The organism is Pseudomonas sp. IT-P176, assembly GCF_949767245.1.
In the GTDB taxonomy this organism is placed as follows: domain Bacteria; phylum Pseudomonadota; class Gammaproteobacteria; order Pseudomonadales; family Pseudomonadaceae; genus Aquipseudomonas.
Genome location: NZ_CATKPN010000030.1, coordinates 57,062 through 113,835, shown reverse-complemented (window position 1 = coordinate 113,835; position 56,774 = coordinate 57,062). Strand labels below are relative to the sequence as shown.

Here is a 56,774-nt window from a genome sequence, read left to right as displayed (position 1 = left end):
CCCCAGACATCACCGACTATCGGCACCGCCTTGTGCCGCAGGGCTACGCGAAATGCCCCGCTGCGCAGTACGTAGTCCATGCGCCCGACATCGGCCAGGGTGAAATAGCGACCGTTGGTGACGTGGCGGTTGAGGTCCAGGTCCAGCGGCCAGACGCGCATGCGCACGACGGTGGTGGCCAGGCCGCCCACCGGTTGGCGCCACGGTCGGCGAAACAGCATGCACAGCAAGCGAAACCACAGATTCATACGGGGTACCTTTTATGGAGCTGGTTGGCCAGCGAAAGCGTATTCCCGGAACCCGGAGCCAGGAAAACAATCGCTGCACTGTAGAGCTGGCCGATCGGCTAAGCTAGGTGCACAAATGACTTAAACCATGCGAAAAGCGCAAACGAGTCCTTCATGCATATCACCCTGCTACTGGCCGAGCACTGTTCTGCCGCCGCCGCCACCATTGCCCTGGAAGTGCTGAATGCGGCCAACCTGTTCAGCGACAGTCCGCCATTTGAGGTGGTCAGCGCTTCGCTCGACGGCGCTCCTGTTGCCGCTGGGGGAGGGCAGATGTTGCGGGTCGATCATGGGCTGGCCGAGATCCACCGCACCGACCTGGTGCTGATTCCCGGGTTCCTCTTCACCCTCAAGGATGCCTTGCCGACCTTCGCCGTCTATGGGCCGTGGCTGCGGCAACAGCACCAGCAGGGCGCCGTGATGGCGTCGATTTGCACCGCGTCGTTCATGCTGGCCGAGAGCGGTTTGCTGGATGGTCGGCGCGCCACCACCCATTGGGCGTTTGCCGACTACATGCGCCGGCGTTACCGCGAAGTCGATCTCGACGAGGACCAGATGATCTGTGAAGACCAGCAGTTGATCACCAGCGGAGGGGCCAGTGCGGCGATTGACCTGCTGCTGCACCTGGTCCGCCGCTTTGCCTCACTGGAGCTGGCCCACACCTGTGGCAAGTACCTGCTGATCGACAACGTGCGCCGCGAGCAAACGGTGTACGCGCTGTGGTCCTTGCCCAAGAACCATGGCGATGGCGAGATCCTGCGGGTCCAGGAGTGGCTGGAGGAGCGTTTTGCCCAACCGTTGTTGATCGATGACATCGCCCGGCAATTCGGCTTCGGGGTGCGCAACTTCAAGCGGCGCTTCAAGGAAGCCACCGGCTCTACGCCCATTGCCTACCTGCAGACCCTGCGCCTGGAAAAGGCCAAGCAACTGCTGGAATCCACCCGCATGACCCTGGACAGCATCACCTACGCGGTGGGTTACGCCGATGGCAATTCTTTTCGCCGACTGTTCCAGCAACGGGTTGGCCTGTTGCCGGCGGCCTACCGCAAGAAATTTCAGCCGAGACTGGGCTGAGGCCGGGTCGCGTGCTCCAATAGCCGCCCACACTGCTGGTCAGCAATAACCGATGGGATCCACAGGATGAAGAACACCGTAGCACTGACGCTCGCCTGGCTGCTCAGCACCGGCGCCTGGGCCGCGGGCGATGTGCCGGCCGGCGAGAAGCTGTTCAACCGCACATGCGGCGGCTGCCATCAGGTCGGCGAATCGGCGCGCGCCTCGTTCGGCCCGCAGCTGAACTCGATTTTCGGCCGCCCCAGCGCGAGCACCACGGATTATCAGTACTCCGACGCCATGCGCGCGGCCAACCTCGTCTGGACCCGCGAAACCCTCACCGCCTATCTGGAGGCGCCGAAAAAAGTCGTGCCGGGCACCCGCATGATTTTCTGGGGCCTGAGCGATCCGCAGAAAATCGACAACCTGCTGGCCTACCTGCAGACCTTCCAGGCGCAGTGACCGCTCATCAGCGCCCCAGGACCAGGCGGTAATCGAGCTTGCGTGGGTCTGCGGCGGGTCGTGGTTCAAGGACAAATCCGCAGCGTTCAAGCACCTTGCTTGAGCCGACATTGCGCTTGTACACATCAGCCACCAGATGCTGCAGTTGCCAGCGCTCGCGTGCCTGGTGGATCAGTTGCCGCAGGGCCAGGGTGGCCAGGCCCTGGCCGCAGAAGCGGTGATCGATCCGATAACCGACCTCTGCACAGCCCAGGGTCGAGTCGATATCTTTCAGGTTGGCTCGCCCGACAATGCCCTGCGTGGCTTCTTCGAGCACCAGGGGCTGCCAGGTCCCTTCGGCAAACCCGCGCAGATAGTCCTCGACGTGCGCGGTAATCCCCGGCACTGAGTAGAAGTCAGCGGCGCGCGGATCGATTTGCGATTCGAACCAGTCGCGGTTGGCGATTTCAAATCTGAGCAAGGCTGGAATGTCAGTCTTGAGCAGTGGGCGAACGCGCACGGTTGGCATTGGCTTGTTTCTCCTTGCTTGAGCAGTCCTGCTGTTGAATGGTGAGTGACGAGTGGTGCTGTGCCGATCGAGCCGCAGTTTGCCACAGCCAGGGTTCATCCCTCTGCTGCCAGTCCTGCAGTCTCCACTGGCATCCGTGCGCGGCCGCTGAGCTTGAGCCACACACCAAATTCCTGCATCACCGCCACCACCGGGCGCAGGCGGTTGCCGTCTTCGGTCAGTTCATATTCGACTTTGACCGGGACGCTCGGGTACACCGTGCGTTTGACCAGGCCGACGTCTTCCAGGGCGCGCAGGTCCAGGGTCAGCATCCGCTGGGAGATCCCGGGGACGTCACGGCGCAGTTGATTGAAGCGCTTGGGGCCATCGAGCAGGTAGGACACCAGCAGCAAGCGCCAGCGGCCACCTAGCAGGCGCATGGCTTCTTCGACGGAGCAGCCGGTCACGTTGTGTTTCATCGAGCCTTCCTCAGGGTGTTGGCAGGTATATTTTATGTACCTAGATGATAAAAAAGTGCCTTCTTCCGTTTATATACCTGATCGCCAAGAATGTGGCTTCACCCTTTTTGGAAGTCGCCCATGAAGCTGTATTACATCCCCGGTAGTTGCTCGCTGTCGCCGCATATCGTGATTAATGAACTGGGGCTGGACGTCCAGTTGCTCAAGGTCGATCACCGCCAGCACACGGTGGTGGGCGAAGGTGATTATCTGCAGGTCAACCCGCTGGGCTATGTGCCGATCCTGGAGTTGGACGATGGCACGCGGTTGCGAGAGGGGCCGGTGATTGTGCAGTACCTGGCGGATCAGCGGCCCGAATCCGCGCTGGCACCCGCCAATGGCACGCTTGCGCGGTACCGGTTGCAGGAGTGGTTGAGTTTTCTCTCCTCGGAGATCCACAAAGGCTTCATCCCGTTGCTGTATGCCGGGTTGGCCGGCAAGTATGTGGACACCGCCAAGCCCAAGCTTGAACAGCGTTTTGCCTGGATCGACGAGCAACTGGCGGACCGTGAGTATTTGCTCGGCGAGCGGTTCACGGTCGCCGATGCCTACCTGTTTGCCCTCATCGGCTGGGGACAGGCGGGGTGGTTGCGCTCTTATTACAAGGCCGAAATTCACTTCGACGGATTGAGCCATCTCGAGGGGTGGTACGCCCGGGTCTATCAGCGGCCGGCGGTGAGAAAGGCGCTGTTGCAGGAGGGGTTGGAATGAGTGGTGGGAGCGCTCCGTTTGCCCGCGATGGTCGTCAACGATGACGCGTGCTTCCTGAGTAAATGCGGCGCTCTCAGGTTTTTCGCGAGCAGGCCGCAAGCGGGCACCCGCTCCTACAAGCAGGCAATCAACCGCCAGGCCGGTCGAGGCTCGCCAGGGTGTGATCGCGGCGCTCGGGGGATTCACCGCTGAGCTCCCACAACAGTGCGGTGATGGTTTGCCCGTCTAGCGTGCCCTGGGTTTGTAGTCGCTGCGCCAGCGTGCTGACAGCCGGCCAATAGCGCTGCAGCAGGCAGTGGGAGCGGGCGATAGCGCGGGAGTGGGCGTCGAGCAACTTTCGCGCAGGCAGCAGGCTGATCAACTCTTCGCCCCGCAGCCAGTCCCCTCGGCCTCCACTCTTGAAGCACTGCTCGGGCGGTGCTTGCTGGTAGATCGCTTCGGCGATCGGGCCGGCAAAACAGTTGAGCAGGTCACGCTCGATCCACTCCACCATCGACGGCAGGTATTCCGCCACCCCGGGGGCCTCGGCGGACGGACGCAGGACAAAATAGCTGGCTTCCACCAGACCCTCGACCTGCTGCAGATTGCCGTGCAGATCCAGCATCGGGCCGCTGGCGGCTTCGGCCGGGGTGCGAACGGTGACCCGTTCGATAGGCCGGCCATTCCACCAGAAAGCCAAGGCATGGCCCGCTTCGTGGAATGCCGTGGAGCATGCGCGCGTATTCATGGTCGGGACCTCGCCCGTACAGCAGAACGCTGACAGTCTTGATGCTTGCACGGCGTGATGGGCGCGGATAAAAGATTATCTCTATCGCCAAGCAATACTGGCGCTATTTGCCCTGTCCATGACTGGGGACTAGCCTTAATCCTGCGCTGGCGCGAGCCGGCCGGATTAGCGCTGACTAGGAGACAGGAAGACGTTGCACGTTTACCAGGCCTAACGTTGGTCACCGTTGCCGGCAAGCTGCTTGCCGCGCGCATGTTTTGCCGTGTGACCCTCCCGATCGGTTGATCGAGCTCTCGGCCCTGCAGCCTATGTCATTGATTTCGCTCGTCGCTATATCGCGCCCATCCCGGGCCGAATAGCTGGATGAATTCGACCAAAGGTAGCTCACACATGGCAACTGAATCGAAATGCCCGTTCAATCACGCCGCTGGCGGTGGCACGAAGAACCGCGACTGGTGGCCGAACCAACTGAACCTGAACATCCTGCACCAGCACTCTTCGCTGTCCGACCCGCTGGACCCGGGGTTCAACTACGCCCAGGCTTTCAAAAACCTCGACTTTGCGGCGCTCAAGCAAGACCTCAACGCACTGATGACCGACTCCCAGGACTGGTGGCCGGCGGACTTCGGCCACTACGGACCGCTGTTTGTCCGCATGGCCTGGCACGCCGCAGGCACCTACCGCACCGGTGACGGGCGGGGCGGGGCGGGTTCCGGGCAGCAGCGGTTTGCCCCGCTCAACAGTTGGCCGGACAACGTCAGCCTCGACAAGGCCCGCCGCCTGCTGTGGCCGATCAAGCAGAAGTACGGGCAAAACATCTCCTGGGCCGACCTGATCGTCCTCACCGGCAACGTCGCGCTGGAGTCCATGGGCTTCAAGACCTTCGGTTTTTCCGCCGGGCGAGCGGACGTCTGGGAACCCGATGAAGATGTCTACTGGGGCTCGGAAAACAAGTGGCTGGGCGGTGACACACGCTATGGCAAGGATCAGGAACCGATGCAGGAACCTGGCGACGGCACCCTGGTGGCCGAGCCTGAGCTGCATGGCGAGGAAGAGAGCCGCACCGACCAGGGGCGCAACCTGGAGAACCCGCTCGCCGCTGTGCAAATGGGCCTGATCTATGTCAATCCGGAAGGCCCCGAGGGCAATCCGGATCCATTGGCTTCGGCCAAGGACATCCGCGAAACCTTCGCGCGCATGGCCATGAACGATGAAGAAACGGTGGCCCTGATCGCCGGTGGCCACGCCTTCGGCAAGACCCACGGCGCAGGCCCAGCCGATCATGTTGGCGCCGAACCGGAAGCCGCCGGCCTTGAGTTGCAGGGCCTGGGCTGGAAAAGCACCTTCGGCACCGGCAAGGGCGGCGACACCATCACCAGCGGGCTGGAAGTGACCTGGACCACCACACCGACCCGCTGGAGCAATAACTACCTGGAAAACCTCTTTGGTTTCGACTGGGAGCCAAGCAAAAGCCCGGCGGGCGCCAACCAGTGGACGGCGAAAAACGGTGCCGGTGCCGGGACCATTCCCGATGCCCATGACCCCTCGAAACGGCGCAACCCGAGCATGCTCACTTCGGACCTGGCCCTGCGTTTCGACCCGATCTACGAAAAAATCTCGCGTCGGTTCCTCGACAATCCCGAGCAACTGGCCGACGCCTTCGCCCGCGCCTGGTTCAAGCTGATCCATCGCGACATGGGCCCGCTCTCGCGCTACCTCGGACCGGAACTGCCCAACGAAGAGCTGCTGTGGCAAGACCCGATTCCTGCGCTTGACCACGTCCTGGTCGACGACAGCGATGTCACCGCGCTCAAGGGTAAAATCCTGGCCTCGGGCCTGAGCGTGGCGCAACTGGTGTCCACCGCCTGGGCCGCGGCCTCGACCTTCCGTGGCTCGGACAAACGCGGCGGCGCCAATGGCGGACGCCTGCGCCTGGCGCCACAGGTGTTCTGGCAGGCCAATCAACCCGAGCAACTGTCCCAGGTGCTGGGCAAACTCGAAGCCGTGCAGCGCGAGTTCAACAACGCCCAGGCCGGCGGCAAGAAAATCTCCCTGGCGGACCTGATTGTCCTGGGCGGCAGCGCCGGGATCGAGCAGGCGGCAAAAAACGCCGGGCACAGCCTGACGGTGCCGTTCACTGCGGGGCGCATGGATGCCAGCCAGGAGCAGACCGATGTCGAGTCGTTCGGCTTCCTCGAACCGATCGCCGATGGCTTTCGCAACTACCTCAAGACCCGTTACCGGGTGTCGGCGGAGGCGTTGCTGATCGACAAGGCGCAGTTGCTGACCCTCACCGCACCGCAAATGACTGCCCTGGTGGGCGGCTTACGCGTGCTCGACACCAACGTCGGCCACACCGCCCACGGTGTCTTCACCCAACGGCCGCAAACCCTGAGCAACGACTTTTTTGTCAACCTGTTGGACATGGGCGTGGAGTGGAAACCCACCTCGGACAGCAACGAGACCTTCGAAGCCCGCGACCGTAATAGCGGGGCAGTGAAATGGACCGCCACCCGCGTCGACCTGGTCTTCGGCTCCAACGCGCAACTGCGTGCGCTGGCGGAGGTGTACGCCAGCAGCGACGGCCAACAGGCGTTCCTCAAGGACTTCGTGGCGGCCTGGACCAAGGTGATGAACCTGGATCGATTCGAGTTAGATCGCGGCGTCTAGAAGGGAGGTTGGCAGAACCCTGGTAATACCCGTTAGAAGTGCCTCGGCTGCCCTCCGGCTCCTACATCAGCGGAGGGCATCCAGCGACCATACACCTTGGCGATCATGGTCCAGTCTTGGTGGCCGAGCTGCTTGGCGACCCACATTGGATTCTCGCACCCTGCCGCCAGCGAGGAAGGTCAACTCCTTCTGCTTGAGCAACGCTTCTCGCGCCGGAGCCAGCAACTTCACTGTGCGCCTCCCAGCTAACGTCTTGGTCGACTCTGGCTCCTTTGCAGCCCGCGTCTTGGCCCTGACGATCCTTATCTCCCCCGCGATCCAATCGATATCCCCCCATTCCAGGGCGATCAGTTCGCTAGGTCGTAGACCTGTCCAGAAAGAGAACTGCAGTTGCGGCCACGTTTCGCCCCTGGCTGCTGCCAAACACCCCCATCCGCATACCGCTTGACCTTTCCCTAATGACAAGCCGGATAAAACCTCAAATCTAGGTTCGTCCTGAAAATCACAAGGAGGTACGCGATGTATGGCAAGCGATTAACCCTGGTCGCTGTGGCGGTAGCGGGCGTGTTCACGCTGGGTGGCTGCAAGGAGGGCGCGCCTGCGGCCGAGGCTGCCAGGCCGCCTGGCGTGCCGGTGGCCGAGGTGGTTGCGCAGGCGGTGACTCCGTTTGTCGAATACACCGGTTCGTTGACCGCGATTGATCAGGTTGAGCTGCGTCCTCGGGTCAGTGGTTACCTGCAAAGTGTCAGCGTGCCTGAGGGGCAATCGGTAGCCAGGGGCAGTCTTTTATTTGTGATTGACCCGCGGGAGTTTCAGGCGGCGCTGAACGCTGCCAAGGGGCGTTTGCGTGAGGCTGAGGCCAACGCGTTGCTGGCCCAGGCCGAGCATGGCCGGGCCGAGCAGCTGTTCGCCAAGAAAGTGGTGGCGCGGGATCGCCTCGACACCGCCATTGCCTCGCTGAATGCGGGCAGGGCTCAGGTCGACGCCGCCAAAGCTGCGCTGGACGCCGCGCAACTGGACTTGAGCTATACCCGCGTTACCGCGCCCATCAGCGGCCGCGTCGATCGTGCCCTTGTCACCGAGGGCAACTACGTCACCCGTGGGGTGACGCCGCTGACGACGATCGTCTCCATCGACCCCTTGCATGTGTATTTCGATGTCGACGAGCGCACCTACCTGCGCTCGCTTGCCGCGACTCGGGAGGTTGCCGCGTCGAAAGGGGAGAAGGCCGCCAAGGTCATGGTGGCGATGCTCGACGATGCAAGTTATGCACGGGCCGGGCGGGTCGACTTCCTGGCGAACGCGGCCGATCGCAAGACCGGCACCGTGCGCGCGCGTGCCGTGGTCGACAACCCGGATGGGCGCCTGACGCCGGGGCTGTTCGCCAAGGTCAAGCTGGACACTGGCGCGCCGCAACCCCGGGTGCTGGTGGCCGACCAATCCATTGGCACTGACCAGGGCCGCCGCTATGTGCTGGTGGTCGGCGCAGGTGACAAGACCGAGTACCGTCCCGTCGAGCTGGGGCTGATGGCCAACGGCCTGCGGGTGATTGAGCAGGGCCTGCAACCGGGGGACCGCATTGTCGTCAAGGGGCTGGTGCGCCCGGGCATGCAAGTGACTCCGCTGGCCGCCAACATTGAGGGGGCGCTGCTGGAGGCGCCGCTGGTCCTGGGGGGCGTGCAATGAACTTCCCACGCTTTTTCATTGACCGGCCGATCTTCGCCATCGTGCTGTCGGTGTTGATGATGATCGCTGGCATCGTGGCCTTCTTCCATTTGCCGCTCAGCGAATACCCGGCCGTGACGCCGCCCACCGTGCAAGTGACCGCTTCTTATCCGGGCGCCAACCCGCAGGTGATCGCCGAGACGGTGGCGGCGCCACTTGAGCAGGTGATCACCGGGGTCGAAGGGATGCTGTACATGACGTCGCAATCGGCGACCGATGGCCGCATGATCCTGACCGCGACATTTGCCCAGGGCACGAACGCGGACATGGCGCAGATCCAGGTGCAAAACCGCGTCTCGCGGGCCCTGCCGCGCTTGCCCGAAGAGGTACAGCGCCTGGGCGTGGTGACGCAGAAGACGTCCCCAGACATCCTGATGGTGGTCCATCTGCTGTCGCCCGATCAGCGATATGACCCGCTCTACATTTCCAACTATGCCTACCTCCAGGTGCGCGACGAGCTGTCGCGGATACCGGGAATCAACGACGTGCTGGTGTGGGGAGCGGGCGAGTACAGCATGCGTCTGTGGCTCGACCCGGACCTGATCGCCGCGCGTGGCCTGACCGCAGGCGATGTGATTACGGCGGTGCGTGAGCAGAACGTGCAAGTGGCGGCCGGCTCGGTCGGCCAGGCGCCTGATTCCAGCGCGGCATTCCAGGTTACGGTCAATACCCTCGGACGCCTGACGGACGAGGAACAATTCGGCGACATCATCATCCGTACTGGCGATAACGGCCAGGTGACGCGTCTGCGCGATGTGGCCCGTATCGAAATGGGCGCCGATGCCTACGCACTGCGCAGTCTTTTGGATGGCGAGCCGGCCGTTGCCTTGCAGATCATCCAGAGCCCGGGCGCCAACGCGCTCGATGTGGCGCAGGCGGTGCGCGATACCATGCAGCGCCTGGAGGCCAACTTCCCCGAGGGGCTGGTGTCGCGGATTGCCTACGACCCGACCGTGTTTGTGCGGGCATCGCTGGAGTCAGTGGCCATCACCCTGATGGAAGCGATCCTGCTGGTGGTGCTCGTAGTGGTGGTGTTCCTGCGTAACTGGCGCGCGTCGCTGATCCCGTTGATGGCCGTGCCGGTGTCGATCATCGGCACCTTCGCGGTCATGCACCTGATGGGTTTTTCCCTCAATACCCTGTCGTTGTTCGGCCTGGTGCTGTCGATCGGGATCGTGGTCGACGATGCAATCGTGGTGGTCGAGAACGTCGAGCGGCATATCGAGAACGGCGAGGAGCCTGCGCAGGCGGCGCGGCGAGCGATGGGCGAGGTGACCGGACCGATCATCGCTATCACTTCGGTACTCGCTGCCGTATTCATCCCCACGGCGTTCCTCAGTGGCCTGCAAGGCGAGTTCTACCGGCAGTTCGCGCTGACCATCGCGATTTCCACGATCCTGTCGGCGGTCAACTCCTTGACCCTCAGCCCGGCGCTGGCCGGACTGTTGTTGCGCCCGCGCGGCGCAGCGGTGGTGCATGACCCGCGCAGCCTGCGCGGTCGCGCCGCGCACCTGGTGCAGGTGCTGGGCCGGCCGTTTCACCGTGCGCCGCAGGCGTATGGCAACACGGTGCGCAAGGTGGCGGGCCGTCGCGGCGCGGCGTTGTTGGTCTATGCCGGGTTGCTGGCGCTGACCTGGTTTGGCTTCAGCGCTGTACCGGCCGGTTTCGTGCCGATGCAAGACAAGTACTACCTGGTCGGCATCGCCCAGTTGCCCAATTCGGCTTCGCTGGATCGTACCGATGCGGTGGTGCGGCAGATGTCGAAAATCGCCCTGGATGAACCGGGAGTCGAAAGCGTGGTGGCGTTCCCTGGGCTGTCGGTCAACGGCTTCGTCAATGTCCCGAATGCCGCGGTGATGTTCGTCATGCTCGATCCGTTCAAGGAGCGTACCTCTCCCGACATGACGGCGGTCGCCATCGCCGGGCGCCTGCAAGCCAAATTCGCAAGCATTCCCGACGGTTTCCTCGGCGTGTTCCCGCCGCCGCCAGTGCCCGGCCTTGGGGTCACCGGAGGCTTCAAGCTGCAGGTCGAGGACCGTGGCGGGGTCGGGCTCCAGGCGCTGGTGCAGCAGACCCAGATGCTGATGACGAAAGCCACCGAGTCGGGTCAGGTCGTCGGGTTGATGACCAGTCTGGACGTCAACGCGCCCCAGTTGAATGTTGATATCGACCGCACCCAGGTCAAGAGCCAGGGTGTGCGCCTGGCGGATGTGTTCGAGTCGTTGCAGGTCTACCTCGGTTCGCTGTACGTCAACGACTTCAACCGTTTCGGCCGCACCTACAAAGTGACCGCCCAGGCGGATGCGGACCACCGCATGCAAGCCGAAGCCATCGGCCGCCTGCAGGTGCGCAATGCGGACGGGGACATGCTGCCGTTGTCGGCGTTTGTCACCGTCACCTCGGGGTCCGGCCCCGATCGGGTGATTCACTACAACGGCTATCCCTCGGCCGACATCTCCGGCGGAGCGATGCCCGGTGTGAGCTCTGGGCAGGCCGTGGCACTCATGGAGCGTCTGGCGCAAGAGGTACTGCCCGAAGGCGTGACCTATGAATGGACGGACTTGACCTACCAGCAGAAGCTCGCGGGGTCATCGGCCCTGTTCATTTTTCCGTTGTGTGTGTTGCTGGCCTACCTGATCCTGGCCGCGCAATACAACAGCTGGCTGCTGCCCCTGGCGGTCTTGCTGATTGTGCCCATGTGCCTGCTCAGCGCGATCATCGGGGTCTGGCTGGTGGACGGCGACAACAATGTGTTCGTGCAGATCGGGCTGGTGGTGCTGGTCGGCCTGGCGGCGAAAAACGCCATATTGATTGTCGAGTTCGCGCGCAGCCTTGAAGCCGAAGGTGCCAGCCCGCTGGAAGCGGTTATCCATGCGTGCCAGTTGCGCCTGCGGCCGATCCTGATGACCTCGCTGGCGTTCATCGCTGGCGTGGTGCCCCTGGTATTCGCCAGCGGCGCCGGGGCCGAGATGCGCCATGCCATGGGAGTCGCAGTGTTCGCCGGCATGCTGGGGGTGACGCTGTTCGGCCTGTTCCTGACGCCGGTGTTCTACGTGGTGATGCGCAGCCTTGCGCTGCGCCTGGAGCGCAAGGGTTCGAGTCCGAAGGTGCAGTTGGAGGAGCGCGTGTCATGAAACTGGCCTATCAAGCGTTTCTGTTGTCGTCGCTCCTGGTGTCCGGCTGCGCTGCGGTGGGGCCTGATTATTCCGCGCCCGTGCTGCCCGCCGCGCAACGGCCGGCGAGTTTCGGTGCGCCCATCGCCGGCCTCGGTACGGGCGATGTCGAGGTGCAGTGGTGGCGTGTGTTTGATGAGCCCGCACTCAGCCAATTGATCCAGCAGGCGCTGGCGGCCAACCACGATATCGGCATCGCCGCCGCGCGGCTCGACGAAGCCAAGGCAATGCTGCGCGAGAGCCGCCAGGGATTCTTGCCCAGCGGCGGTGCTGCCCTCGGTTATGAGCACCGACAGCGCAGCGAAGTCGAGACCCCGTTCGGCCAGCAGCGCTCAGTGGAAACCACTCGTGCGGCAGTAGATGCCGCCTGGGAAATCGACTTGTTTGGCCGCGTCCGGCGCTCGGTGGAGGCCGCGCAGGCCCAGGCGGGATCGCGTCAGGCGCTACTGCGCAGCGTGCAGGCGAGCGTCGCCGCCACCGTCGCCGCGACCTGGTTCGAGCTGCAAGGGATCGAAGCCGAACAGGCGGTGGTAGCGGACATCAGTCAAAGCCAGCGCGACAGCCTGGGTCTGGTGGAGCACTTGGTCAGCGTAGGGGCCGCCACCGAATTTGATCGGCTGCGTGCCGAGGCATTGCTGCGCAATGTCGAGGCGGTAGCACCCGGCCTTGAGCAGCGTCGCGTAACGACCACCAACGCGTTGGCCGTGCTGTTGGGCCAAGCGCCGCAAGGGTTCAAGCCACCGCTGGCCGGCCCCGGTCGAGAAACCTTGAACCTGCGCACCCTGCAGGTGGGCGATCCGGCCGGCTTGCTGGCCCGGCGCGCCGATGTTGCCGCAGCCGAACGCACGCTGGCGGCCGCGACCGCACAGATTGGCGTGGAGACGGCCGGCTTGTATCCGGATATCCAAGTGCAGGGTTCCATCGGGCTGCTGGCCGGAAGCCTCGGCGCCTTGGGCGATGCAGGCATGCAGTCGAGCTTTATCGCTCCGGTCATTCGCTGGTCGCTGCTGGACACCGGTCGCGTGCGCGCGCGGATCGCCGCCAGCGAGGCGCGTACCCAGGCGGCGTTGATTACCTACGACCAGACCGTATTGCGCGCCCTGCAGGAAACCGATGACGCGTTCCAGTCCAACAGCAGCGCGGGCAGTACTCTGGGCTTGCTGCTGCTGGAGGCAACGGCCAATCGCGAGGCGGCGAACCTGGCGCGCACGCGCTTCACGGAAGGTGAGGGGATCTATCTGGACGTGCTGGAGGCCGAGCGAGCGGACTTCACCAGCCGCCGCGCGCTGACCGTGGCACGCACGGAGCAGCGCTTGGCGGTGGTCGGCATCTACAAGGCACTGGGCGGTGGCTGGCAAATCTGCGAGCAGGCAGGGCAGGTGTGCAGCGGTGCCGCCGCGCTGCGTTAGACATCGTTATTGTCCGCGAGCGCTGTGCTTGCGGTGTTCGGCGAAGGACGGCTGTGCGGCAGATTTCCTGTCGCCAGCCACCATTTATCGAATGAGGAGTCACCCATATGGGTACCAAACAGGTTCTGACCGTTGGCCTGGCGGTGCCAGGCGCGGCGGCAATCCATGGCGGCGCCGATGCCGGGGCAGTCAACCCACGGCGGCCATGGCGATTCAGGCGCGGTGTCGGCGCAGTTGATGCTGCATGCCAAACCTGCGCATGCGGGGCCCTATACCTTGTGGATTCAATTCAAGGGCGGCGACAAGATTCGTACCGTGCCTTTCCTCGTGACGGTTCCCGCCGCGTCCTGAAGCCTTCGCTCCATCAACTTCACCTCGCCGTTGTTCAGCCATCGGCGGGGTGAACACCAAATGTGCTTACTATTGCCTGGCCGAGGCATCGCGCAGCCAGGCAGTTCCAGCGGAGGTTGAGCAGGAGGGGGAGGGGAATTGCCTTCGTGCTGCATTTCCAATGAGGTTCCTGTTTACGAGGCGTTGGCCAAATAAAATTAGTCCTCGGGCCAATATTACTTAAAGTATGTTACTGAGCTGCCTTCTAACCCTTTTCATTAAAAATACTTTATCCAGCAGGCATGTGAGATGGATCTTTTTAAAACAAATCTGCCACAAAATAGACTGCATGAATCTTTCAAGACAATCTCCGGTGACCCTTGTTACGCGCCAGTGAAGGCGATTCGAGTTAGATCGCGGCGTCTAGAAGGGAGGTTGGCAGAACCCTGGTAATACCCGTTCATTTGTTGCACGACAGTGCAGTCACTCGCAAAGCTGATACAACAATCCGGTAATGAATATCAGTAAACCTGAGGCACGATTATTTCGGCTGGCGTTGGACTACGGAAGTAGTCTTCCTGCCGCTCACGTTGCGGTAAATTGATCACCGGTAGTTCCACCTCCTCATAGGGCATTTGCGCCAGTAGATGGGTAATGCAGTTGAGCCTCGCTTTCTTCTTGTCATCAGCCTGCACCACCCACCACGGTGCTTCGGCAATGTGGGTGCGCTCAAGCATGATTTCCTTAGCCTTGGTATAGGCCTCCCAACGCCGACGGGACTCCAGATCCATTGGGCTGAGTTTCCACTGCTTGAGCGGGTCGTGAATGCGGCTGAGAAAACGCAAGTTCTGTTCCTGGTCGGAAATTGAGAACCAGTATTTGATCAGTTGTACACCGGAGCGAGCGAGCATCCGCTCGAACTCTGGCACTGTACGGAAAAACTCTTCGTACTGATCGTCATCACAAAACCCCATGACCTTTTCGACCCCGGCGCGGTTGTACCAACTTCGGTCGAACAACACGATTTCGCCCGCTGCTGGCAGATGCGAAACATAGCGCTGGAAATACCATTGCGTGCGTTCGCGGTCGTTGGGCGCAGGCAGGGCCGCGACACGGCATACCCGTGGATTGAGTCGTTGGGTGATGCGTTTGATCACGCCACCTTTGCCGGCGGCATCGCGCCCTTCGAACAGGATCACTACTTTGTGGCCAGTCTTGACGACCCAGCTTTGCAGCTTCACCAGCTCACCTTGCAGGCGGAACAGTTCGCTGAAATAAAGTCGTCGGGCCTCCCGTGCACTTCCTTCCTGAGCGTGTTCATCGAACAGTGCATTCAGGTCGTGCCCGTCTTCGGATAATTCCAGTTCCAGTTCTTCGTCACTGTGATCAAGCAGCTCGCGGTGGATGCGCTGTATCAGGGTCTCTTCAGTTGAGAACATGGGAGAAATTCCGTCGTAAGGGATGGAAAAGTCTTAGTCGCAATTTGTTACGGAGTAATTACATCAGAAGGCATTGCGGCGGCGGTATGGGGGCGGGCTAGTGTTTTGCCATCGTCTTTCATAAAAACGTAACAGGATTATCGCAGACTCCCTGAGCCCGTCATGACAAGGAGTTTTTTAATGAAATGTTTGATGAAGTCTGCTGCGCTCGCTATTACGGTTTCTCTTTGTGCCACCTCGGTGGCTTTCGCTGGTGAGAGCGTCCGCCTAACAGGTTCCGGAGCCAGTTTCCCGGCACCGATCTACCTCACTTGGTTCAAAGATTTCAGCAAGAAAACCGAAGGTGTCACGGTGGATTACCAATCCAAGGGCAGTGGTGCGGGTGTACAGGACTTCCTGAACAAAACCGTTGATTTCGCTGCCAGTGACTCGGCCATGAAAGACGAAGATATTGCCAAGGTCTCCGAGGGTGCTCAGTTACTGCCGATGACGGCGGGTGAAATCGTGCTGGCCTATAACCTGCCGGGCAACCCTAAGGGGCTAAAACTGCCACGCGACGTTTACTCCAACATTTTTCTCGGCAAGATCACTCGCTGGAACGATCCGCAGATCATCGCAGCCAACCCGGACCTGAAACTGTCCGACACGCCGATCACCGTGGTCGTGCGCGCAGACTCCAGCGGTACCACTGCGGTGTTCACCAAGCACCTGGCGGCGATCAATCAAGAGTTCAAGCAGGCGCTGGGTGAGGGCAACACCGTCAACTGGCCTGCCAGCGACAAATTCATCAAATCACCCAAGAATGATGGTGTGACCGCCACCGTACGCCAGACCCCGGGCGCCATCGGCTACATCGAATACGGCTTTGCCAAGCTGGCCAAGGTTGACTTTGCCCAACTGCAGAACAAAGCCGGCCAGTACGTTGTACCAAACGCCGAAAGTGGTGCCGAGGCTCTGGCGGCGGTGAAGATGCCGGAGAGCCTGGTGGCCTGGTTGCCTGATCCGGACGGTGCCAAATCCTACCCGATCACTTCCTATACCTGGATGATCTTCCGCAAGCAGAACGAGAATCCGGCTAAGGCCAAGGCCATGCGCGAAATGGTCGAGTACAGCCTGACCGAGGGGCAGAAAATTGCCGACTCAATGGGTTACATCCCCTTGCCACAATCGGTCATCGACCAGGTTCGTAAAGCTTCCGCCAACATCCAGTAACGCTCGTGAGTCTCTTTCGGTATGTGCATGTCACTCATGCCGGGAGAGTTCCTCCCCCTGTTCCGGAATTAACCAATGAACAAACCTTTTGTCGTACCGGTTAACCCGGACTCTGCCTGCCAACCACCTTCTACGAAGGACTATCTGGTGGATCGCACCTTCCGTGCGCTCTCACGCATAGGCGTGGTTCTCGTTCTGGCGTTGGTGTTTGCGCTGGTATTTGAGGTGGGGCGCAAGGCTATTCCGGGCATGGACAAGCACGGTCTGGACGTCGTTTTCGGCACTGTCTGGGACGTGAATCAAGGCAAGTACGGCATTCTGCCCGCCATTTGGGGCACGCTCTACAGCGCCCTGATCGCCCTGGTGATTGCTGGTTTTTTCGGCGTCAGCATGGCGATTTTCCTGACCCAGGATTTTCTGCCCGCCAAGCTTGCCGCCGTTTTTCGCACCATTGTCGAATTGCTCGCCGCCATTCCCAGCGTGGTTTATGGGCTGTGGGGGATCTATGTGGTGATTCCGGCGATTCGCCCGCTGACGGCGTGGTTGAACAGCGAGCTCGGCTGGATACCTTTTTTCGGCACGTCCTTGAGCGGGCCGGGACTGCTCCCTGCGGCATTAGTGCTGGCCATCATGATTCTGCCCACCATCGCCGCTGTCTCGCAGGACGCCCTCACCGGCGTGCCGATGAAAACCAAGCAGGCCGCCTATGGCATGGGAACCACCCATTGGGAAGCGATTCTCAAGGTGATGGTGCCATCCGCCGCCACTGGAATCTTCGGCTCCCTGGTACTGGGTCTGGGCCGTGCGCTGGGTGAAACCATGGCCCTGGCCATGCTGGTAGGCAACGCGAACAATATTTCCCTTTCTCTGTTTGCTCCGGCCAATACGCTGGCGGCCTTGCTGGCGCTGAATTTCCCTGAAGCCGGGCCAAACGAGATCGAGGTCTTGATGTACGCCGCACTGGTGCTGATGCTGATCACGCTACTGGTGAACATCATCGGTTCCATGATTATGGTCTATGCCCAACGTGGTACTAAATGATGACTGACCTCACTTCCCCTATAACCGATTTGCCAAGCCTTCAGCGTAAGTTTGAAGGTCGCGCCCTGCGCAGCCTGGTGTTGACCACGCTGGTTTGGGGCGGCGCTCTACTTGCCAGCGTGCCGCTGATTTCCGTGCTCTACATGCTGATTATGCGTGGAGGGGCTCGTCTGAGCCTGGAGGTGTTTACCGAGCTGCCGCCGACGGGTTTCGAGACTGGCGGTGGCTTCGGCAACGCGATGGCAGGCACCTTTGTCATGGTCGGTATCGCGGCCGCAATCGCGGTGCCGGTCGGCATCATGGCGGCCATCTTCTTGGCTGAACTGGGGCCAGACAGCAAGCTGGCAAACGCTGCGCGTTTTGCCGCCAAGATGCTCACAGGACTGCCTTCCATTTTGGCTGGGGTATTTGCCTATGCCCTGGTGGTGATGACCACTGGTACCTACTCGGCACCTGCGGGTGGTGTGGCACTGGCGGTGCTGATGCTGCCCATTGTCGTGCTGACAGCCGAAGAGTCGATGCGCATGGTGCCCAAAATCATGAAGGATGCCGCCTATGGTATGGGCTGCACCCGCTCGCAGGTGATCTGGAAAATCGTCTTGCCTACCGGCCTGCCGGCGATCCTTACCGGCGTGATGCTGGCCGTGGCGCGCGCCGCGGGTGAGACAGCGCCGTTGTTGTTTACCGCGCTGTTCAGCAACTACTGGATCTACCACGATGGCAGCCTTGCGGTGATGAATCCGACGGCATCGCTTGCCGTGCTGATTTACAACTTCTCCGGCATGCCCTTCGATAACCAACTTGAACTCGCATGGGCGGCCTCGCTGGTGCTGGTGATGATCGTGTTGGTCGTGAACGTTATCAGCCGTATTTTCGGCAAGCCCAAGTATTGAGAGCGGGAGCATCTGAATTTTGAACGTATCAATTGCGCAAAAAGCCGCTCCGGTTGTCACCAAGGCGCCTGTGGTCATGGACTGCAAACTGGACAAGATTTTCTATGGCAACTTCATGGCGGTACGTGACAGCCATGTGCCGATCGAAAAAAACAAGATCACTGGCTTCATCGGTCCTTCCGGCTGTGGCAAGAGCACCGTGCTACGCAGCCTCAATCGGATGAACGACTTGGTCAAAGGCTTTCGCTTTGAGGGTCATGTGCATTTCCTCGGGCAAGACGTCTACGGCAAGGGCGTTGATCCGGTGGTCGTGCGCCGCTACATCGGCATGGTATTTCAACAGCCGAACCCGTTCTCGATGAGCATTTTCGACAATGTTGCATTTGGCCTGCGCCTCAATCGCTACAAAGGTGATCTGGGCGACCGCGTAAAGCACGCCTTGCAAGGCGCCGCACTGTGGGATGAAGTCAAGGACAAGCTCAAGGTCAGCGGCCTGTCACTTTCCGGTGGGCAGCAACAACGGCTATGTATCGCCCGCGCTATCGCAACCGAACCGGAAGTGCTGTTACTGGATGAGCCCTGTTCGGCGCTTGATCCGATCGCCACCCGCCGGGTCGAGGAGTTGATGGTCGAATTGAAGAAGGATTACACCATTGCTCTGGTGACCCACAATATGCAGCAGGCGATCCGTGTTGCCGATACGACGGCTTTTTTCTCGGTGGATATTTCTCAGGGTACGCGCACCGGCTATCTAGTTGAGATGGGCCCAACGACCCAGATTTTTGGCAGCCCGCGCGAACAAATGACTGAGGACTACATCAGCGGGAAATTCAGTTAAGTAACACCGTCCGGTCAAGGCCGCATGTCCCCAAAAGTCAAAGTGCTTTGGAGGCGTCCGGTCGTTTTTCCTTCTTTTCTACCGTCTCTCGGGATTGCCAATGTCTGCAACGCGCCGTCTTGATTTGCCAGCGATTGAGCACGCACTGCGTGAGGTGCAAAGCCGCTTTGCCGAGCTAAGCAGGCACTTTACAGAGGCGCGTGACCCCTTGACTGATGAAGTGCTGCACAATGTGCTCGAGGGCTATGCGCTGATCGACGACTACGTTGCAAGTGGCGTCGACTTGTTTGATCTTCAGCAACTGAACCTGATGCTGGAAATCAATGCCACCGTTCTCTGCGGTCGAAACCCAGCGCGCCGACGGGAGTATGCCCAGCATCTTGCTGCGACTGAGGAGCACTTCTTCAACAATGTAGAGGGAGGAATCAAGGACTTACACAATTGGTACGGCGCGTATCGCAGCGAATCAGTCTGGAAGCGTGCGGCCGGTGTCTATGTACGTATCCTCAGCAAGCCGCAATTGTTCATTGAAGGCAATAACCGCAGCGGGTCACTGATCGTCAGCTACTTGCTGATGCGCGCAGGACTGCCGCCGTTCGTGCTGGCACTGGACAACGCCGAGGGTTACTTCAACCCGTCATCGGTCATACGAAACTCCGCCAAGCATGGTGTCAAGGCATTGTACGAATTGCCCAAGATCAAGAAAAAGTATGCAGCTTTCCTGGAAGAGCAGGCGCCTGACTCAATGAGATTTTTCCTGAGCGACAAACCCTCGCCCGTCTATCAGAGAGGGCATTGATGAACTGGTATCCAACGCTTGCAAAATGCCGAACTTCCGGTAGCCGGGTATGGCAAGCAATCCAGTGTGTCATCCCGATGCACGTGTTCAGACGTCAGCGCATACGGATTTCGTTCGATATTGATGACACGCTGGCTTGCCAACTGCACCACTGCGCAGTTGAAAAAAGCTGGCTGCCGGCCTGTGTTCATCGTTGGCTGGGGGAGCCGTTGCGTATCGGAACGCGTTCCCTGACCCGAGAGTTACGTCGCCAGGGTTGCAGCATCTGGGTCTACACCTCGTCCGGCCGCACTCCGTCCTACATCCGGCGTTGGCTATTGCTCTACGGTATCCGCGTCGACGGTGTGGTCAACAGTGTTCGGCATTACCACGCCCTGACGGCGCATGGGCTTGCGAACTCGCCCTCGAAATTTCCGCCAGCCTTCGATATCGACTTGCATGTCGATGATTCCGACGGCGTGCGGACTGAAGGGCATGATCACGGTTTTCGCGTGGTTGTCGTGCATCCTGAAGATGAGAACTGGGCACAGAGCGTCTTGGATGCAGTAGCTAAAGTTCGGGAGCAGCTAACCTGGCAGCAATCGCTCAGACACGAGGCCCCAGCACAACAACACTCGCAAGTATTGTCTTCTTGAGTTTCGATACAGCCATGACCCAACGCCATTTCGTCCAGAGCGCTACCTTGAACCCCCTCCGCTAGACGGACAGGCTCACGCAGCAATTTTGCCATGTATCAGATGCCCGCTGACGGGCGCAGTTGTTTTGGCGAAACGTTCAACAGGCGGCGCATCAGACGCCGTAGGGCCGTGGCATCCTGGTAGCCCACCTGCTCGGCGATAGATTCAACGGAATATCTGCTGGTTTCCAGCAGCACGCGGGCCCTGTGCAACTGCACACGCTGGATCAAATGCTGGGTTGAAAGACCGGTTGCTTTTCGAAGGTGGCGGGACAACGTTCGCTCAGACATGCCGGCGTATGCCGCAAGACTCGGGACACTGGGCGGATAGGGCAGCCGTGCTTCTATGTAGGTGGTGAGGTTGGCGACAAGCGAATTGCCCAGGGCCATGATCGCGGGGTTGATGAACGGAGACTGCAACTGTCGACCATCGAGTAGAAGGATCTTGCCCACATAGTCGGCGAGTTCGGGTGATAGGCGCCTGCGCAGTAGATGTAGCATCAGGTCGGTCTGCGCGAAGGCGGCACCAGCGGTTGTCAGAGGTGGATCGCAGAGAACCATGACATTGGGGTCGACGAGGCAGTCAGGCGCGATGCTCGACAACTGTGGGGCGAGCCACCACGTGGTCGTAACCTGTCGGCCTTTCAGCAATCCAGCGGCATGCAGCAGAAAAACCGCCGAGCATGAAGCTGCAATGTCCTTGCCTTGGGCCGCATGTGCCCTCAGCGCGGGCAGTGTTTGAAGTACCCAGTCTTCCTCAAGACGGTTGCGCAGCGCGTCGACATCGCTGATACCAAGGCCGGGAATAACCCAACAGGAATTGTCCTCGACGTCTGTAGTCAGTTCGTCGACCTGCAGGAGCATGCCTTGCCCAAGGGGAATCAGCCCTGGCCGTGGTCCACACACTCGCCAGCGTGGCACAGCAAAACCTTGCCGCACTGCAAGTGTCGCAGCGGTGGAAAGGATATCCAGAGTGGCCGCGACACTTGAGGCGAACGCCCCGGGAATGACCACAATAGTGAAATCGTACATTGTCCGATTATGCCCGAAAGAAGACGAATCGGTCACTTATCCTGAGCGCAAGGAACGGGTTCAATGGCGCCTCCAGATAACAACGAGGTTTTGTCATGCCGAACATCCTGATCAAGGTGCCTACCGAAGCGTTCAATCAGACTCAGCGCCAACAACTGCTCCGCAGCGTGAGTGACGTGGCGATGGATAATGAACAGATGGGTGACGCCCCACAGCAGCGTGCTTTGTGCTGGGTGCTTATCGAAGAAGTCCAGGCAGATAATTGGCTGTGTGGAGGCGTGGGTCCTCATGCCCATGTTGTCCCCTGCATTGTCATGGTCAAGGTGCCTGCCGGCGTCCTTGATGCACCGATGCGCCAGCGCTACGTGCGTGGACTGCACGGAGCAATAAAATCGAGCCTTGCGCCGGACGATCAACGCCAATTGCTGACCTCAATACAAATCCAGGATGTGGTTGATGGCACGTGGGGGGCGAACGGTGATGTTTGGCAGTTGGCCGACTTCACCCGCGCGGCTGGATATGGACATCTCGCTCAGTAGGGTAATGGCATTCCCAAAAGCGCAACATTGTAGTCAGCATCGGGCCGCTTTCCTTGCGCCTTAACCTGTAGGCGTATTCGGCCCGGTCTTAGCTACGCTGGTCTGGTTCGCAGTGCAAGTAACTGTAGATCGACAAGCTTCAGCCCACTGCCTGCAACCAATTAAGCAAATCCATTTCCAAGCTGCCTGGCTTAGGTGGTGTGGGAGATAACAGGCAGTAGCGTGAGCCGTCTTCAACAAATCCTAATGGCGCGACTAACACGCCGCTCTGGATATCGTCGCGCACTAAGTGCCATGGGCCAATAGCTACCCCGAGGCCTGCGACAGCCGCTTGGATACTGAAATAAAAGTGCTCAAAAGATTGCATCTCTGTGGCGGGAATGAGCAGCCCTTTTGCACTAGCCCACTCCTGCCAAGCCTTAGGTCGGCTAGTCGTCTGCAGCAGCGGGGCGGTGGAACTCAGGCAGTTCCTGCTTTTGCCAAACCACTGATCTGCCTTTTCTGGCCGGCAGACAGGGCCGATCTTCTCTGGAAATAGGGGCTCGGAATGATAACTGGAGGGGCGAGGAAAATCGTCCCGCCGAATGGCTAAATCTATGCCATGGTCGAATGAAAAGATGCCGCCGCCGGCCACTAAATGAATGTCTGGCCCTCGATGATGTGTTTGGAAGTCGCTCCAACGAGGTATCAACCATCGCATTAACAGCGTTGGCTCGCAGGACAGCACAAGCTGACGAGCACGACGGGCATCGGAGCGTATCTCGCGAACTGCCTGGTTCATCACTCCAAGCCCCTCACTAACTGCTTTCGCCAGGCGTCTTCCGGCGTCCGTTAAAAAAACCCTTCGGCTACGCCGCTCGAACAGGTCAATGCCCAGATCCTCTTCAAGTAAGCGTACTGCTCGGCTTATGGCACCAGGTGTGAGATGCAGTTCGTCAGCCGCGCGGGCGAAATTTTCGAATCGTCCGGCGGATTCGAAGCAACGCAACGCGAGCAGAGAAGGCATGCGGGTCTCAGAGATTGGTGAGTCGTAGTCACCGTTTTCTTCAGAAATCATCGTTTTTACCAGGGCGCTGGTTCTGTAAATATTGCTTTCTACCAGCAATAATTCGAAGGGTACCGCATGAGCGAATGGATAGCAGTAGTCACCATTACAATACTGGCATGTATCAGTCCTGGGCCGGATTTCGCCATGGTTTCTCGCAATGGATTGCTACTGTCTCGACGGGCGGGCGTCCTCACAGCTGTGGGAATTGGTTTGGGGGTGCTTGTCCACGTCTGCTATACGCTGCTCGGACTAGGGTTAGTGCTTCAACAATCGCCTTGGTTGTTCAATGCGCTGAAACTGGCTGGAGCTGCGTATCTCATCTACCTCGGCAGCAAAATGCTTCGTTCCAAGCCGGCTATTGAACAGCTAGACGCACCGCCACCGGCCATATCAGATCTTGCAGCTCTGCGTACGGGATTTCTGACGAACGCGTTGAATCCGAAAACATCGATCTTCATCGTTAGTCTGTTCATGGGCGTGGTACGACCGGACACCGCCTTGACTGTACAAATTGCATATGGGCTTTTCATCGCTGGAGCGCACGCGGTGTGGTTCAGCCTCATCGCGCTGTGCTTCTCAGCCGGGATGCTGCGCGAGAAGCTGTTCGCTGCACGACAATGGATTGACCGAATTTTTGGAGGTCTACTCGTGAGCTTCGGGATATTACTGACAATCGCTCAGCGCTCAGCTTGAGTTGAATCAGCCCTTGTGCAGCGCCTATCAAGCACGCCGTATGTTCGAGTTGTTTCTCGCCTCGACGGATTTATGTTATTGGCAGGTGCTCCTTGCTCCTTCTACCTTGATGGCCAAAACGCTGCAGGGCACCTGATACAGGACATGCTCCGTGGTACTGCCAAGCAGCTTGGCCACCCCTTGGTGATGGGTATTTCCCATGACGAAGACATCCGCTCGCGTATGCGTCGCAAAGTCGACCATCGCTTTGGTGGGCGGCCCCGCAATAAAGTGTTGGCGCTCAGGTGGCACGCCGTAGCGTTCAGCCAGGGCAACGAAGCACTTCTCAAGTGACCGCCGCACGTCGTTGCTGAAGCCTGGCATCGTCACGGCACCAGCACCTGCATCAGAGAAATGGGTGTGTGTCAGTTCATAGGCATACAGCAGGTGCACCTGGGCTGCACATTGCGCCGCCAATTCGTTCGCCGCCTGAATGATGCTGTCGTTGATTGCGCGGATCTGTCCCTCTGGATGCGATGGATCAACCGCGGCCACTATCACCCGAGGAAGCGGGCACCTGACTTCGCTGACCAGATGTACAGGCGTCGGACAATCGCGCAACAACTGCCAATCCAAAGGCGTGACGAATACGCGCTTGAGCGCTGATTCGTGATGGACGTCCTTGATCACCAGGTCGGGCTGCATTTGAGCCACATGTTCAAGGATCTCTTGCAGCGGGTCGCGGGTCAAAGCAACTTCGGTGGTCACGTTGATGCCCTTGCTGCGCATGAGTTCGGCCTCATCCGCCAACCACTGCTGGTTCTCCTGCCGGCAACGCTCATGCAGTTGTTCGCTGTTGCTCATTAACCGCATATGGTCGAAGTCTTCGATGAACACCGCGATATGCAGCGCTGCACCGGTGGCATCGGCCAGTGCGATTGCCCGCTCCATCGCTGGCGAGTGACGCATGGTTGAACCTGCGATCAGAAAGAGTTGTTGATACTTCCTCATGTGGCACCTCCAAACATTCTGGGTTATCCGCTAGCGCCCCCAGCACTGTCGTTTGTCCACCCTTGGCGATCTCTTAACGCGTCAACTAACTGGATCGACACTATTCAATATAGGCCTGCACTGCCGGCTTTAATACTTCGGAAAAAACGAACAACAAGCCACGAATAAACGATTTTTGTTGTTGCGACATGCCCGATAGCATGATCACTGACATTAGGCGAGTAATCGCGCCGCTCTGCATGAGTATCGACCAAACCTGGATAGTTGAATGACCGCCATCAGCGTCGGCCAGTCCTGGATGTGGGCCGCCTTCATCGGATTCGTTCTCGCCATGCTGGCGTTGGACCTTTTCGTCTTCGGCGGGCGCAAGGCGCATCGTGTTTCGGTGCGTGAAGCGCTGTCCTGGGTCATCGCCTGGAGCAGTTTGGCGTTGGTCTTCGCGGGGCTGCTCTGGTGGTATCTGCGCAGCCAGTTCGGCGCCGAAGTGGCCCAGCGTACAACGCTCGAATTCCTCACGGGCTATCTGATCGAGCAGTCGCTGTCGATCGACAACATGTTCGTTTTCGTGATGATCTTCGGCTATTTCGCCGTGCCGCCAGAGTTGCAGCGCCGCGTCCTGCTCTATGGCGTGCTCGGCGCCATCATCATGCGCGCCGGGATGATTTTCGCCGGTGCCTGGCTGGTGCAGGAGTTTGCCTGGCTGCTGTATGTCTTTGGCGTTTTCCTGGTCATCACCGGCGTCAAAATGCTGATCTTCGCCAACCAGCAACCCGATCTCGATAAAAACCCTTTGCTGCGCTGGCTACGTAGCCATTTGCGGATCACCGACGGCTTTCACGGCGAGCGCTTCTTCGTGCGCCAGAACGGCCTGCGCTGGGCGACGCCGATGTTCCTGGTGCTGGTCCTGATCGAGGCCAGTGACCTGGTGTTCGCGGTCGACAGCATCCCGGCGATCTTCGCCGTGACCACCGACCCCTTCATCGTGTTCACCTCCAACATTTTCGCCATCATGGGCCTGCGCGCACTGTATTTTCTGCTTGCCGACATGGCCTACCGTTTCCACTTGCTCAAATATGGCCTGGCCGTCGTACTGGTGTTCATCGGCAGCAAGATGCTGGTCGCGCCGTGGTGGCATCTGCCAGTTCAATGGTCGCTGGCCATGGTCGGCGGCATCCTGTTGATTTCGGTCCTGTTGAGCCTGACTTTGACGCAGAGCAAAACCCGAGTTACGCCAGAGTAATGATGAATGTGAGGCGAGGGCGGGCCCAAGCGAGGTTGGCACGCCCCACGCTACCGTGCGAACTCTATTCGTCCACGCTGATGCCCGATCCCCCTAATTCGCTGGGGACATCCTTGAGCTTGGGCAACCCATCTTTGATGGGCAGTCTGGTCTCCTGATAGTGGACGTGGACGCTTGGCGAATACGCGAGATCGGAGATCACCGCGGCATACACGTCGATGAGCCCCATTTCCGGGTGTTCGGTGAAGAGGTGCCCGCCACACTGCTTGCACCATTTGCGATAACTGCGCGGTGTCTTGTTGTAGGTGCCAATGCTCTCAGCACCCCGAGTGACTTGCACTGCCTCGGGTTTCCACAGTGTGAACGCGTTGACCGGCCCCGCTGACCAATGTCGACACGACTCGCAATGGCAATAGCCCATGGCGGCCGGTTCACCGCTGACGGTGAACTCGACCGCGCCGCAAAAACAACGGCCGTTGTAAGACTTTTCTATGCTCATGGAATGACTCCTTGATCAGTGGTTACGGCTGCCGCCGGAGTGGGGAGGGGCCGTCAACGTGTTAGCGGGCTTCACCCGTCAATGTAGTGCACCGCAGTTGCTGGCGTGCGTCGAACCTGCAGTTGGAAAATGTCAGGGCGCGCATAGTGCCCGGTGACGTCAAGCGTCCGCCGTGCTGGCGCCACGAGCGAGACATCGATGTCCGCATACACAATGCCCGTCTCTCGGTGTAATGGGCCGGCCACGATGCGGCCTTGAGGGTTGACCACCACCGAGTCGCCGTCGTTGATCCACTCTTGCGGATCGGGAAACAGTTGCGCACGAGATGGGAAGTCATCAGGAATGTCGCTACCGCGCAACGACGTACCGCTGCCGAGCACCCAGCAACGGCCTTCGAGTGCAATGTGACGCATCGTGCTAATCCAGCCCTCGCCGGTGTCGTACGTGGGGGCGACGTAGATTTCCACGCCCTGTGCATACAAAGAATAGCGCGCCAGGGGCATGTAGTTTTCCCAGCAGATGAGCGTACCGATGCGGCCGACGGGTGTATCGACCGTACGCAACCCCGACGCATCGCCGAAACCATGGACCATGCGCTCGGGGTTCGTTGGCATCAGCTTGCGATGGCGGTTCAGTACTTCGCCGTTGGTACCGATAACGACTACGCTGTTATATAGCGTGCCGCCTCCTTTATGCCGCTCGCATTCATTGATGCCGCACACGATTGTCACGGCGTGAGCGCTGGCGACCTCGCACAATTCCTTCAGGTCACCGTTGGCGATATCGACGGCGTTCGCCAGCAGGCGCGTATGCAACTGGCCCATTGCCGCGCCGTCTTTTCCCGCCGCCAGCCGCCAGATCCACGACGGGTAACCGGGAATGAACGATTCGGGCAACACAATCAACGAGGCTCCCGCCTGCGCAGCTTCCGCGACCGATTGCACGGCTCGAGCGATCGTCGCGCTGCGATCGAGCAGCACTGGCGGGCGCTGAATGATGGCTATCTTGGTCATGACGTTCTCCTGTTGCGGTGGGCTATCGAGGAGTTCAGCGTGCGCGCGGCGACGTCGCGGGACTAGTTCAGAATCTGAAGCGTTTAGTTGCGGAGTACAGGCGATGGACGAAAGCTACGGTCAGTTCTGCACCGTCGCGCGCGGTGCTGAAGCACTGTGTGAGCGCTGGACGCCTTTGGTCGTGCGCGAGCTGCTATGCGGCAGTAAGCGCTTCAATGAATTGCGTCGAGGCGTACCCCGGATGTCCACCAGCTTGCTGGCACAGCGGTTGCGCCACTTGGAAGATATCGGTGTCGTACATCGCACGGCCACAGGCAACGTCTGGGAGTACAGCCTGACTGAGGCCGGCGAGGAGTTGCGCCCGATCATTATGGCGCTTGGCCATTGGGGCGCGCGTTGGATAGGCAGTCGCCTTCGCGATAACGAACTCGACGCGGGCTTGCTCATGTGGGACGTGCGCCGGTTCGCACGCATCGAGATGTTCCCGCCCAGGACAGTGGTCATCCATTTCAGATTCCGCGACGCGCGGGCCGGCGAGCAAGATTGGTGGCTGGTGGTCGAACACGGTGTGGCAGATCTGTGCCGCGACGATCCCGGACGCGAGCTCACCCTCGTCGTGGACTCTAGCGTGCGCGCGTTGACCGAGGTCTGGGCGGGCGACCGAACACCAAGGGAGGTTCTTCAGTCGCAAGAACTGCGTGTAGACGGGGCTGTACAGGATGCGCAAAACATATGGCGCTGGCTTGGCACGAGTGCGTTCGCCGGGACCCGCAGCGCTGCAATCGGGCCATTGCAATAGCCGTCGAGAAAAGCAAGCACTCGAACGTTCACTTCTGACCGATTTCTGCCTGTAGTATCGGGCAGCAATCGGCCAATAGCGGTCACTCAGGTAAACACGAATTCGCTCCTTGAGCCGGGTAGCTCGCAGATCCTCATGTTGTAGAACAATACACCTAAGAATGTGATCGCCAGAGCCCACCGAGCTTGTCGACAATGACCAGAGCCACCCACTCTGCGTTTTCGCAGGCTATGGTTTGAAGTTGATATTGAAGTACCAACAGGCCAATTTAAAAGGCTTTTTTTGGCGCTGGACGTCGATACACGGAGCAATAAACATCTAGATTTCTGCATCCTCCAGCCTTTCTGGTGAAATGCGCGACCGGTTAAATCAGTTCAAATCAGTCGTTTCCTTTGTGCCTGCTTTCTTCTCGGTAGGATAGATCTCGTACAGCCCGATCAATCCGCATAAAGACTCAATATGTCGTCATATTTGCCGCTCTGTTTGATCTGGTCGAGGGCCCGTTGCCATCGAGCCACTTCCGAACCAGGTGTGCTTTTGGACAGTGCTATGTATCCATCGGAGGTGAGGATCGTCACCGGCGTTAGACGCAATGCAGAGGCAGAGACCTTGGCTTCGGCCAGCTTATGTTGTAAGCCCCATATCGATGAAGCTACAAGCAGCACTCTGCCCGCTTGCAGCATCTTGAAGCAACCCGAATAGCTATTGCTACGGATGATGGCAGTAAAACCTTGGCTCACAAGGGCAGTATCATCCACGTTGTGGTTCAGCACACAGACGGGTAAATGGCGAGCATCAGATAGCGTATTGATTCCGGTTGGATGTTCGGCGCTTTCATATAGCCGATCCGTTTCGCTGGAAATCGGCCCTACCCAATTGACGGTCGATTCCCTGTCCGCCGTTCGGCTTACATTGAAAAAGGCAATGCCTTCGTTTTGTTGTACCAGCGCCAAGCCTCGAGCCAGTGGCACTTCGGTAATCTCCATAGGCTCGCCGAGCTCTGACAACAACGCTCGTACCAGCTCTAGGTAGAAGGCGCGCTTCCCACTATGTGGCACGCCGCGCAGGCTCCCGCTCGTACGGGACACCTCAAGGCCGGTACTGTGCGTCAATACCTGCCACTCATCGGCCAGAACATGGGATGAGCTGAAAGCCAGAATCGCGGCCAACATCCTCCTTTTCATACATCCCACTCGGGCTGCTCCTGTTCATCCGTCGAGTCACTATAAACGCGTCACCAGATGATTAAAGTGGACAGTGAGCATCGACAACTCGCCCTACGGTCATCGATTGGTGCCAGCGTTTTCAGGCACTCAGATTGGGCCTCCGATTCCCATCGAACGGCGACAGAATGCCAATGTTTTCTAACGGGTGCCATCTGAAGCCTCGTCTAATCTCGTCAGCAAGTGCAAACGGTCGGAGGGTATTTATTCAAAGAAATAGATTGTGCTTGAGCACGCGAGGACAAATTCGAGCCACCTTCAGAGGTTGGGTTAGCCAGTTGGACAGAATCATCCTTGAAGTTTGTCTTACACCAAGCGTAGCTGATCAAATCTTAGGTGCATTGAATGTAAAGCCTTCCTGAAAATCTATCATTGACTGCCAGCCACGACTGGCAGCAATGGGTCGATTGGGGCCCTTCGTAACGGGCAGCTATCGGCCAAAGGCGGCCTGCCTGCCCTATTAATAAATCCGTCCCCCTTCGGCCCTATCATCGGGAAGTGACCTCTTTCGACGTAGCTGGCAATTTCTGTCAAGTGGCGCTATATTTTAGCCATATGGCAGAGGAGTGCGATCATGATTGCTGCAGGCAAAGAGTCCTATCCAATAGCGTACGACCCAATACGTCCGCTGCAATTGCTGTTCGGTGAGGGGAAAAAGCTCAAAGCCACCAGCGCATTTGAGCTTCACGCGCTCATGGAGAAAGGCTTTCCGTCGGACCTGGTCATCTCGTTTGTTCAATCGTACAGCCAGTTCCGTGACCATCACGTTTTTTCTAAGATCATTGGCCTGTCTGATCGTACGGTGCAGCGTCGGATCAAGAGTCCTGAGCCGCTGACCGCTGAACAAACAAACGGCACCTGGCGCTTGGCTACGGTGTTGAGCAAGGCTGAAGAAGTGTTGGGTGATCGTCAGCAAGCGGTTAATTGGATGACGTCGCCAGCAATGGGGCTTGAAGGGAAGGCGCCTATAGATCTTCTGACCACGCAAATGGGCTTCGAGCTTGTCGAGGACTTTTTGACGCGCATGGAGTATGGGGTGTATTCCTGATGACGATAGTGCCAGGCAATGGTGAGTTGTATTTGTGGCGTCTTGATCAGGAGAAGCATGCGTCCACCTGGTCGTCCGGTATAGGCGCTGAAATTGCCGGCGGCCGGTGGAACTCTAAAGGTTGCAAGGCTGTGTATTGCTCGGCGGATCCTTCCACGGCAATTCTTGAGATGGCGGTGCATAAAGGCTTTCAGGCATTGGACACTGTCCCACACGTCTTGACGTGTGCCCGGGTAAAAGAAATCAAGTTGGTTCACCGGGTGATGCCGAACTCGGTACCGAATGCCAACTGGCTATTTCCAGGCTCCCCCGGCCGCGGCCAACAGCAGTTCGGTGACGGCCTCCTAGCTCAGCATCCCTTCGTATTGATACCTTCGGCGGTTTCTCGGCACAGCTGGAATGTGCTGATGAATCCCGCTGCTGCGCAGGATCTGTTTGAACTCGTTAGCCAAGAACAATTCGCTTTGGACACCAGGCTCAATCCACCCTAGGTTGTGTCTGGCCGCTAGCCGTCACTCATCCATGGCGACTAACAGCCCCCTCACATCATCGTCACACAAGCGCTGCGGCAATCGCTCTGGAGCGCCAGGCATACGCCAACACCATCAGCAGCCCCAGACCCGCCATAGCCGCTCCGGCTAGGGAGATCGCTGGATAACCCATTCCGGCATTGATCACCGCGCCGCCCAGCGCCGCACCAATCGCGTTGCCGAAGTTGAACGCTCCGATGTTCACCGCAGAGGCCAAATTGGGCGCGTCCTTGGCCGCTTCCATGACGCGCATCTGTAGCGGCGGCACCAGGGCGAAGCTGGCGATACCCCATATCAAGATGGCAACGGCGGCCGGCAGCGGCCAACGCATCAGTACGGTGAACGCCAGCAAGACCAGAATCAGTACGCTCAGCGAAACGATCAGGGTGCGATCTATCGAGCGGTCGGCGGCCCTCCCGCCCCACATGTTGCCCAGCGTCAACCCCACACCGAACAGCACCAGCATGGCAGTGATGTAAGCGGTGGACGCGTGGGTCTCGCTGCTGAGGATGGGCGCGATGTAGGTGAAGACAGTAAACATTGCCCCCGAGCCGACTACGGTCAGGGCCAACGCCCCCAACACTGGGCCACGGCCCAATGCCCGAATCTCGGCCAGTACACCGACGCTTTTCGGCGCCGGCAGGTTGGGCAGGGCGAACCACAACGCCGCCATGGCCACCACGCCGAGGCCGGTAATACCCCAGAATGAGGTGCGCCAGCCGAACAGTTCGCCAAACCAGGCGGCAAGCGGCACGCCGCCGATGGTCGCCAGGGTCAGGCCCATGAACATTGCCGCAACCGCCCCGGCACGCTTCTCAGGGGCGACCACACTAGCGGCGACGATCGAGCCAACGCCAAAGAACGCACCGTGGTTCAGTGAGGTCACCACCCTGGCGACCATGAGGCTGTAGTAATCGGTAGCCAGGGCTGACATCAGATTACCCAGGGTGAAAATTGCCATGAGCCCGATCAGCAGATAGCGCCGGGGAATCCTGCCGGTGGTCAGGGTCATCAGCGGCGCGCCGAGCAGTACGCCCAGGGCGTAAGCGCTGACCAACAGACCGGCGGCGGGAATGGAAACGCCGAGATCGGCAGCGATACCCGGCAACATGCCCATGGGGGCGAACTCGGTAACGCCGATGCCAAAGGCACCTATGGCGAGTGCGACTAGTGGTGGATTGATACGCATGGAAGGCTCCTTATCTATGCTGCCAATGCTACGATCCAGCCTTTTCAAGCGGTAGATAGCATTTCTGGCAATCACCTTTGCGTAAGGGGCACAAATGGACTTCAGCGGCAAGTCGGGTGAAATGGCCGTGTTCGCCACCGTGGCGCAGGAAGGCAGCCTGTCGGCCGCTTCGCGTGCATTGGGGCTGACACCCTCGGCGGTCAGTCGGATCATCGCGCGTACCGAACAACGTCTTGGTACCCGCCTGCTGTTGCGAACCACCCGAGCGATCACCTTCACGGCAGAGGGCGAGGCGTTCCTGCGCGGCGCCCGACGGATCCTGGCCGACATGGCCGAGGTCGAAGAAGCCATCGCCGACCAGGGCGTACCAAGGGGCCGATTACGGGTCAGCGCCGCCCTTGGCCATGGGCGGCTGGCCATCGTTCCCTTGGTGGCTGCATTCAGTGCTCGCTACCCGAACATCGTCGTCGACCTCACCCTCGGCGACGAAGTCGTCGACATTCTCGGCGGCCAGGCCGACGTAGCGGTACGCTTTGGCCATCTGCCGGACAGCCCGCTGACCGCGCGCAGGATCGGCGCCACCGGCCAGGTAGTGGTGGCATCGCCCGAATATCTGCAGCGCCACGGTACCCCCCAGGAACCGGAAGATCTGCTACGGCACAACTGCCTACGCTTCAACTTCCGACGTGCAGAACCCAACTGGCCGTTCATCCGCGACGCACGTGAGTTTTCCCTGAAGGTCAGCGGCAACATCGAATGCAGCAGTGGTGAAGCGCTGGCACAACTCGCGCGAGTAGGTGCCGGCATTGCGCGTATCGGCGAATTCAGCGTGAGCGAGGATCTGCAACGCGGCGACCTGATACCGCTGCTGGAAGCCTGGAACCCAGGCGACCAGGAACCGATTCATGCGGTGTTCGTAGGTGGTTCGACAATGCCGGCGCGGGTGCGGTTGTTCGTGGATTTCTTGCTGGAACATCACCGGATGTAAGGGCTCGCGTCATCTGCTCATTCCGGGGGCTCGTGATGCTGTTCGCGTTAATCAAGTAGTGAGCAAAACATCGTTGGGCGCGCTATCAGGGGGGCTGCCTGAATGGAACAGTAGGGCGCCATTGCAATGGTGCCTCGTCTGCACGTCGTAAATGGCAGGTAATGGCCGTTTTCTGACCATTGAGAGGGGCAGAAAACGACCCAACGCTGCCGTTGACCAAAGGCAGCTATCGGCCAAAAGCAGTCATTCGGGGGCGTCTAGGGAATAAGGGGCGATTCAAAGGCACCCATGCGAGGCTCACCGCTGGGTCGGAGGTGACAGCACTAGTCATACTCGTACAGGCGTAATTCAGATAGGCCAGCCTTACTTACGCTTTCTATGTACCTCAATCATTCCCTTGCTATCGTCGCAGCTACTTACCGTATTTTCACGTTTAAGACGTCCCAATAGCTCTCGATCAGCAGGCGTATCCGGCACTTTTAGTCTACCGCGGCCCACTTCAGTCAGCTCAGGGTAATCACCGTCAAGCGCTTGCAGGATGGTGAAGAGCTGGTCACGACTGATCACCTCCAGGTGTGGTTTAAGCAGTAGTAAGATGTGCTGCGCTGAAACTTTCCCTTGCGCCATTTTCTGTACAACGTCAGGCGAGAGCTTGTGCTCGAATGCTATAGCGAATCGCGCTAGTTCGTTTAGGCCAAGGTTAGTGGCCATTTCCACATACTGGAGAGCTTGCTCGACAATTACATTTTTGATCGTCGAATCAATATCATCACTCCCCAGAAGCATCGCCAAGTCTCGCCCTATCAAAGCCGGGGTCATGTAGCTCGAAAACTCCTGCGACTCTCGGATAAATTCTTTGCGCGTCGGCCAATCGGTGGACGCAAGGTGCTCATATGATTCTGCGTCATCCGCAATGACGTTGTATTTGAGCAACTGAGCGAAGAGCTCGCCAACTTCCGCCGCAATTTTATCAGCAGCGAGATATTTGCTAAGGCTCAAGCTCGCGACCAGCTCCGCACGTAACACCGCTGACGGAAGCTGGTCCGTTGCCGCCAGGATTGACATCGCCAACGCAGTCTTCGATTCCTCGTCGGCAGTGTCGATGTCGGTGATCTCCGCCGCGGCCGTCAGCAATTTTGTTAGATGCGCATCAATCGCCCCGATAGCCACTACGTAACCGTTAACGTTGTTGAATGTTGCGGGGATACGCTTATTTTCAGCTAGCGCTGGCCACGCCCCCTCAGACACATCTGTAAGGTCTGAAACATCACACTCCACAGCAGCACGCTCGACCACATCTCCGAGACGAGACGCATCTATCGAGAGCACGTCTTCGATCACGGCAAGGAAGTGCTCTTTCGCATCTATCGTCGCGGATGTGCCTTCGACAGCCTCCAAGTACTTGCTCAAATGCCTGAGCACGTAGTCATACACCGTTTGGTCCCGATCCTGAATGACGTCGAGCGCCACGGTTTTCGCACTGTCGATAGCTATCAAGAGGTTCTGGTAAGTGATCTCATACAAATTGCGTGATACGAACGACGTACGGACATGACGGCCAAGCAGCTCAAGGCGAGGAACGGTAATACCTCCATCTCCGAAGAGCACGCCGATACGTTCAGCCTGGGCCGGCAAGGTCGCATCCGAAGTTAGCGCCGAAAATTCAGAGTGGCGCTCCGACAGGTATGACGACACCGCAGAATCAATCCGCTGCTTGGGAGGCGGCAAATTTGCGAGCGCTACATTCACAAACGCTAGGCGCAAAGAATCGTCTAGATCCGCCTGAGTCACGAGGTAGGTAAGCACTCGCGTGGACGCGATCGTGAAACGTTCGATAAGCCGTTGGCGCTCTTCCCCTGCGCTGAGGTAGGCCTGCAGAAAACTGACCTGGCGCTCCCCGAGACCAACTAGAGAGCGGATCATGATGTCGGCCGCTTTGACATCTGAGGCTAGAAGACGATCTAAGATAGCGATGTTGTAAAGCGCAGGCTCCTGCAGCGCGTTCTTGCCTCGTTCGCGGACGATGGCGTCCACGTCCTCTGGGGTAAGCAAGAAGTGCTGATCCATCAGATCTCGCTCGACATGATGAATAATGAAATTCGTGGCAGCGGTGCCAACGCGATCCCCGTGGAAGGTTGACGTGTAGAGCGTGAAGTTGCGGTTGATATATCCGGCACGGACGATCTGGTACGCCAGGCCCGACGTTAGGATGCTTTTCGCAATTGCCTCGAAGGGCTGCATGCCCTCCTCATATTGGACGAGAAATTCTGGCCGCTTGACGAGATCACCAAGATCAGCGCTTCGCAGGAATTTGATTTCATCCATCTTCTCATCGATTTGCTCGGTGAGAGCTTCACGATCCGCTTCGTTCCAGCTCTTGGCGTCCAGCGGATCCCTAAGCGCAGCCACAAGATTGTCGCGGGTGAACGTCAGGTTATGACCGTGGTAGTTGTCGTGATATTTAAGTGGCGAGTATTCGTCTGGAGAGACGAAGCTTGTCCAGAACTCCGCTTTCTTAAAGTCGTTCGGAGACTTCGCAACACCTTCAATCGAATACGTTGCATTTTGGGTCCGAAAACCAGCAGCTTCAACAGTTAGCTGCACGTACTCAAGCAGCCGCTCTCCCAACTGAGCACTACGAGTAACAGCTCCATTGATCCGTGTGACCTGCTGACGGAGCAAGCGAACATCGCCCTCGATCCGCTTGATGTTCTCAGTCACCAGTTCACGGCTTAGCTTGTAGAGCACGTCCAGGTTGCTGTGCCCGAGCCGGATCGTTTCAAAGTCAGCTAAGTGCGTACTCTTATAGAGCATCATCGCAAACAGGTCAGTCTCATTCAGTTTGAGGTCCTCTCCGTCGCCGGCGAAGATCCGGTCGCGAAAGACGATGAACTCGTTACGGACGTTCTTGAGCAGGCGCATATCCGGCACGTACTGCGTCGCTAAATCGAGTAGCTCCGGAGCTACCTGATGCTTGATCTGGCCGAGTAGCTGTAGCGCCAAGTTACGAGCGCTTCTGTGCGTAATGAAGGGGACTACCGGGATGACCAGATCGAAGAATTTCGTGCGATTAGTGCGCATAGCTTCGATCTGTGCCGGATCGTCCGTAGCGAGCACCTCTGTATTGCGTTTACGGCCTTCTATCTCCAGACCAATACGATCGAAGATGCTGTCTTTGATGGCATAAATAAATCGAATCGGTTTCTTGATCTGAGGCGAGGCGTTGAGCAGGGTGTTGAGCGCTCGAAGCGTCTCGAAAATATGAGAGTCGTTGAACCGATCGATATCCTCGAAGAGCACAACATCGCGATCTGAGACCTCAAAGAAATAGACGATCTCGTCGAGATATTGGTCAAAATACGAAACGGAGCTTTCGTTGAGCGTGACGGTTGCAGATCCCGCGGAGAGCTGCTGGATATGCAGTTTTCCATAGAATGACCAGCTTACTAGGAGGGTAGTCAGCGCACTGGCACACCAAACGACAGGATGAGCCCATACCCCGATATCCGCATACGGCGCGAATACAGAGGCAATCTTTGCCGTCCACTCCGTCAGTAGGAAAACTACAACAACGACGAACCCCAACAATATCGACGTTCCTATCGCCCGCCACCATCTGAAACGCTCGATACGTCGAAAGCGTGAACCAGGGGTTCTGCTCGGATATTCTCGATAGAGCAGCTGTTTAACAATTTCCTGTTGGATGCGGTTGGTCGGCGTGGTGGCCTGAACAGGCACTGAATCATCAAGCTGGGAAACCTCGATAGGTGCAAGCGTCGAGAGCGATAACTCTACGATGCGATTATCCAGCCGCCGAGCGACTTCCTGCATGATGCTGCTCTTACCGACCCCGTAGTTGCCGGACAAAGCTATGTTACGGACTTGATCCTTCGCGAGCGCAGCTTCTATAGCGGCGACATAGCCACCATGCTCTTCTGCCAAATACTCAGGGGTAAGCGGGACCAGCTCCCACGTGTCCCCGGTAGGTTTTTGTTCAGAACGGAAGATGCCCTGAACACAACTACGCATGCTGCGCAAAAAATGACAGAGCACATGTCCTCCTGACGAAATATCCTAATTTGTGGCAGTACCACATCAAGATCGAGCAGCAAAGTACGCAGACAGTACACGTGCCTACACAACCGTCGACCTAGCTAATATACCCCACCTGTGAGGCGCGTACTTGTGGTTGATTCGGCTCATGTTGAGAGCGTTGAGCGACGCCATTTTCCTCTAGCTATGCTTAAGTCTTCAAATCCTTGGCATCGATGGCGGTTTCTGGCCGTAATCGGCGAGGTCTGAATGACCGCTTTTGGCCGACAGCTGCCCTTCGTGGAGTGCAGCAAACGCCCCATACTCCTCCACTGGGCCCCCCCTCAGTGCTTCGTTGTTTTCCATTCGTATCGCTCGTATGAACCTTGGTACCTTCGATTATTTCGTCATCGTGAAACGAAAGATCTGTTCTTGCAGGCCGGTTTTGATCAATGCCGCCAATAGTTGGGTGGCAGGTGTCGGGTCGTCGCCACCGTTGTGCAGCACGTAGCCAAGGCTTGGCACGGGTGGCAGGCCAGGAACTACGGTGAGATGGCGCGGCAGTCCGATCCGGGTGCGGAGCGTCAGGCCCAATCCGGCGGTGACGGCCGCCCAGATTCCACCCACGCTGGGGCTGGTGAGGGCAATCCGCCAGGGTATGTGAGCAGCATCCAGCGCCAGGGTGGCAGCGCTGCGCATTACGCAAGGCGCGTCAAACATGATCAATGGCAACGGTGAGTCATCAAGGCCTGACGGCACTGGCGTATCGGGGGCTCCGATCCAGTGCATCTGGGTTTCGCCCAAGCGCGTGGCATAGGGCGACATGTGCCCCGTGTCCCAGGTCAGAGCCAGGTCCAGCTCTGCACTTTCGACCAGAGCAAGCAGCTCGGTGTTACGGGCGATCCGGACTTCGAGATTCACCCTTGGGTAAGTCCTGACGAAGCCTCGCAGGATATCGCTCAGAAAATGTTCCCCGAAGTCCTCTTGTAGCCCGAGGCGTATGGTCTCGGCGGTCTGGTTTTCGTGCAGCGTCTGGAAAATGCCGTCGTTCAGTTCCAGCAACCGGCGGGCATGGCTGAGCAGTGTTTCTCCCATGGGGGTCAAGACCAGCCCGCGACCGGATTTGGCCAGTATCGGCGTACCGACCTGTTCCTCGAGTTTCTTCAATTGAGCGCTTACGGCAGACGTAGATCGACCGAGCCGATCCGCCGCTTTGGCAAAACTGTTGTACTCCACGCCGGTAACGAAGGTGCGCAATACGTCAAGATCGAAGGTTGGACGGCGCATTCAATAGTCCACTAATTCAGGATGATTGCTGCAATTAAATCTGATATTCGGAATTGTTGCGACTTGATAGTTTTCTCCCGTCAATTGGGACATCAGGGGAAATCATCATGAGTGCATCGAAGGTCACTGGGCGGGAACAGCAGGGCAACTACCCGCAGAAGTTTGCCGAACTGACTGACAACGTATTGTTTGGCGACATGTGGACACGTCCGCAATTGAGGCCCCGCGAACGCAGTCTGGCGACGGTGGCCGCGCTGGTGGCGATGTACCGGCTTGAGCAATTGCCGTTCCATTTTCAACGTGCACTCGATAACGGTTTGAGTGTCGACGAACTGTCCGAAGTCATCACCCACCTGGCGTTTTATTCCGGTTGGCCGACGGCTGCCTCGGCACTGAACGTGCTTAGTGAGCTTCAAGCTCGTCTTCCAGAACATCAGGAGTAGCCGTTGATGCCGTTTGCACGAATTTCACTGCACCGCGGGAAGTCGGCCGAGTATCTACAGGCATTGTCTGCAGGTTTGCACGACGCCTTGGTCGAGAGCTTCGAAGTACCGAAGACAGATCGTTTCCAGGCCATTCACCAGCATGAGGTCGGCGAGCTGATATTTGATCCCCACTACCTTGGCGGGCCGCGCAGCCATGACTTTGTGCTCATCGCGATTACCGCAGGCCGTCCTCGAAGTGTCGGGACCAAACAGCGGTTTTACCGCGATCTGGTTGAAAAATTGGGGCGGGCGACGGGCCTGAACGCGGAGGATGTCATGGTGGTAATCACCACTACGGCCGGCGATGAGTGGTCGTTTGGAGGAGGGCGGGGTAACTAGCGGGGGCAATCACCAGATCTGCGAGCGAAAGGCGGTCTTTGAACTCCCCCGGAGATTGCGCCGCTTGGCCTTCGAGACCGACTGCACCGACGTCCACTACTCAGGCGATGATTTACCGAGCGAAATGGACGCCGGCTGATAGCTTGAGAAAGCCTACGCGACGTTCATGGTCTTGTGAGTATCGATCAAATGCTGCACCACACCCGGGTCGGCCAGGGTCGAGATGTCACCCAAGCCATCGTACTCAGCCGTGGCAATTTTGCGCAGGATGCGGCGCATGATTTTCCCCGAACGGGTTTTCGGCAACCCCGGCGCCCACTGGATGACATCCGGCGAGGCGATCGGACCGATCTCCTTGCGCACCCAGTTCTTCAGTTCCAGGCGCAACGCTTCGTTCGGCTCTTCGCCACCGTTGAGGGTGACGTAGACATAGATCCCCTGGCCCTTGATGTCGTGCGGCACACCGACTACGGCGGCCTCGGCGACTTTCGGGTGGGCGACCATCGCGCTCTCGATCTCGGCGGTGCCCATGCGGTGGCCGGAGACGTTGAGCACGTCATCCACCCGGCCGGTGATCCACCAGTAGCCGTCTTCGTCGCGACGAGCACCGTCGCCGGTGAAGTACATGCCGCGGAAGGTCTTGAAGTAGGTGTCGACAAAACGGTCATGGTCGCCGTACAGGGTACGGGCCTGGCCTGGCCACGAGTCGAGGATCACCAGGTTGCCTTCGGCGGCGCCCTCGATGATGTTGCCCAGGTTATCCACTAGCGCCGGCACCACGCCGAAGAACGGACGCGCCGCAGAGCCCGGCTTGAGGGCGTGAGCGCCCGGCAGCGGGCTCATCAGGGTGGCGCCGGTTTCGGTCTGCCACCAGGTGTCGACGATCGGGCAACGCGATTGTCCGACGTTCTTGTAGTACCAGTCCCAGGCTTCCGGGTTGATCGGCTCGCCCACCGAACCCAACAGGCGCAGGCTGCTGCCATCGGTGCCTTCGCAGGCGGCAGTGCCGGAGGCCATCATCGCGCGGATCGCGGTCGGCGCGGTGTAGAGGATATTGACCTTGTGCTTGTCGACGATTTTCCCCACCCGGGTGATGTCCGGGTAGTTCGGCACACCTTCGAACAGCAGGGTGGTCGCGCCATTGGCCAGCGGGCCGTAGACGATGTAGGTGTGGCCAGTGACCCAGCCGACGTCGGCGGTGCACCAGTAGATTTCGCCCGGACGGTAGTCGAACACGCGCTCATGGGTCAGCGCCGCGTACAGCAGGTAGCCGCCGGTGGTGTGCTGAACGCCCTTTGGCTTGCCGGTGGAGCCGGAGGTGTAGAGGATGAACAGCGCTTCTTCGGCGCCCATTTCTTTCGGCGCGCAGACGGTGCCCGCGACTTTCATCAGGTCTTCGTACCAGATATCGCGATGCTGGTTCCACTTGATGTCGCCACCGGTGCGCTTGCACACGATGACTTTCTGGATGCTGCTGGTTTCCGGGTTGGTCAGCGCGTCGTCGACGTTGGCCTTGAGGGAAATTTTCTTGCCGGCACGCAGGCCTTCGTCAGCGGTGATCACCACTTTCGATTTGCAGTCGATGATCCGTCCGGCCAGGGCTTCGGGCGAGAAGCCGCCGAACACCACCGAGTGAATCGCGCCGATCCGGGTGCAGGCCAGCATGGCGACCACGGCTTCGGGGATCATCGGCATATAGATAGTCACCACGTCGCCGCGGTGCACATCCTGGCCACGCAGGGCGTTGGCAAACTTGCAGACTTGTTCGTGCAGCTCGCGGTAGGTGATGTTGCGGCTCTCGGTTGGGTCATCGCCTTCCCAGATGATCGCGATCTGGTCGCCGCGCTCGGCCAGGTGACGGTCGAGGCAGTTGTAGGAAACGTTGAGGGTGCCGTCGGCGAACCACTTGATGTCGACATGGTGGTCGTCGAACGAGGTCTGCTTCACCGTGGTGAAAGGCTTGATCCAGTCGAGGCGCTTGGCTTGTTCGCGCCAGAAGCCGTCCGGGTTGACGACAGACTGCTGGTACATGGCCTTGTAGGTCGCCTCGTCAGTCAGGGTATTGGCCAGAGCCTCGGGACGAACGGGATACAGAGAAGCCGCACTCATCTTGCTTTACCTCGGTGAAATAGTTGTCTCAACGGCAAGGCTCGCGCCTACAGGTACGACGTAATCCTGTAGGGGCGGAGCCATGCTCGTGATCGCCGTTACTCGGTCTCGTAGAAGATCAGAAGAAGCCCAGCGGGTTGATGTCGTAGCTCACCAGCAGGTTTTTGGTCTGTTGGTAGTGATCGAGCATCATCTTGTGGGTTTCACGGCCGACACCGGACTTCTTGTAGCCACCGAACGCGGCGTGTGCCGGGTACAGGTGGTAGCAGTTGGTCCAGACGCGACCGGCCTTGATCGCCCGGCCCATGCGGTAGGCGCGGTTGATGTCGCGGGTCCAGAGACCGGCACCGAGGCCGAACTCGGTGTCGTTGGCAATGGCCAGGGCTTCGGCTTCGTCCTTGAAGGTGGTGATGCTCACCACTGGGCCGAAGATTTCTTCCTGGAACACGCGCATTTTGTTGGTGCCCTTGAGCAGGGTCGGCTGGATGTAATAGCCGGTCGCCAGGTTGCCCTCGAGTTTTTCCACCTTGCCACCGGTCAGCAGCTCGGCGCCTTCGCCCTTGGCGATTTCCAGGTAGGAGAGAATTTTGTCGAATTGCTGCTCGGACGCCTGGGCGCCGACCATGGTGTCGGTGTCGAGCGGGTCGCCGCGCTTGATTTGCAGGACCTTCTTCATCACGACTTTCATGAAATCGTCGTAGATCGACTCTTGCACCAGGGCGCGAGACGGGCAGGTGCAGACTTCACCCTGGTTGAAGAACGCCAGCACCAGGCCTTCGGCGGCTTTTTCGATGAACGATTCTTCGGCTTGCATGATGTCGGCGAAGAAGATGTTCGGCGACTTGCCGCCCAGTTCCACGGTCGACGGAATGATGTTTTCGGCGGCGCATTTCATGATGTGCGAGCCGACCGGGGTCGAGCCGGTGAAGGCGATCTTGGCGATGCGCTTGCTGGTGGCCAGGGCTTCGCCGGCTTCTTTGCCGAACCCTTGCACCACGTTCAACACGCCCGGTGGCAGCAGGTCGCCGATCAGTTCCAGCAGCACGCTGATGCCCAGCGGCGTTTGTTCGGCCGGCTTGAGCACCACGCAGTTACCGGCAGCCAGGGCCGGCGCGAGTTTCCAGGCGGCCATCAGGATCGGGAAGTTCCACGGGATGATCTGGCCGACCACGCCCAGCGGTTCGTGGAAGTGATAGGCGGCGGTGTGTTCGTTGATTTCCGCAGAGCTGCCTTCCTGCGCGCGGATGCAGCCGGCGTAGTAGCGGAAGTGATCAGCCGCCAGCGGGATGTCGGCGTTCAGGGTTTCGCGCACGGCCTTGCCGTTGTCCCAGGATTCGGTGATTGCCAGGACTTCGAGGTTCTGCTCGATGCGATCGGCGATTTTCAACAGCACCAGGGAGCGGTCCTGGACCGAGGTCTTGCCCCAGGCATCGGCCGCGGCGTGGGCCGCGTCCAGGGCTTTTTCGATGTCTTCGGCCGTGGAGCGGGGGAATTCGGCAATCGGTTGGCCGTTGACCGGCGAGGTGTTGGTGAAGTACTGGCCTTTGACAGGCGCGACGAACTCGCCGCCGATGTAGTTACCGTAGCGGGACTTGAAGGAAACGATGGCATCGGGAGTGCCGGGATGGGCGTATTTCATGGTGGCGTTCTCTTGTTGTTGTGGGATGTGACCGTCCTTTGGACGGCCACTGTCAATTGCACAAGCCCAACAGGCTCAGGAGCCCTGCGGGGTTTCTCCACGTGCCAGGCGGGCATTGATGTTTTCGATGACCTCTGGCAAATCAACGATGGTGTCGATCAGATAGTGCGGGCGAGAGCCTTCGAACATCTTGATGATGCGCGCGCGTTCCTCGGCCAGCTCCTCCAGGGATAAATCCTTGAACTCTTCATAGGACAGGCCCAATGCGTTGCCAGAGCAGGTCAATGCCACCGTCCACATTCCAGCGCTACGGCCTTCGAGAATCCCCGGCCAGGTGTCGTCGACCTTGACGCAGGCCGCGACATCACTGATGCCCAGCGCAATCACGTTAGCCAACGCTTGCGCGGGGTGTGGACGACCATTGGGCACTTCGTCGGTCGCCACTACATGGTCGGTGACGTAGCCGTTCTTGCGAGCCAGCTCCACGACTTTTTCCATGACCACGGCCGGGTAGCCTGAGCAAGAACCGATTTTCAGTCCCTTGTCGCGCAAGCCATTGATGGTATTGAGCGCACCGGGAATCAGCGCCGAATGCAGGGCGATCTTTTCGATCTGCAAAGGCATGAAGCGCTCGTAGAGGGCAGTGACATCATCGTCGGTGGGCAATCGGCCGAAGGCGAGACGGTAGCGTTCGGCGATCTGCGGTTCGTTGCACAGCGTGCGGATGTGATCCCATTTGCCCATGCCCATAGGCCCGCGAGCTTCTGCCAGGGAGACTGCAACGCCGAACTCGGCAAAGGCTTCGACGAATATCTGAGTCGGTGCGAAAGAACCGAAATCAACGACAGTGCCGGCCCAGTCCAGTACCACGCCCTGCAGTTGGGAAGGTTGTTGGTAATGCATGGTGATTGCTCCAATGAATGGTGAGTGATTAATTCGAATTCAGGGGGTTGTGCCAACGATGACCGTTTGCATTGGAGCCGAGGCCAGCACCGTGCTTTCCACGGTTTTCGGGCGGCTGTTCCAGAATGGAATCAACATCAGGCTGGCCAGTAGCGCCGCGACGGTGAACACCAGGAAGATGGTGGTGGTGTCGAAGTAACCGGGTAACAGGCCGCCGAGGACCGCGCCTATCGAACCGCAACCGTTGACGAAGCCTGCGGCGGAGGCCGCTCCGTCCTTACTGCCGAAATCAATGGCCGCCGAGCCGCTCATCATCGAGTCCGGCCCGTAAAGCGTCAGGCCCATCATGAACAGCAGGCCAACCACCATGTAAAGACTGCCGCTCTGCATGGCAGGGACGAACAGCGCGAGGCAAATGGTCAGGAGCACCAGGCTAAGAACACAGGCCGGCATCCGCCGAGCGCCAAAGTATTTGTCTGAGGCGATACCAATCAGGATCGGGCCTGCCAGGCCTGCCAATTCAAAAGCCGTCGGCACGATGGCGGATGCCACTTTGCCAATCTCTGGCATCCGCTCGTAGATAATCACCGGCCCCCAGAGCAGGATCGCGTAGCGCGCTGGCTTGAGCATGAAATAGGCCAGGCCGAGCACCAGTACGGTTCGATTTTTCATCACCGTGCGCAAACCAGCCCACATGCTTTCGCGCGGCACTGCGACCTTGCTGACGGGTTCGATCTCGATCTCTACAGGCGGCAGCCCGACATCTTCTGGCTGGTTGCGTTGCAGGAAAAAGAACAGTACCGCTACCACCAGCACCACCACGGCGCTGCTGATGAACGCGATGCGCCAGTCATGGTAAGCGTTGTAGGCCCACCAACCGGCAAACGGTGTGGCAACCAGTCCGCCGAAGGCGTAGCAGGTGCTCCAGTAACCCAGTACGCGGCCACGTTCGCCAGTGCTGAAGAAGCTCCCAACGTTCTTGCACAGCCCCGACCAACCCGTGGACTGAGCCAGGCCTTGGATCAGCATGCAGGAGGCGAAGATCGGTAGCGTGGCGTAGGTGCCCATCAGTAGCGCCGCCAGCGCCGAAATCACCAGTCCGCTGAGGACCACGACCCTGGGACCGAAGCGGTCAGAGAAGTTGCCCCACAGAAACTGGCCGACTGCATACGCGATCAGGTAGAGGGCATCGAGGTTGGCCATCATGCTCTTTTCGAGCATGAAGTCCGGATCTTCGCCAATCCCCAGCTTGGCCACGGAAAAAGCCTTGCGGGTAAAGTAGAAGGCCGCATAGGCCACCCAGGTGATAAGGAAAATTTGCACGCGCCAGCGCTGGAGCGATTTCCAGCCGGTTGCGAGAGGGTTTGTAGCGTTCTTGTTCATGGTGTTCTGATCCCGTATGTGGTGCCAGACAGCGCAAAGTAATGGGTTTTGTTTTTATTTTCGGTACAGAAAATCTCTCCACGCACACGGCATCGATCAGATGGCAGTGAGGTGGCATCAGGCTTTCGGTATTAAATTGACGCGGTCGCTGACTCCTGCTCGGCTGTGGCTAGCGGTAAGTCACCGAATCCATGGTTAAAAAAGACCCCTGTCCACAAGTGCTACCCATTGCACCAGTGCGTGAATCGACAAGGACCTTTGAAGGGCCGTCAGGCCGCCGGCTGTTGCATGTCGACGTTCATCGCCACGAGACTGTCGGCGATGGCGCGCAGCAACTGATGGACGATGTATTCGTCGATCTGGCCGATACAGCCGATACGGAAACTCTCGGCTACGGTCAGCTTGCCGGGATAGATGATGAACTGACGGGCTTTGAGCTCATCGTAGAACCGCTTGAACTCAAAGTTGGGATGTTGCGGGCTGAAGAACGTGGTGATGATTGGCGACAGCCAACGGTCTTCAAGCAACGTCCTGAAGCCCAGCTCGCGCATGCCTTTGACCAGCACATCGCGATTGCGCGTGTAGCGCGCCAGACGGCCATGCACACCGCCTTCGGCAGTGTGTTGCTCCAAGGCTTTATGGAACGCTACGACGCTGTGGGTCGGCGGCGTAAAGCGCCATTGGCCCGTGCGCTCCATGTAGACCCACTGCTCATACAGATCGAGGCTCAGGGAGTTGGCGCGGCCTTTGGCGGCCTCCAGCACGGAGCGACGGATGATGACGAAACCGAAGCCGGGAATACCCTCGATGCATTTGTTGGCGGAGGACACCACCACGTCGAAAGCAATCTCATTGATGGTCAACGGCACGGCTCCGAAGGAGCTCATCGCATCGATGATCAGGCTCTTGCCATGCGCCTTCACCACATCGGCGATTTCGCGCAGCGGATTGAGAATGCCGGAGCTGGTTTCGCAATGGACCAGGAAGACGTTGGTGATGTCGGGATTGTCCCTGAGCAGGGCGTCCACCTCCTCAGGCTGCGGTGGCAGATAATCGCCTTTGTCCAAGGTAATGAACGCGCGGCCGAGGTACTCCAAGGTCTTGGTGGCGCGCTGGCCGTAGGCGCCATTCATCAGCACCAGTGCTTTACCGTCACGCGGGATGGCCGTGGCCAAAGCTGCCTCCACCGAGTAGCTACCGCTGCCTTGCAACGGCACACAGGCGAAGCTGTCGTCCTGGACACCGGCCATGCTGAGCAAGTTCTGGCGAACTTCGGCAGTGACTTGGTTGAAGGTAACGTCCCATGAACCCCAGTCGCGCAGCATGGCTTCCTTGGTCGCTTTGGACGTGGTCAAGGGGCCCGGGGTCAGCAGGTAGGGTTCACCCAAGGCTGGAGTAGCCAGCGCCTGTGTGGTCGGAAATTCAGCTTTGGTCATGATCTTCTCCGGCGGTTTTGTTTTTGTGGGGGAGTGATGCATGGCGTGATCAAAACATCTGCGGAAAAATAACTGAAATCGATTTATCACATGTCACAAACAAGCTGAGCTTATAAGTCGAAATCATTCGTCTACCCTCCAGATCAGACCCTGGGTTGCTGTTCAAGTGAGCGGTCGCTGTGTGAGCGCGGCGTTAGCCCTTGTCTGACTTGCCGGCGGCGGCGGCGAATTTCGCCAGGCGCACATCCAGTCGACGAGGGTGCAGGTTGTGGTCCTCGGCGTGCTCCTTGCGCCGAATGGCATTGCGCACCATCAGCGAACCCAGGTAGCGGATCGGCTCCGGTGGGAAATGGCCGAGCGGACCTTGCACCAGCGGCGAGCGTGTCCAGGGGTTGTCCTGCCCCAACACCAGCGATGAGAGGATCTGTCCACCCATGTGACAAGGGCCGACGCCGCTGCCGGAATAGCCGAAGCCATAAAAGATGTTGCCGCCTGCGCCCATCCGGCCGAAGAACGGTAGCCCGGTGACGGAGCGATCGGACGGGCCATTCCAGGTGGCGGCGATGCCGACATCGGCAAAGTCGGGGAAGAACTCGGCAAGGGTGTTGCGCAACAATCCTTTGTAGGGCGATGGCTGGTCGAATACCGGCAACATGCGCCCGCCGTAGGCGAAGGTATTGCCGCCTTTGCCGAGCATGATCCGACCGTCCGGGGTGTTGTGGTAGTAGTGCACGAAGATGCGTGAGTCGAGCACGGTGACCCCGCTGGTCAGGCCGATCCGCTTGAGCAGGTCGGGTCGAGGCTCGGTAATGATCATGTCGCTGGAGACGATGGCAACCGAACGCGAGAACTGAGCAAAGGCACGCGCCATCCAGGCGTTCATCGCCAACACGACCCGGTCGCAGGTGACGTTGCCGTTCGGGGTGTTTACGGTGGCAGGCAGTCCCTCTTGCAAATGGGTCATCGGTGAGCCTTCGTAGATACGCACACCCAATTGCAGTGCGACTCGACGCAGACCGCGCACCAGCTTGCCCGGCTGCACACTGGCTGCCGCAGGCGAGAACCAGCCTTCAATGTGCCGGGTCGAGCCCGCCATGCGCTGCACGTCAGCTAGCGCGTACTTGGAGAAGGAGTTAATGCCATTGCGCTCCAGCGCGGCGATCACGCTGTCGGTCGAGCCGACCTGGGCACGGTTGGTTGCCGTGTAAAGCGTGCCATCGAGACGGTAATCGGCATCAACCGCGTACTTCTCGCAAAAGCTGCCGATGGCGTAGATGCTTTGCTCCGATTCCTTGACCAGGCGTATTGCCTCGTTGACGCCAAACAACCGCTCCAGGGTGAAGTACTTGGCCGACCAGGACAGCGCGCAGCCGCCGTTGCGTCCACTGGCGCCGGCACCACAGATGTCGGCTTCGACGATGACCACGTCCAGCTCGGGGTTCTGTTCCTTGAGCATGATGGCAGTCCACAAACCGGTGTAACCGCCACCGACGATGCAGACATCGGCGCGGGTGTCCTGCCGCAGCGGCGGGCAGGGCGAGTCGGGTTGGGTTTTCAGGGCCTGATCGAGCCAGTAGGGGCGCATGACGTCATCTCCGTTGCAGCGGTTTTGGGGGCAGGGCTTGAGCAGGCAATCAGGCGCATGCAGCGACCACGATCATTTCCACGCGCCAACCGGGGTCGATCAGATCGGCCAGGGTGCACGCTCGCGTTGGGGCATGGCCTTCGGGAAAGAACTGGTCCCAGACCCTGTTGAGCCCTGCGTAGTCGTCGCGATGGGCGAGCAGGATACGTACCGAAAGCACCTGCTTGCGGCTGCTGCCGGCACTCAGTAGGAGCTGCTCGATACCGGCGAGCACCTCGTGGGTCTGGGCCTCGATGTCGCCGCTGAGGTTGCTGGCGACCTGGCCACCGATATAGAGGTGGTTGTCATAGCGGACCATGTCCGAACGGCGTTTTATCGCGGCGAAACGTTCGATTTCCATACAGTACTTCCGGGCTGATACGAGGGCGGCAGTGTTCGAACACTGGTCTGGGGCTTGCGAAAACCATGCTTGCAGTTCATCGTCTATAAATAAAATCGATTTAGCGTATGCATGAATAAGTTGAACCTATGCCAAGGCTGCCGCGATGACCATTTCCCATACCCAACTCAAGGCGTTCCACGCGGTTGCCGTCAACGGCAGTTTCACCCGCGCGGCCGAGCAGCTCTGCCTGTCTCAACCGGCGGTGTCCGACCAGGTACGCAAGCTCGAGGACTATTACGGGGTGATGGTGTTCTACCGCGACAAGCGCCAGGTGCGCCTGACTGAAGTGGGCGAGCGGTTGTTCGGCCTGACCCGGCGCTTGTTTGATATCAGTGTCGATGCCCACGACATGCTGATGGACTACCGCACCCTGTCCACGGGATCCCTGAACCTCGCCGTGGATGCGCCGGTGCATGTGCTGCCCTATGTCGCACGCTTTTGCAGGCGTTACCCCGGTATCGATGTGAAGATTGAAACCGCCAACACCGATGAGGTGCTGCAACGCTTATTCGCTCATCAGGCCGACATCGCCCTGCTGGGTCGCACTATCGAGGACGACCGACTGCTGTCGCTGCCCTTGCGCAGCGATCCGATGCTGGCGTTCGTCGCGCTTGATCATCCCTGGGCGCAACGCGAATCCATCAGCCTTGGCGACCTGCACGACACGCCGCTAGTGCTGCGCGAAAAAGGCTCGATGACGCGTCTGTGCCTGGAGGAAGAAATGGCCACCGCGGGCTTGCGCATCCGCAAGGCGATCGAAGTGGATGGGCGCGAAGCCGCACGTGAAGCGGTGGCGATTGGCATGGGTGTCGGTGTTGTCTCGGCGACCGAGCTGGGCTCTGATTCACGGCTTCGCGGGTTGCCCATCGTCGATTGTCAGCGGCGCTTCACCGAGACGCTGGTGTGCCTGCGCGCGCAGAGTTCGCGGCGTATCCTGACGACGTTTTTTAACGTGGTTCGAGAGGGGCTGGCTGAGTGAGGTGGGGGATCATGGCCTGGCGTGTGGACGCAGCAATACGTAGAGCGCGATGGGTGCCCCCACCAGGCCGATCACGGCATTGAGGTGCAACACGTGTCGGCTCCACGGCAGATGAGTGACCAGATCGGCCGCCAGCCCAAGTGAGGAACCCAGGAGCACGGCCGCAGGCATCAGCAGTCGGTGATCTGCGCTGGATATGACCCCTCGGGCGACTTGCGCTGCGACCAGGCCAAGAAAAGCCACCGGTCCGCAATAGGCGGTGACCAGCCCGCAGAGCCATGCCGCGATGAACAGGGCGATCCGGCGAATGCGTTTTACCGGCATGCCCATTGACGCTGCATAACGGTCGCCAAGGAGCAGCGCGTTAAGAGGCTTGGACAGTGCCCATAGGGCGGCAAAGCCAAGCAGGACTCCGGGTATCAGCAAGCGCAACTGCGCGCCAGTCGCGCCAGCGAAACTTGCGTCATCCCACGCCTTGAAAGCCCGCGCCTGGTTCTCATCGACAAAGTGCATCAACACACTGATCAAGCCCACGGCCATGTAACCCAGCATCAGCCCGCTGATCAGCAGGGTGATGGTGTTGACCCGCCCGGAAATAAACGCCAGCAGGCTCAACAGCAAGGTCGATCCTGCAACGGAGGCAAGCGCCAGTCCGACATCGCCTGCCAAGCCGAACTGGCTCAACCAGGCGTTACCTGCCACCCCGGAGAATGTCACCAGTACGGCGGCGCCCAACCGCGCGCTGTGGACGATGCCGAGGACATACGGGTCTGCCAGGGGGTTGCGAAACAGCGTCTGCAGCAACAATCCTGCTGCCCCCAGCGCTCCTCCGCTGACCAGCGCATTCAAGGCGCGAGGCAGACGAAACTGAAAAAGGATGTTGTGCCAGACAGTCTCGATCGAACCGCCCGCCAGTGCGCCAAGCATCGCTGTGACCGGGATGTCTACAGCGCCGATGGTCAATTCAGCGATCAGCAAGGTCAGGGTCAAGAGCGCCAACAACACGTAGCGACACCCAACGGGCAGGTAAGTAAATGAAGGGGCGTGTTTGATGATCATGGTCATGGCAACTTGCGAACAAATACGTTGGAGGGGAGGGCGGAAGGCGACAGTTGTGGGTGCAGCACTTGGACCAGTTCGGCCAACAACACGTGCGGCCGGGTCATGCTCTGGTCCTGATAGGGCGAAGCCCAGGCACCTGTGTAGCCTTGGTCGAAGGCATATACCCGGCCCTCACGCGCTGCACGAAACCAGCGACTGTGCGGGCTGGTTGCGAGCATCTGCGGCAGCGAGGCGTACCCAGGCTTGGCACCCAGCCAGAAGGGGGCCGCGGCGCCTTTCTCGTAGAGGTGTTCGAAACTTACCTGCACCAGGCTGCCACGCTCCCGGGACTCCTCAAGCACGTATTGCCCACCCGCATCGGCAATCAATCGGGCCCGCTGATTGAGGCCGCCAAATACCTCGAAACTGCCACGACCAGAGGGGAAGCCCGCCATGACCAGAGGACGCTGCTGCACATCGTTGGTCAATGCGGACCAACGCAGATAGTCGCGTTCAATCGCAGCGAATTGGCGATTGGCTTGAGCTTCGCGGTTCACCAGTAACGCCAGGAACTTCAACCATTCAGCCCGGCCAAGAGGGTGGCTTTCAAGATGATCGGCCTGAGGCAGGGCCAGCACGCCGACTTGCTGCAACTGCGGATGAATATTGAATTGCGGGTAGGCGGAGAAGAAGCTCAGATAGACATCCGGCTGGGCCGCCATGATCGGTTCGATATTTGAGTGGGCATTGCCCCACAGCTCGTGGATGTGGCCGCTTGCAACTCGTTTGCGCACTGATTCCACGGTAGGCGCGCGGACATTCTCGATGCCCACCAGCCGGTCAACGATACCTAGCTCATCCGCCGCCCCCAACATTGCCGAGTTGCCGGTTGCCAGGCGCTGAATCGGTACCTGGACCACCAGTGTTGCAGGCGAATGCGCAGGTGTCGGCGTACCACACTGGACTAAAACAATCTCGAGGGGCTCTCCCGCATTGACGCTGGAGCGAAATCGCAGGCGTTTGAAATTCAGTCCGTATTCAACGGACAACTGATCTGACCAGCTAAAACGGGCGCGCTGCGGAAAGTAGTCGACACCGGCATGATAGTCAGCAACGCATGCCTCCAGTTGGTTGTGTTCGGGCTGCATACCGACGTTATGCGCAGGCTGAACGCGAGCCAGCGAAGCTTGGCGCGCATCGCATCCTGGCACACAAATCAACAGTAAAAGCACCGCCCACAGATGCCAACTCATGGCAATGCCTCCAGCGCCACAACCAGTTGCCCGAGACTGCTGAAGCGCTGAGTTCGCTCACCGTCACGCAGACGAAAATCCATCGGCTCTGCGCTGATATGCAGCGCGGCGTGCCCGGCCTCCTGATAGCCGATCCGGTGCAAGGCGCGTTGCGTCCACACGCGTGTGATCCCAGATGCTTGCAAGCGCACGGGACGCCCCGGCCTGGCTGCAAGGCCCCACTCGCCACGTTCCAGGTCAAAGTGCAAGCCACTGCTGGAGAAGGTTTGCCCAAGCCGTCCATCAAGCACCAGATCCTCCGGGGCGCCACACTGCAATTGGCGCGACTGATCGATCAGCCACAGCAGATCGGCGCAGCGCAGGGCAAGCTCAAGGTCATGGCACGACAGAAGAATGGCCAGATCCCGCTCTCGTGCCAGCTGCTGCAGCAGCCGCAAGGTTTCAATACGCCGCGGCAGGTCCAGGAAGGCGGTGATCTCATCCAGGATCAGCACCTTGGGCTGTTGTGCCAAGGCGCGTGCCAACAGGACTTTCTGGCGCTCGCCGTCGGACATGTTTGCCACCGCCTTGGCTGCCAGACCCCCAGCGCCTGCGTGTTCGAGTGCCTGGGTGACGATGTGCCGATCGTGTTCGTTGAGTCTTCCAGCCCAGCCGACATGCGGGTAGCGTCCGAGCGCGGCCAGTTCAAAGCCGCTAAGTGCGCCCGGATCGACCCGATCGGTCAACACCACGGCCATGCGTTTGGCACGTTCTGCCGGGGCGAGGGAATCAAGCGGCTGCCCATCCAATTCGATGCGCCCTGAGACAGCCCGCTGCATGGCGCTCAATGTGCGGATCAGCGTCGACTTGCCGGCGCCATTCGCGCCCAGCAGACACACCAGGCGCCCTTTGGGTAAATGCAGGTCGAGGGGACCGAGTACGGCTTGTCGGCGGTATCCGACTTCTAGTGCGTAGCTACGCAGCATGCTTAAAACGCCGCGCCAAGGGTAACCATCGCAGTACGCGGAGCCCCCGGATACATCGGCACGAAACTGCCGCCTGAATCGTAGTAACGCTTGTCAAACAGGTTCTGCACATTCAGTTGTACGCGGTAGCGCAGTGCCTGGCCGAAGCGATACGTTACGTTGCTATCCCAGCGGGTATAGGAGGGCAGGGTAAAGGTATTGCTGTTGTTCGCCTGCCGTTCACCCACGTAATTGGCACCCATGCCGATGCTCAACCCCGAAACACCAGGCAAATCGTAGGTGCTCCATAGACTGGCGTTGCGTTGCGGTGCGTTGGCCAGGCGATTGCCTTGCATGCCACCGTCGCTGTCTTTGCTGATGGTGGTATCAAGCTGGGTATAGCTGGCAAGCAGGCGCCAGCGATCAGTGACCACGAACGGCAAGTCAAGCTCCCAGCCTTTGCTGCGTTGCTCGCCCACTTGAATGCTGTAGGTGAACGTAGGGTCGTTCGGGTCGGCGACCAGGCCATCACGACGGCGAATATCGAAAACCGCCAAGGTCGGGGTGAAGCGTCCATTGAGCAGGCTGAGCTTGGTACCCACTTCGAACTGCTCGCCTTTCACCGGTTTGGCGAGTTGACCGCCTTCAAGGATCCCGTTGTTCAATTCGGTGCGCATTGAACGCGACCAGCTGGCATAGAGTGATAAGGCTTCGACCGGCGTCCAGGTGAGACCCACGCGGGGGGAAAAGGCGTTGAAGGTTGCGGTTGATGGCTCACTCAGTCCGTAGTAGTCGTCGATGGCCGAGGCGTCGATTTGATCGAAGCGGCCCCCCAGCAGCAGGCGCCATTGGTCTCTGCTACCAAAGCTCAGTTCGTCCTGGGTGTACAGCGCCCAGGAGTCGTTGATGAAGCGCCCTTCGCCTGTCGGGCTCAGGGGGGAGGGAGGAGTGCCATATACCGGATTATTGAAATCGATCGTGCTGCTGGTACCGGCCGCGGAATCGTAATCCCACCAGTCCCGGCTGTACTCGGCACCGAACAGTAGTCGGTGATTGATCGGGCCAGTGCGAAAGCTGCGACTGATTTCTGCCAGCGCGGTCGCGTCTATCTGGCGATCATGATTGAGCTGCGGCCGCCGGCTGACGGTGGGATTGTCCTCGCTGCCGCCGATTCCGCCATTGACAAAGCCGTAGGCGTACCACGAGGTTTGCAAACGCGAATCCGAGGCTTGAATGGCCGCATGCAGATCCCAGTCATCCGTCAAAGCGTGGTCCAGGGTTACCGAGGCTAGCTTGCTGATGGCGCTGTTGCGGGTGTCAGGTTCTGCGAAGTTGCGCTTGATTGGCGCATCCAGATAACGAGGGTTGTTACCGAATCCGCGGTCCATGTCGGCGACCTTGCGCGCGTATTCAAACTCGAAGGTCAGTGAGGTCTGCGGGGCCAGCTGCCACGTCAACACGGGCGAGAAGAATTTGCTCTCATTGTTGACGAAGTCACGGAAGCTGCCGTTGTCCTGCCAGGCAGCGGTCAAGCGATAGTCAAGTGTTTCGCCCAGGGGGCCGGTGCTGTCGAGTGTGGTGCGGTAGAAGTCGTAGCGGCCGGCGCTCACATCGACCTGAGTGCGCTGCTCGTGTTGGGGTTTCTTGGTCACCAGATTGACCACGCCACCAGGTTCAAAACGTCCGTACAGGGCAGACGCCGGCCCCTTCAATACTTCTATCTGTTCGATGTTAACCAGTTCGTCGACGCTGGCGAAGCTGCTACGGCGAATGCCGTTCTTCAGATTGCTTTCCGTGGCAAAACCACGCAGTCGGAATCGATCATTCAGAGCGCCAAAACCCACTTGGTTGGTAACTCCCGGCACGGTCCGAATCGCCTCACCCAAGGTCGTGACTCCCCGATCTTCAATCAGTTCGCGGGTAACCGTCTGAATGGAGAAAGGCGTTTCCTTGGTTGGGGTAGGGCTCTTGTTTGCCGTCGGCGCTATGGTCGAGCGGTACCCTTGTTCACGGGTACCGAAAACTTCCGTCGCGCCCAGCTCGAGAGTCGAATCATCTGCGCTCCCTGGCGGGGAAAACATGCACGCGATCCCAGCCAGAAAGAGGTGTTTAGAGGAGGATTTTTTTGTCATTGAGAGACCGGAGGTGCGTGGGTAGGCTGAAAGTTTACGCGTCGACACATTGTTATAACATAACAATTGATGAGTTTTTCAGCAATCAAGGAATACCCCGGGTGGCGACAGCGCTGTCGGCCCACTGCGCGGATCGGCTGCCACGGACCGGGCCACCGACGTCGATCAGTCGCGAATGCTTGAGCTGTATTTGGCGGGTGTTCTGGTGGTCCGCTCAGACACCGTTCGTGAGAATGTGTATGCCTTGGACAGTGGACAAACTGTAGTCGGTCTCCATGTTGGGCTGGGTAAGTAGAGCTCAATTAATACGCTGTTAGAGGAAACACTCGTTCGGTTTAACGCATCTACGGTTGATTTAAGAATCGTCTCAATGACGGGTTAGGGGGTGATTGATTTCATGGGAGGTTGATTAGTTCCTGGGGCTGCTTGAAGGCAAGTATTGTGCACTGGCAGTTCCGGTAGCGGTCGATAAATCCCACACTCGTTGGAGTATCAACTATGCAACGTAAATCCCTCGCCCTCGCTGCATTGGTTTGCGCCACTGGCGCTCAATTTGCAAACGCCAGCGACGGTACCATCAACTTCAATGGCGAGTTGATGAACCAGTCCTGCACCATCTCTGTGAATGGTGTGGTTTCGCCAACCGTTGCGACTGTCACCCTGCCTACTATTTCTACCAGCCAGTTAACCGTTGCCGGGCAGACCAGCTATCACACCAATTTTAATATTCAGTTGCACAAGTGCGTGAGCGTAAGCGGTAGAACCTTTACCGCAGCCGCGTTCTTTGAAGCGGGCAGCACTGTTGACCCACTCAGTGGCAACCTGAAGAACGTCTCGGGCACCGCCGGCAACGTGCAATTGCAACTGGTTGACCCAGTGACTGGCACTCCCATCAAGGCGGGTAGCACCACCCAACGTGCTCAGACCACTCGCAATACTATTGTCGGTGATGCGGCCGATATGGCTTACGCTGTGCGCTACTACGCCACTGGCGCTACGACTGCAGGCACAGTCGTCGGCTCTGTGACCTTCTCGGTCGACTACCTGTAAGTCAGTCCCCTCTTGTGCACGCTCGGTCCGTCGGACCGGGGTGCACAACCGCCGAAGTCATCCGACCGGCTGTTTCAGCCTGGGCATGTTGGGGCAGGTTGTTTTAGGAATCGTCTCATGGAATATCTTATTTTCTTAGAGGTATTAAGTGACGCTGGCTTGATGTTATTTAATAAATAACGACTGCGCAGAATTTTAAGAATCGTCTCAAAGGAAAGTTCCGGGTGATACGTTTTAATGGCTTATCGGTTCGTTGCAACATGTGTTGTCAGGGCACGCAGTGTGTCCGTTCAGACCGGTAGCAGTCGATAAAACTAAAACTTTTGGAGCGTCAACTATGAAACGTAAAGCCCTCGCCCTCGCTGCACTGGTTTCCGCTACTGGCGCTCAATTTGCCAATGCCAGCGACGGTACCATCAACTTCAATGGCCAGTTGACCGACCAGACCTGTACG

51 protein-coding genes (2 of these 51 running past the window's edge) are annotated in these 56,774 nt (G+C 59.1%); 26 read left to right on the top strand and 25 right to left on the bottom strand.

What is annotated here, in order from left to right; all coding sequences use genetic code 11:
- Positions 1-248 carry the beginning of a thioesterase family protein gene (locus ACM6IP_RS04205; RefSeq protein ID WP_414861021.1) on the bottom strand. It extends 301 nt beyond the left edge of the window, so the window shows 248 of its 549 coding nt (coding positions 1-248); it begins with the start codon at positions 246-248; its stop codon lies off the left edge, out of view.
- A gap of 153 nt (positions 249-401) precedes the next feature.
- On the opposite strand from ACM6IP_RS04205, the gene ACM6IP_RS04200 reads away from it, so the two are divergent.
- Positions 402-1,361 carry a GlxA family transcriptional regulator gene (locus ACM6IP_RS04200; RefSeq protein ID WP_159996443.1) on the top strand — a complete coding sequence of 320 codons (960 nt, stop codon included), beginning with the start codon at positions 402-404 and terminating at the stop codon, positions 1,359-1,361.
- Between the two features lie 66 nt (positions 1,362-1,427).
- Positions 1,428-1,802 carry a c-type cytochrome gene (locus tag ACM6IP_RS04195; RefSeq protein ID WP_414861020.1) on the top strand — a complete coding sequence of 125 codons (375 nt, stop codon included), beginning with the start codon at positions 1,428-1,430 and terminating at the stop codon, positions 1,800-1,802.
- A 7-nt stretch (positions 1,803-1,809) separates the two neighbouring features.
- Here the strand turns inward: ACM6IP_RS04195 and ACM6IP_RS04190 are convergent, their stop codons facing one another.
- Both ACM6IP_RS04190 and ACM6IP_RS04185 read right to left on the bottom strand, forming a co-directional pair.
- On the bottom strand, positions 1,810-2,310 hold the full coding sequence (locus ACM6IP_RS04190) for a GNAT family N-acetyltransferase (protein ID WP_414861019.1): 501 nt from the start codon (positions 2,308-2,310) through the stop codon (positions 1,810-1,812).
- Between the two features lie 95 nt (positions 2,311-2,405).
- Entirely contained in the window at positions 2,406-2,768 is a 363-nt protein-coding gene (locus ACM6IP_RS04185; protein ID WP_095169129.1) for a winged helix-turn-helix transcriptional regulator, read from the bottom strand.
- A gap of 120 nt (positions 2,769-2,888) precedes the next feature.
- Between ACM6IP_RS04185 and gstA the strand changes: the two genes are divergently transcribed.
- Positions 2,889-3,518, top strand: a complete 630-nt coding sequence (gstA, locus tag ACM6IP_RS04180; RefSeq protein ID WP_414861018.1) for a glutathione transferase GstA — start codon at positions 2,889-2,891, stop codon at positions 3,516-3,518.
- 127 nt (positions 3,519-3,645) lie between these two features.
- Here gstA and ACM6IP_RS04175 read toward each other — a convergent pair whose 3' ends face one another.
- Entirely contained in the window at positions 3,646-4,245 is a 600-nt protein-coding gene (locus ACM6IP_RS04175) for a hypothetical protein (protein WP_414861017.1), read from the bottom strand.
- A gap of 390 nt (positions 4,246-4,635) precedes the next feature.
- Here ACM6IP_RS04175 and katG point away from each other — a divergent pair, with 390 nt between their 5' ends.
- The 5 genes from katG to ACM6IP_RS04150 all read left to right on the top strand — a co-directional run bounded on the left by katG (position 4,636) and on the right by ACM6IP_RS04150 (position 13,573).
- Entirely contained in the window at positions 4,636-6,915 is a 2,280-nt protein-coding gene (gene katG, locus ACM6IP_RS04170; protein WP_414861016.1) for a catalase/peroxidase HPI, read from the top strand.
- 519 nt (positions 6,916-7,434) lie between these two features.
- Positions 7,435-8,601 carry an efflux RND transporter periplasmic adaptor subunit gene (locus ACM6IP_RS04165; protein WP_414861015.1) on the top strand — a complete coding sequence of 389 codons (1,167 nt, stop codon included), beginning with the start codon at positions 7,435-7,437 and terminating at the stop codon, positions 8,599-8,601.
- Complete coding sequence (locus ACM6IP_RS04160; protein ID WP_414861014.1) at positions 8,598-11,774, top strand: efflux RND transporter permease subunit; 3,177 nt, start codon at positions 8,598-8,600, stop codon at positions 11,772-11,774. Before ACM6IP_RS04165 ends, ACM6IP_RS04160 begins: the two co-directional genes overlap by 4 nt.
- Positions 11,771-13,222, top strand: a complete 1,452-nt coding sequence (locus ACM6IP_RS04155) for an efflux transporter outer membrane subunit (RefSeq protein WP_414861013.1) — start codon at positions 11,771-11,773, stop codon at positions 13,220-13,222. The genes ACM6IP_RS04160 and ACM6IP_RS04155 overlap by 4 nt, the downstream gene beginning before the upstream one ends.
- A gap of 165 nt (positions 13,223-13,387) precedes the next feature.
- Entirely contained in the window at positions 13,388-13,573 is a 186-nt protein-coding gene (locus ACM6IP_RS04150) for a hypothetical protein (RefSeq protein WP_414861012.1), read from the top strand.
- 500 nt (positions 13,574-14,073) lie between these two features.
- Here ACM6IP_RS04150 and ppk2 read toward each other — a convergent pair whose 3' ends face one another.
- A complete protein-coding gene (ppk2, locus tag ACM6IP_RS04145) occupies positions 14,074-14,991 on the bottom strand; it encodes a polyphosphate kinase 2 (RefSeq protein WP_095169136.1) in 918 nt (305 codons plus the stop codon).
- A gap of 180 nt (positions 14,992-15,171) precedes the next feature.
- Between ppk2 and pstS the strand changes: the two genes are divergently transcribed.
- The 6 genes from pstS to ACM6IP_RS04115 all read left to right on the top strand — a co-directional run bounded on the left by pstS (position 15,172) and on the right by ACM6IP_RS04115 (position 20,409).
- The gene (gene pstS, locus ACM6IP_RS04140) at positions 15,172-16,203 is read left to right on the top strand and encodes a phosphate ABC transporter substrate-binding protein PstS (protein WP_095169137.1); all 1,032 of its coding nucleotides are present in this window, start codon (positions 15,172-15,174) and stop codon (positions 16,201-16,203) included.
- Between the two features lie 75 nt (positions 16,204-16,278).
- The gene (gene pstC / locus ACM6IP_RS04135; protein WP_159996429.1) at positions 16,279-17,244 is read left to right on the top strand and encodes a phosphate ABC transporter permease subunit PstC; all 966 of its coding nucleotides are present in this window, start codon (positions 16,279-16,281) and stop codon (positions 17,242-17,244) included.
- On the top strand, positions 17,244-18,137 hold the full coding sequence (gene pstA / locus ACM6IP_RS04130) for a phosphate ABC transporter permease PstA (RefSeq protein WP_095169167.1): 894 nt from the start codon (positions 17,244-17,246) through the stop codon (positions 18,135-18,137). Before pstC ends, pstA begins: the two co-directional genes overlap by 1 nt.
- Positions 18,138-18,213: 76 nt before the next feature.
- The gene (gene pstB, locus ACM6IP_RS04125; RefSeq protein WP_045058436.1) at positions 18,214-18,975 is read left to right on the top strand and encodes a phosphate ABC transporter ATP-binding protein PstB; all 762 of its coding nucleotides are present in this window, start codon (positions 18,214-18,216) and stop codon (positions 18,973-18,975) included.
- A 100-nt stretch (positions 18,976-19,075) separates the two neighbouring features.
- Positions 19,076-19,774 carry a hypothetical protein gene (locus ACM6IP_RS04120; protein WP_414861011.1) on the top strand — a complete coding sequence of 233 codons (699 nt, stop codon included), beginning with the start codon at positions 19,076-19,078 and terminating at the stop codon, positions 19,772-19,774.
- On the top strand, positions 19,774-20,409 hold the full coding sequence (locus ACM6IP_RS04115; protein WP_095169141.1) for a hypothetical protein: 636 nt from the start codon (positions 19,774-19,776) through the stop codon (positions 20,407-20,409). The genes ACM6IP_RS04120 and ACM6IP_RS04115 overlap by 1 nt, the downstream gene beginning before the upstream one ends.
- A gap of 98 nt (positions 20,410-20,507) precedes the next feature.
- On the opposite strand, the gene ACM6IP_RS04110 is transcribed toward ACM6IP_RS04115, so the two are convergent.
- Positions 20,508-21,482: a GlxA family transcriptional regulator gene (locus tag ACM6IP_RS04110; RefSeq protein ID WP_095169142.1), complete on the bottom strand. Its 975-nt coding sequence runs from the start codon at positions 21,480-21,482 to the stop codon at positions 20,508-20,510.
- Between the two features lie 95 nt (positions 21,483-21,577).
- Here ACM6IP_RS04110 and ACM6IP_RS04105 point away from each other — a divergent pair, with 95 nt between their 5' ends.
- Positions 21,578-22,021: a tautomerase gene (locus ACM6IP_RS04105; protein ID WP_414861010.1), complete on the top strand. Its 444-nt coding sequence runs from the start codon at positions 21,578-21,580 to the stop codon at positions 22,019-22,021.
- Positions 22,022-22,160: 139 nt separating this feature from the next.
- Here ACM6IP_RS04105 and ACM6IP_RS04100 read toward each other — a convergent pair whose 3' ends face one another.
- Positions 22,161-23,078, bottom strand: coding sequence for a LysR family transcriptional regulator (locus ACM6IP_RS04100; protein WP_401127696.1), 918 nt, complete (start codon positions 23,076-23,078; stop codon positions 22,161-22,163).
- Positions 23,079-23,144: 66 nt separating this feature from the next.
- On the opposite strand from ACM6IP_RS04100, the gene ACM6IP_RS04095 reads away from it, so the two are divergent.
- On the top strand, positions 23,145-23,762 hold the full coding sequence (locus ACM6IP_RS04095) for a LysE family translocator (protein WP_401127698.1): 618 nt from the start codon (positions 23,145-23,147) through the stop codon (positions 23,760-23,762).
- Between the two features lie 75 nt (positions 23,763-23,837).
- Here the strand turns inward: ACM6IP_RS04095 and ACM6IP_RS04090 are convergent, their stop codons facing one another.
- Entirely contained in the window at positions 23,838-24,752 is a 915-nt protein-coding gene (locus ACM6IP_RS04090; RefSeq protein ID WP_401127700.1) for a universal stress protein, read from the bottom strand.
- Positions 24,753-25,020: 268 nt separating this feature from the next.
- Here ACM6IP_RS04090 and ACM6IP_RS04085 point away from each other — a divergent pair, with 268 nt between their 5' ends.
- Positions 25,021-25,992: a TerC family protein gene (locus tag ACM6IP_RS04085; protein WP_414861009.1), complete on the top strand. Its 972-nt coding sequence runs from the start codon at positions 25,021-25,023 to the stop codon at positions 25,990-25,992.
- A gap of 64 nt (positions 25,993-26,056) precedes the next feature.
- On the opposite strand, the gene ACM6IP_RS04080 is transcribed toward ACM6IP_RS04085, so the two are convergent.
- Both ACM6IP_RS04080 and ACM6IP_RS04075 read right to left on the bottom strand, forming a co-directional pair.
- The gene (locus tag ACM6IP_RS04080; RefSeq protein ID WP_095169146.1) at positions 26,057-26,491 is read right to left on the bottom strand and encodes a GFA family protein; all 435 of its coding nucleotides are present in this window, start codon (positions 26,489-26,491) and stop codon (positions 26,057-26,059) included.
- Positions 26,492-26,562: 71 nt separating this feature from the next.
- A complete protein-coding gene (locus ACM6IP_RS04075) occupies positions 26,563-27,504 on the bottom strand; it encodes a carbon-nitrogen hydrolase family protein (RefSeq protein ID WP_414861008.1) in 942 nt (313 codons plus the stop codon).
- A gap of 103 nt (positions 27,505-27,607) precedes the next feature.
- Between ACM6IP_RS04075 and ACM6IP_RS04070 the strand changes: the two genes are divergently transcribed.
- The gene (locus ACM6IP_RS04070) at positions 27,608-28,303 is read left to right on the top strand and encodes a winged helix-turn-helix transcriptional regulator (RefSeq protein ID WP_095169148.1); all 696 of its coding nucleotides are present in this window, start codon (positions 27,608-27,610) and stop codon (positions 28,301-28,303) included.
- Between the two features lie 437 nt (positions 28,304-28,740).
- Here ACM6IP_RS04070 and ACM6IP_RS04065 read toward each other — a convergent pair whose 3' ends face one another.
- Entirely contained in the window at positions 28,741-29,472 is a 732-nt protein-coding gene (locus ACM6IP_RS04065) for a substrate-binding periplasmic protein (protein WP_159987301.1), read from the bottom strand.
- A 628-nt stretch (positions 29,473-30,100) separates the two neighbouring features.
- Between ACM6IP_RS04065 and ACM6IP_RS04060 the strand changes: the two genes are divergently transcribed.
- Positions 30,101-30,574, top strand: a complete 474-nt coding sequence (locus ACM6IP_RS04060; RefSeq protein WP_095169150.1) for an antitoxin Xre/MbcA/ParS toxin-binding domain-containing protein — start codon at positions 30,101-30,103, stop codon at positions 30,572-30,574.
- A complete protein-coding gene (locus tag ACM6IP_RS04055) occupies positions 30,574-31,065 on the top strand; it encodes an RES family NAD+ phosphorylase (RefSeq protein ID WP_414861007.1) in 492 nt (163 codons plus the stop codon). The genes ACM6IP_RS04060 and ACM6IP_RS04055 overlap by 1 nt, the downstream gene beginning before the upstream one ends.
- Before the next feature lie 61 nt (positions 31,066-31,126).
- Here ACM6IP_RS04055 and ACM6IP_RS04050 read toward each other — a convergent pair whose 3' ends face one another.
- Positions 31,127-32,293: an MFS transporter gene (locus ACM6IP_RS04050; RefSeq protein ID WP_414861006.1), complete on the bottom strand. Its 1,167-nt coding sequence runs from the start codon at positions 32,291-32,293 to the stop codon at positions 31,127-31,129.
- 94 nt (positions 32,294-32,387) lie between these two features.
- Here ACM6IP_RS04050 and ACM6IP_RS04045 point away from each other — a divergent pair, with 94 nt between their 5' ends.
- Positions 32,388-33,281, top strand: coding sequence for a LysR family transcriptional regulator (locus ACM6IP_RS04045; RefSeq protein WP_159996403.1), 894 nt, complete (start codon positions 32,388-32,390; stop codon positions 33,279-33,281).
- Between the two features lie 363 nt (positions 33,282-33,644).
- Here the strand turns inward: ACM6IP_RS04045 and ACM6IP_RS04040 are convergent, their stop codons facing one another.
- Both ACM6IP_RS04040 and ACM6IP_RS04035 read right to left on the bottom strand, forming a co-directional pair.
- The gene (locus ACM6IP_RS04040) at positions 33,645-37,334 is read right to left on the bottom strand and encodes a DNA-binding protein (protein ID WP_414861005.1); all 3,690 of its coding nucleotides are present in this window, start codon (positions 37,332-37,334) and stop codon (positions 33,645-33,647) included.
- A gap of 378 nt (positions 37,335-37,712) precedes the next feature.
- Positions 37,713-38,600 (bottom strand): LysR substrate-binding domain-containing protein, encoded by an 888-nt coding sequence (locus tag ACM6IP_RS04035; protein WP_414861004.1) that lies wholly within the window; start codon positions 38,598-38,600, stop codon positions 37,713-37,715.
- Positions 38,601-38,707: 107 nt separating this feature from the next.
- Between ACM6IP_RS04035 and ACM6IP_RS04030 the strand changes: the two genes are divergently transcribed.
- Together ACM6IP_RS04030 and ACM6IP_RS04025 are read left to right on the top strand one after the other, a co-directional pair.
- Positions 38,708-39,043, top strand: a complete 336-nt coding sequence (locus tag ACM6IP_RS04030; protein WP_414861003.1) for a carboxymuconolactone decarboxylase family protein — start codon at positions 38,708-38,710, stop codon at positions 39,041-39,043.
- Positions 39,044-39,049: 6 nt separating this feature from the next.
- Positions 39,050-39,424, top strand: coding sequence for a tautomerase family protein (locus tag ACM6IP_RS04025; protein ID WP_095169164.1), 375 nt, complete (start codon positions 39,050-39,052; stop codon positions 39,422-39,424).
- A 153-nt stretch (positions 39,425-39,577) separates the two neighbouring features.
- On the opposite strand, the gene acs is transcribed toward ACM6IP_RS04025, so the two are convergent.
- The 7 genes from acs to ACM6IP_RS03990 form a co-directional block, all read right to left on the bottom strand.
- On the bottom strand, positions 39,578-41,533 hold the full coding sequence (gene acs / locus ACM6IP_RS04020) for an acetate--CoA ligase (RefSeq protein ID WP_320332390.1): 1,956 nt from the start codon (positions 41,531-41,533) through the stop codon (positions 39,578-39,580).
- A gap of 118 nt (positions 41,534-41,651) precedes the next feature.
- On the bottom strand, positions 41,652-43,172 hold the full coding sequence (locus tag ACM6IP_RS04015) for an aldehyde dehydrogenase family protein (RefSeq protein ID WP_095168548.1): 1,521 nt from the start codon (positions 43,170-43,172) through the stop codon (positions 41,652-41,654).
- Between the two features lie 75 nt (positions 43,173-43,247).
- Positions 43,248-44,075 carry a phosphonoacetaldehyde hydrolase gene (gene phnX / locus ACM6IP_RS04010; RefSeq protein WP_095168550.1) on the bottom strand — a complete coding sequence of 276 codons (828 nt, stop codon included), beginning with the start codon at positions 44,073-44,075 and terminating at the stop codon, positions 43,248-43,250.
- A gap of 39 nt (positions 44,076-44,114) precedes the next feature.
- Positions 44,115-45,458: an MFS transporter gene (locus tag ACM6IP_RS04005; RefSeq protein WP_414861002.1), complete on the bottom strand. Its 1,344-nt coding sequence runs from the start codon at positions 45,456-45,458 to the stop codon at positions 44,115-44,117.
- Positions 45,459-45,727: 269 nt separating this feature from the next.
- Positions 45,728-46,894, bottom strand: coding sequence for a 2-aminoethylphosphonate--pyruvate transaminase (locus tag ACM6IP_RS04000; protein WP_159996391.1), 1,167 nt, complete (start codon positions 46,892-46,894; stop codon positions 45,728-45,730).
- Between the two features lie 193 nt (positions 46,895-47,087).
- Complete coding sequence (locus tag ACM6IP_RS03995; RefSeq protein ID WP_414861001.1) at positions 47,088-48,479, bottom strand: FAD-dependent oxidoreductase; 1,392 nt, start codon at positions 48,477-48,479, stop codon at positions 47,088-47,090.
- Positions 48,480-48,528: 49 nt separating this feature from the next.
- A complete protein-coding gene (locus tag ACM6IP_RS03990) occupies positions 48,529-48,879 on the bottom strand; it encodes a RidA family protein (protein WP_414861000.1) in 351 nt (116 codons plus the stop codon).
- Between the two features lie 145 nt (positions 48,880-49,024).
- Here ACM6IP_RS03990 and ACM6IP_RS03985 point away from each other — a divergent pair, with 145 nt between their 5' ends.
- Positions 49,025-49,900 (top strand): LysR substrate-binding domain-containing protein, encoded by an 876-nt coding sequence (locus ACM6IP_RS03985; protein ID WP_095168558.1) that lies wholly within the window; start codon positions 49,025-49,027, stop codon positions 49,898-49,900.
- Between the two features lie 9 nt (positions 49,901-49,909).
- Here the strand turns inward: ACM6IP_RS03985 and ACM6IP_RS03980 are convergent, their stop codons facing one another.
- The 4 genes from ACM6IP_RS03980 to ACM6IP_RS03965 are packed head-to-tail and all read right to left on the bottom strand — an operon-like array spanning position 49,910 to position 55,219.
- Entirely contained in the window at positions 49,910-50,965 is a 1,056-nt protein-coding gene (locus tag ACM6IP_RS03980) for a FecCD family ABC transporter permease (protein ID WP_414860999.1), read from the bottom strand.
- On the bottom strand, positions 50,962-52,194 hold the full coding sequence (locus ACM6IP_RS03975) for an ABC transporter substrate-binding protein (protein WP_414860998.1): 1,233 nt from the start codon (positions 52,192-52,194) through the stop codon (positions 50,962-50,964). Before ACM6IP_RS03975 ends, ACM6IP_RS03980 begins: the two co-directional genes overlap by 4 nt.
- Positions 52,191-53,159, bottom strand: coding sequence for an ABC transporter ATP-binding protein (locus ACM6IP_RS03970; RefSeq protein ID WP_414860997.1), 969 nt, complete (start codon positions 53,157-53,159; stop codon positions 52,191-52,193). The genes ACM6IP_RS03975 and ACM6IP_RS03970 overlap by 4 nt, the downstream gene beginning before the upstream one ends.
- A gap of 2 nt (positions 53,160-53,161) precedes the next feature.
- A complete protein-coding gene (locus tag ACM6IP_RS03965) occupies positions 53,162-55,219 on the bottom strand; it encodes a TonB-dependent siderophore receptor (RefSeq protein ID WP_414860996.1) in 2,058 nt (685 codons plus the stop codon).
- Positions 55,220-55,768: 549 nt separating this feature from the next.
- Here ACM6IP_RS03965 and ACM6IP_RS03960 point away from each other — a divergent pair.
- Both ACM6IP_RS03960 and ACM6IP_RS03955 read left to right on the top strand, forming a co-directional pair.
- Positions 55,769-56,320 carry a fimbrial protein gene (locus ACM6IP_RS03960; RefSeq protein WP_414860995.1) on the top strand — a complete coding sequence of 184 codons (552 nt, stop codon included), beginning with the start codon at positions 55,769-55,771 and terminating at the stop codon, positions 56,318-56,320.
- 337 nt (positions 56,321-56,657) lie between these two features.
- Positions 56,658-56,774 carry the 5' end (the start) of a fimbrial protein gene (locus ACM6IP_RS03955; RefSeq protein WP_414860994.1) on the top strand. It continues 432 nt past the right edge of the window, so only the first 117 of its 549 coding nucleotides appear in the window; its start codon is at positions 56,658-56,660; its stop codon lies beyond the right edge, outside the window.

Bases quoted from the DNA above. Each gene is read 5' to 3' on its own strand.
- ACM6IP_RS04200 (WP_159996443.1), top strand. From the start codon at position 402: ATGCATATCACCCTGCTACTGGCCGAGCACTGTTCTGCCGCCGCCGCC.
- ACM6IP_RS04195 (WP_414861020.1), top strand. From the start codon at position 1,428: ATGAAGAACACCGTAGCACTGACGCTCGCCTGGCTGCTCAGCACCGGC.
- ACM6IP_RS04190 (WP_414861019.1), bottom strand. From the start codon at position 2,310: ATGCCAACCGTGCGCGTTCGCCCACTGCTCAAGACTGACATTCCAGCC.
- ACM6IP_RS04185 (WP_095169129.1), bottom strand. From the start codon at position 2,768: ATGAAACACAACGTGACCGGCTGCTCCGTCGAAGAAGCCATGCGCCTG.
- gstA (WP_414861018.1), top strand. From the start codon at position 2,889: ATGAAGCTGTATTACATCCCCGGTAGTTGCTCGCTGTCGCCGCATATC.
- ACM6IP_RS04175 (WP_414861017.1), bottom strand. From the start codon at position 4,245: ATGAATACGCGCGCATGCTCCACGGCATTCCACGAAGCGGGCCATGCC.
- katG (WP_414861016.1), top strand. From the start codon at position 4,636: ATGGCAACTGAATCGAAATGCCCGTTCAATCACGCCGCTGGCGGTGGC.
- ACM6IP_RS04165 (WP_414861015.1), top strand. From the start codon at position 7,435: ATGTATGGCAAGCGATTAACCCTGGTCGCTGTGGCGGTAGCGGGCGTG.
- ACM6IP_RS04160 (WP_414861014.1), top strand. From the start codon at position 8,598: ATGAACTTCCCACGCTTTTTCATTGACCGGCCGATCTTCGCCATCGTG.
- ACM6IP_RS04155 (WP_414861013.1), top strand. From the start codon at position 11,771: ATGAAACTGGCCTATCAAGCGTTTCTGTTGTCGTCGCTCCTGGTGTCC.
- ACM6IP_RS04150 (WP_414861012.1), top strand. From the start codon at position 13,388: ATGGCGGCGCCGATGCCGGGGCAGTCAACCCACGGCGGCCATGGCGAT.
- ppk2 (WP_095169136.1), bottom strand. From the start codon at position 14,991: ATGTTCTCAACTGAAGAGACCCTGATACAGCGCATCCACCGCGAGCTG.
- pstS (WP_095169137.1), top strand. From the start codon at position 15,172: ATGAAATGTTTGATGAAGTCTGCTGCGCTCGCTATTACGGTTTCTCTT.
- pstC (WP_159996429.1), top strand. From the start codon at position 16,279: ATGAACAAACCTTTTGTCGTACCGGTTAACCCGGACTCTGCCTGCCAA.
- pstA (WP_095169167.1), top strand. From the start codon at position 17,244: ATGACTGACCTCACTTCCCCTATAACCGATTTGCCAAGCCTTCAGCGT.
- pstB (WP_045058436.1), top strand. From the start codon at position 18,214: ATGGACTGCAAACTGGACAAGATTTTCTATGGCAACTTCATGGCGGTA.
- ACM6IP_RS04120 (WP_414861011.1), top strand. From the start codon at position 19,076: ATGTCTGCAACGCGCCGTCTTGATTTGCCAGCGATTGAGCACGCACTG.
- ACM6IP_RS04115 (WP_095169141.1), top strand. From the start codon at position 19,774: ATGAACTGGTATCCAACGCTTGCAAAATGCCGAACTTCCGGTAGCCGG.
- ACM6IP_RS04110 (WP_095169142.1), bottom strand. From the start codon at position 21,482: ATGTACGATTTCACTATTGTGGTCATTCCCGGGGCGTTCGCCTCAAGT.
- ACM6IP_RS04105 (WP_414861010.1), top strand. From the start codon at position 21,578: ATGCCGAACATCCTGATCAAGGTGCCTACCGAAGCGTTCAATCAGACT.
- ACM6IP_RS04100 (WP_401127696.1), bottom strand. From the start codon at position 23,078: ATGATTTCTGAAGAAAACGGTGACTACGACTCACCAATCTCTGAGACC.
- ACM6IP_RS04095 (WP_401127698.1), top strand. From the start codon at position 23,145: ATGAGCGAATGGATAGCAGTAGTCACCATTACAATACTGGCATGTATC.
- ACM6IP_RS04090 (WP_401127700.1), bottom strand. From the start codon at position 24,752: ATGAGGAAGTATCAACAACTCTTTCTGATCGCAGGTTCAACCATGCGT.
- ACM6IP_RS04085 (WP_414861009.1), top strand. From the start codon at position 25,021: ATGACCGCCATCAGCGTCGGCCAGTCCTGGATGTGGGCCGCCTTCATC.
- ACM6IP_RS04080 (WP_095169146.1), bottom strand. From the start codon at position 26,491: ATGAGCATAGAAAAGTCTTACAACGGCCGTTGTTTTTGCGGCGCGGTC.
- ACM6IP_RS04075 (WP_414861008.1), bottom strand. From the start codon at position 27,504: ATGACCAAGATAGCCATCATTCAGCGCCCGCCAGTGCTGCTCGATCGC.
- ACM6IP_RS04070 (WP_095169148.1), top strand. From the start codon at position 27,608: ATGGACGAAAGCTACGGTCAGTTCTGCACCGTCGCGCGCGGTGCTGAA.
- ACM6IP_RS04060 (WP_095169150.1), top strand. From the start codon at position 30,101: ATGATTGCTGCAGGCAAAGAGTCCTATCCAATAGCGTACGACCCAATA.
- ACM6IP_RS04055 (WP_414861007.1), top strand. From the start codon at position 30,574: ATGACGATAGTGCCAGGCAATGGTGAGTTGTATTTGTGGCGTCTTGAT.
- ACM6IP_RS04050 (WP_414861006.1), bottom strand. From the start codon at position 32,293: ATGCGTATCAATCCACCACTAGTCGCACTCGCCATAGGTGCCTTTGGC.
- ACM6IP_RS04045 (WP_159996403.1), top strand. From the start codon at position 32,388: ATGGACTTCAGCGGCAAGTCGGGTGAAATGGCCGTGTTCGCCACCGTG.
- ACM6IP_RS04035 (WP_414861004.1), bottom strand. From the start codon at position 38,600: ATGCGCCGTCCAACCTTCGATCTTGACGTATTGCGCACCTTCGTTACC.
- ACM6IP_RS04030 (WP_414861003.1), top strand. From the start codon at position 38,708: ATGAGTGCATCGAAGGTCACTGGGCGGGAACAGCAGGGCAACTACCCG.
- ACM6IP_RS04025 (WP_095169164.1), top strand. From the start codon at position 39,050: ATGCCGTTTGCACGAATTTCACTGCACCGCGGGAAGTCGGCCGAGTAT.
- acs (WP_320332390.1), bottom strand. From the start codon at position 41,533: ATGAGTGCGGCTTCTCTGTATCCCGTTCGTCCCGAGGCTCTGGCCAAT.
- ACM6IP_RS04015 (WP_095168548.1), bottom strand. From the start codon at position 43,172: ATGAAATACGCCCATCCCGGCACTCCCGATGCCATCGTTTCCTTCAAG.
- phnX (WP_095168550.1), bottom strand. From the start codon at position 44,075: ATGCATTACCAACAACCTTCCCAACTGCAGGGCGTGGTACTGGACTGG.
- ACM6IP_RS04005 (WP_414861002.1), bottom strand. From the start codon at position 45,458: ATGAACAAGAACGCTACAAACCCTCTCGCAACCGGCTGGAAATCGCTC.
- ACM6IP_RS04000 (WP_159996391.1), bottom strand. From the start codon at position 46,894: ATGACCAAAGCTGAATTTCCGACCACACAGGCGCTGGCTACTCCAGCC.
- ACM6IP_RS03995 (WP_414861001.1), bottom strand. From the start codon at position 48,479: ATGCGCCCCTACTGGCTCGATCAGGCCCTGAAAACCCAACCCGACTCG.
- ACM6IP_RS03990 (WP_414861000.1), bottom strand. From the start codon at position 48,879: ATGGAAATCGAACGTTTCGCCGCGATAAAACGCCGTTCGGACATGGTC.
- ACM6IP_RS03985 (WP_095168558.1), top strand. From the start codon at position 49,025: ATGACCATTTCCCATACCCAACTCAAGGCGTTCCACGCGGTTGCCGTC.
- ACM6IP_RS03980 (WP_414860999.1), bottom strand. From the start codon at position 50,965: ATGACCATGATCATCAAACACGCCCCTTCATTTACTTACCTGCCCGTT.
- ACM6IP_RS03975 (WP_414860998.1), bottom strand. From the start codon at position 52,194: ATGAGTTGGCATCTGTGGGCGGTGCTTTTACTGTTGATTTGTGTGCCA.
- ACM6IP_RS03970 (WP_414860997.1), bottom strand. From the start codon at position 53,159: ATGCTGCGTAGCTACGCACTAGAAGTCGGATACCGCCGACAAGCCGTA.
- ACM6IP_RS03965 (WP_414860996.1), bottom strand. From the start codon at position 55,219: ATGTTTTCCCCGCCAGGGAGCGCAGATGATTCGACTCTCGAGCTGGGC.
- ACM6IP_RS03960 (WP_414860995.1), top strand. From the start codon at position 55,769: ATGCAACGTAAATCCCTCGCCCTCGCTGCATTGGTTTGCGCCACTGGC.